The sequence below is a fragment of the Kitasatospora sp. NRRL B-11411 genome (assembly GCF_000721345.1).
In the GTDB taxonomy this organism is placed as follows: Bacteria; Actinomycetota; Actinomycetes; order Streptomycetales; family Streptomycetaceae; genus Kitasatospora; species Kitasatospora cineracea.
Window position 1 is genome coordinate 1 of record NZ_JOGH01000043.1, and the last position, 50,231, is coordinate 50,231.

39 protein-coding genes and 1 riboswitch are annotated in these 50,231 nt (G+C 74.8%); of the genes, 19 read left to right on the top strand and 20 right to left on the bottom strand.

The features are described from left to right. Nucleotides 1-392: 392 nt before the first annotated feature. Nucleotides 393-812, bottom strand: coding sequence for a hypothetical protein (locus IH44_RS45500; protein WP_157852409.1), 420 nt, complete (start codon nucleotides 810-812; stop codon nucleotides 393-395). Beyond that, on the bottom strand, nucleotides 809-1,270 hold the full coding sequence (locus IH44_RS45505) for a DUF1508 domain-containing protein (RefSeq protein WP_030461079.1): 462 nt from the start codon (nucleotides 1,268-1,270) through the stop codon (nucleotides 809-811). The genes IH44_RS45500 and IH44_RS45505 overlap by 4 nt, the downstream gene beginning before the upstream one ends. A gap of 439 nt (nucleotides 1,271-1,709) precedes the next feature. On the opposite strand from IH44_RS45505, the gene IH44_RS0120410 reads away from it, so the two are divergent. Further along, nucleotides 1,710-2,510: an SDR family NAD(P)-dependent oxidoreductase gene (locus IH44_RS0120410; RefSeq protein WP_030461080.1), complete on the top strand. Its 801-nt coding sequence runs from the start codon at nucleotides 1,710-1,712 to the stop codon at nucleotides 2,508-2,510. A 59-nt stretch (nucleotides 2,511-2,569) separates the two neighbouring features. Here the strand turns inward: IH44_RS0120410 and IH44_RS0120415 are convergent, their stop codons facing one another. Further along, entirely contained in the window at nucleotides 2,570-2,914 is a 345-nt protein-coding gene (locus IH44_RS0120415; RefSeq protein ID WP_030461081.1) for an AraC family transcriptional regulator, read from the bottom strand. A gap of 257 nt (nucleotides 2,915-3,171) precedes the next feature. On the opposite strand from IH44_RS0120415, the gene IH44_RS0120420 reads away from it, so the two are divergent. Together IH44_RS0120420 and IH44_RS0120425 are read left to right on the top strand one after the other, a co-directional pair. Further along, nucleotides 3,172-4,203: a LacI family DNA-binding transcriptional regulator gene (locus IH44_RS0120420; protein ID WP_081967005.1), complete on the top strand. Its 1,032-nt coding sequence runs from the start codon at nucleotides 3,172-3,174 to the stop codon at nucleotides 4,201-4,203. 217 nt (nucleotides 4,204-4,420) lie between these two features. After that, nucleotides 4,421-5,038, top strand: a complete 618-nt coding sequence (locus IH44_RS0120425; protein ID WP_081967006.1) for a polysaccharide deacetylase family protein — start codon at nucleotides 4,421-4,423, stop codon at nucleotides 5,036-5,038. 170 nt (nucleotides 5,039-5,208) lie between these two features. Here the strand turns inward: IH44_RS0120425 and IH44_RS0120430 are convergent, their stop codons facing one another. Both IH44_RS0120430 and xylB read right to left on the bottom strand, forming a co-directional pair. After that, nucleotides 5,209-6,540: an ROK family protein gene (locus IH44_RS0120430; protein ID WP_232795021.1), complete on the bottom strand. Its 1,332-nt coding sequence runs from the start codon at nucleotides 6,538-6,540 to the stop codon at nucleotides 5,209-5,211. A 278-nt stretch (nucleotides 6,541-6,818) separates the two neighbouring features. Beyond that, nucleotides 6,819-8,246 carry a xylulokinase gene (gene xylB / locus IH44_RS0120435; protein ID WP_030461085.1) on the bottom strand — a complete coding sequence of 476 codons (1,428 nt, stop codon included), beginning with the start codon at nucleotides 8,244-8,246 and terminating at the stop codon, nucleotides 6,819-6,821. 238 nt (nucleotides 8,247-8,484) lie between these two features. Between xylB and xylA the strand changes: the two genes are divergently transcribed. Then, entirely contained in the window at nucleotides 8,485-9,651 is a 1,167-nt protein-coding gene (gene xylA / locus IH44_RS0120440) for a xylose isomerase (protein WP_030461086.1), read from the top strand. A gap of 147 nt (nucleotides 9,652-9,798) precedes the next feature. Next, on the top strand, nucleotides 9,799-10,032 hold the full coding sequence (locus IH44_RS0120445) for a hypothetical protein (RefSeq protein WP_030461087.1): 234 nt from the start codon (nucleotides 9,799-9,801) through the stop codon (nucleotides 10,030-10,032). Between the two features lie 53 nt (nucleotides 10,033-10,085). Here the strand turns inward: IH44_RS0120445 and IH44_RS0120450 are convergent, their stop codons facing one another. Further along, the gene (locus IH44_RS0120450; protein ID WP_030461088.1) at nucleotides 10,086-11,288 is read right to left on the bottom strand and encodes an NAD(P)/FAD-dependent oxidoreductase; all 1,203 of its coding nucleotides are present in this window, start codon (nucleotides 11,286-11,288) and stop codon (nucleotides 10,086-10,088) included. Between the two features lie 146 nt (nucleotides 11,289-11,434). Here IH44_RS0120450 and IH44_RS0120455 point away from each other — a divergent pair, with 146 nt between their 5' ends. Further along, a complete protein-coding gene (locus IH44_RS0120455) occupies nucleotides 11,435-12,097 on the top strand; it encodes a TetR/AcrR family transcriptional regulator (protein ID WP_035955775.1) in 663 nt (220 codons plus the stop codon). Nucleotides 12,098-12,103: 6 nt separating this feature from the next. Here the strand turns inward: IH44_RS0120455 and IH44_RS0120460 are convergent, their stop codons facing one another. Next, entirely contained in the window at nucleotides 12,104-13,300 is a 1,197-nt protein-coding gene (locus IH44_RS0120460) for an aminotransferase class V-fold PLP-dependent enzyme (protein WP_232795022.1), read from the bottom strand. Nucleotides 13,301-13,397: 97 nt separating this feature from the next. Next, on the bottom strand, nucleotides 13,398-14,465 hold the full coding sequence (locus IH44_RS0120465; RefSeq protein WP_030461091.1) for an alpha/beta fold hydrolase: 1,068 nt from the start codon (nucleotides 14,463-14,465) through the stop codon (nucleotides 13,398-13,400). Nucleotides 14,466-14,626: 161 nt separating this feature from the next. Between IH44_RS0120465 and IH44_RS0120470 the strand changes: the two genes are divergently transcribed. From IH44_RS0120470 to IH44_RS0120485, 4 genes are all read left to right on the top strand, one after another. Continuing rightward, nucleotides 14,627-15,379: a TetR/AcrR family transcriptional regulator gene (locus IH44_RS0120470; RefSeq protein WP_051817109.1), complete on the top strand. Its 753-nt coding sequence runs from the start codon at nucleotides 14,627-14,629 to the stop codon at nucleotides 15,377-15,379. Nucleotides 15,380-15,577: 198 nt separating this feature from the next. Then, nucleotides 15,578-16,840, top strand: a complete 1,263-nt coding sequence (locus IH44_RS0120475) for a sensor histidine kinase (protein WP_051817110.1) — start codon at nucleotides 15,578-15,580, stop codon at nucleotides 16,838-16,840. Then, nucleotides 16,828-17,478, top strand: coding sequence for a response regulator transcription factor (locus tag IH44_RS0120480; RefSeq protein WP_030461094.1), 651 nt, complete (start codon nucleotides 16,828-16,830; stop codon nucleotides 17,476-17,478). Before IH44_RS0120475 ends, IH44_RS0120480 begins: the two co-directional genes overlap by 13 nt. Before the next feature lie 291 nt (nucleotides 17,479-17,769). Further along, complete coding sequence (locus IH44_RS0120485) at nucleotides 17,770-18,264, top strand: tyrosine protein phosphatase (protein WP_030461095.1); 495 nt, start codon at nucleotides 17,770-17,772, stop codon at nucleotides 18,262-18,264. 28 nt (nucleotides 18,265-18,292) lie between these two features. On the opposite strand, the gene IH44_RS0120490 is transcribed toward IH44_RS0120485, so the two are convergent. Together IH44_RS0120490 and IH44_RS0120495 are read right to left on the bottom strand one after the other, a co-directional pair. Further along, the gene (locus IH44_RS0120490) at nucleotides 18,293-19,456 is read right to left on the bottom strand and encodes a phosphoribosylaminoimidazolecarboxamide formyltransferase (protein ID WP_030461096.1); all 1,164 of its coding nucleotides are present in this window, start codon (nucleotides 19,454-19,456) and stop codon (nucleotides 18,293-18,295) included. A 37-nt stretch (nucleotides 19,457-19,493) separates the two neighbouring features. Then, nucleotides 19,494-19,583, bottom strand: a riboswitch (ZMP/ZTP riboswitch). A gap of 105 nt (nucleotides 19,584-19,688) precedes the next feature. Further along, a complete protein-coding gene (locus IH44_RS0120495; protein ID WP_030461097.1) occupies nucleotides 19,689-20,267 on the bottom strand; it encodes a TetR/AcrR family transcriptional regulator in 579 nt (192 codons plus the stop codon). 114 nt (nucleotides 20,268-20,381) lie between these two features. Here IH44_RS0120495 and IH44_RS0120500 point away from each other — a divergent pair, with 114 nt between their 5' ends. The 3 genes from IH44_RS0120500 to lanL all read left to right on the top strand — a co-directional run bounded on the left by IH44_RS0120500 (nucleotide 20,382) and on the right by lanL (nucleotide 24,816). Beyond that, nucleotides 20,382-21,392 carry an NADP-dependent oxidoreductase gene (locus tag IH44_RS0120500; RefSeq protein ID WP_030461098.1) on the top strand — a complete coding sequence of 337 codons (1,011 nt, stop codon included), beginning with the start codon at nucleotides 20,382-20,384 and terminating at the stop codon, nucleotides 21,390-21,392. Nucleotides 21,393-21,991: 599 nt separating this feature from the next. Next, nucleotides 21,992-22,159, top strand: a complete 168-nt coding sequence (locus IH44_RS47335; RefSeq protein WP_162870071.1) for an SflA family class IV lanthipeptide — start codon at nucleotides 21,992-21,994, stop codon at nucleotides 22,157-22,159. Nucleotides 22,160-22,161: 2 nt separating this feature from the next. After that, complete coding sequence (lanL, locus tag IH44_RS0120510) at nucleotides 22,162-24,816, top strand: class IV lanthionine synthetase LanL (RefSeq protein WP_030461099.1); 2,655 nt, start codon at nucleotides 22,162-22,164, stop codon at nucleotides 24,814-24,816. Between the two features lie 124 nt (nucleotides 24,817-24,940). On the opposite strand, the gene IH44_RS0120515 is transcribed toward lanL, so the two are convergent. After that, on the bottom strand, nucleotides 24,941-25,447 hold the full coding sequence (locus IH44_RS0120515) for a DUF4440 domain-containing protein (RefSeq protein WP_051817111.1): 507 nt from the start codon (nucleotides 25,445-25,447) through the stop codon (nucleotides 24,941-24,943). 202 nt (nucleotides 25,448-25,649) lie between these two features. On the opposite strand from IH44_RS0120515, the gene IH44_RS0120520 reads away from it, so the two are divergent. Beyond that, complete coding sequence (locus IH44_RS0120520; RefSeq protein ID WP_030461101.1) at nucleotides 25,650-27,119, top strand: amidase; 1,470 nt, start codon at nucleotides 25,650-25,652, stop codon at nucleotides 27,117-27,119. A 54-nt stretch (nucleotides 27,120-27,173) separates the two neighbouring features. Here IH44_RS0120520 and IH44_RS0120525 read toward each other — a convergent pair whose 3' ends face one another. Further along, nucleotides 27,174-29,168 carry a sigma-70 family RNA polymerase sigma factor gene (locus IH44_RS0120525; protein WP_030461102.1) on the bottom strand — a complete coding sequence of 665 codons (1,995 nt, stop codon included), beginning with the start codon at nucleotides 29,166-29,168 and terminating at the stop codon, nucleotides 27,174-27,176. Between the two features lie 747 nt (nucleotides 29,169-29,915). On the opposite strand from IH44_RS0120525, the gene IH44_RS0120530 reads away from it, so the two are divergent. Beyond that, on the top strand, nucleotides 29,916-31,541 hold the full coding sequence (locus IH44_RS0120530; protein WP_030461103.1) for an ABC-F family ATP-binding cassette domain-containing protein: 1,626 nt from the start codon (nucleotides 29,916-29,918) through the stop codon (nucleotides 31,539-31,541). Beyond that, the gene (locus IH44_RS0120535) at nucleotides 31,538-33,199 is read left to right on the top strand and encodes an ABC-F family ATP-binding cassette domain-containing protein (protein ID WP_030461104.1); all 1,662 of its coding nucleotides are present in this window, start codon (nucleotides 31,538-31,540) and stop codon (nucleotides 33,197-33,199) included. The genes IH44_RS0120530 and IH44_RS0120535 overlap by 4 nt, the downstream gene beginning before the upstream one ends. Nucleotides 33,200-33,291: 92 nt before the next feature. Here IH44_RS0120535 and IH44_RS0120540 read toward each other — a convergent pair whose 3' ends face one another. Further along, complete coding sequence (locus tag IH44_RS0120540; protein WP_035955779.1) at nucleotides 33,292-35,901, bottom strand: discoidin domain-containing protein; 2,610 nt, start codon at nucleotides 35,899-35,901, stop codon at nucleotides 33,292-33,294. Between the two features lie 439 nt (nucleotides 35,902-36,340). Between IH44_RS0120540 and IH44_RS0120545 the strand changes: the two genes are divergently transcribed. Both IH44_RS0120545 and IH44_RS0120550 read left to right on the top strand, forming a co-directional pair. Continuing rightward, on the top strand, nucleotides 36,341-36,811 hold the full coding sequence (locus IH44_RS0120545; RefSeq protein WP_030461106.1) for a cation:proton antiporter regulatory subunit: 471 nt from the start codon (nucleotides 36,341-36,343) through the stop codon (nucleotides 36,809-36,811). A gap of 321 nt (nucleotides 36,812-37,132) precedes the next feature. Next, entirely contained in the window at nucleotides 37,133-38,350 is a 1,218-nt protein-coding gene (locus IH44_RS0120550; RefSeq protein ID WP_030461107.1) for a cation:proton antiporter, read from the top strand. 112 nt (nucleotides 38,351-38,462) lie between these two features. On the opposite strand, the gene IH44_RS0120555 is transcribed toward IH44_RS0120550, so the two are convergent. From IH44_RS0120555 to IH44_RS0120585, 7 genes are all read right to left on the bottom strand, one after another. Beyond that, nucleotides 38,463-41,102 carry a hypothetical protein gene (locus tag IH44_RS0120555; protein WP_051817112.1) on the bottom strand — a complete coding sequence of 880 codons (2,640 nt, stop codon included), beginning with the start codon at nucleotides 41,100-41,102 and terminating at the stop codon, nucleotides 38,463-38,465. Nucleotides 41,103-41,304: 202 nt separating this feature from the next. Continuing rightward, complete coding sequence (locus tag IH44_RS0120560) at nucleotides 41,305-42,237, bottom strand: class I SAM-dependent methyltransferase (RefSeq protein ID WP_232795023.1); 933 nt, start codon at nucleotides 42,235-42,237, stop codon at nucleotides 41,305-41,307. 35 nt (nucleotides 42,238-42,272) lie between these two features. Further along, nucleotides 42,273-42,635, bottom strand: a complete 363-nt coding sequence (locus tag IH44_RS0120565; RefSeq protein WP_030461110.1) for a hypothetical protein — start codon at nucleotides 42,633-42,635, stop codon at nucleotides 42,273-42,275. 148 nt (nucleotides 42,636-42,783) lie between these two features. After that, on the bottom strand, nucleotides 42,784-46,893 hold the full coding sequence (locus IH44_RS0120570) for a hypothetical protein (protein WP_030461111.1): 4,110 nt from the start codon (nucleotides 46,891-46,893) through the stop codon (nucleotides 42,784-42,786). Between the two features lie 11 nt (nucleotides 46,894-46,904). After that, nucleotides 46,905-47,291: a trypco2 family protein gene (locus tag IH44_RS42925; protein ID WP_051817113.1), complete on the bottom strand. Its 387-nt coding sequence runs from the start codon at nucleotides 47,289-47,291 to the stop codon at nucleotides 46,905-46,907. Nucleotides 47,292-47,474: 183 nt separating this feature from the next. Further along, nucleotides 47,475-48,464 (bottom strand): aldo/keto reductase, encoded by a 990-nt coding sequence (locus tag IH44_RS0120580; protein ID WP_030461113.1) that lies wholly within the window; start codon nucleotides 48,462-48,464, stop codon nucleotides 47,475-47,477. Between the two features lie 136 nt (nucleotides 48,465-48,600). Beyond that, a complete protein-coding gene (locus IH44_RS0120585; RefSeq protein ID WP_030461114.1) occupies nucleotides 48,601-49,188 on the bottom strand; it encodes a flavodoxin family protein in 588 nt (195 codons plus the stop codon). A 135-nt stretch (nucleotides 49,189-49,323) separates the two neighbouring features. Here IH44_RS0120585 and IH44_RS0120590 point away from each other — a divergent pair, with 135 nt between their 5' ends. Beyond that, entirely contained in the window at nucleotides 49,324-49,962 is a 639-nt protein-coding gene (locus IH44_RS0120590) for a TetR/AcrR family transcriptional regulator (RefSeq protein ID WP_030461115.1), read from the top strand. Nucleotides 49,963-50,231: the final 269 nt, after the last annotated feature.

Sequence of the window (50,231 nt, forward strand, 5' to 3'; positions counted from 1 at the left end):
CCGCCCGCACCCCGCCGCCACCACCGAAACCCCTGCTCAGCGGACCGGTCGACCACGCGTCGACCGGCCCTCGACGGCCGGACGCGTTCTTCTCCAGGTGTGCCCACGGGGTCACCCCGGCCATCTCCGCTTCACTCCCGCTGCACCAGCCCCGCGCAACCCGCACCACACGCCCGCATCCGCCCGCACCCGGGCACACCAGGGCACACCGAATCCACCACCGAACCGGCCTGACCCGCCCTCACCCGACCTGACCTCACCTCACCTGACCTGACAACAGGACGGCCAGTGATGATCATCAATTGATTGACGCACCAAAACTCATTGACCACGCCAACCCGACACCGACACCAACACCGGCACCGGCACCGACACCGAAACCGAAACCCCGGCTACCAGCCGGACGGCAGGACCGATCCCCCGCCGCCGCCCAGGCGGCGCAGCCGTTGGACGTGGTCGGCGCCTTGGAGGAAGGCGGTCACGCTCTGCCGGCACTGGTCGCGGCGTAGGTAGCCCCGGGCGCTGCGGGCGATCGCCTCGCCGCCGCCCGCGCCGGCCCGGGTGGTGCGGGCCGGGAGGTGCGCCGTCCAGACCCACAGGCGGTCCTCGCGTTGGCCGAGCACGAACCGCAGGGCCGCCCGTTCGGCCAGCAACTCCCCTATCCCGGCGGCGAGTTCGCGGTCGTTGCGGTAGGCGCGGACGGCCGAGGCGAGCCGCCTCCCGTTCGCGGCCACCAGCGACCAGCCGACCCGGCCGTCCGCCCCGCGCACCGGCACCAGCCGGGGGCCGCGGCCGGCCTCCACTCCGCTCACACCCCGCCCCCGACCCCGCCCGCACCGTCGCCACCGGAAGCGCCGACGCCCCCGACGACTGCGGGCCGCGCACTCGTCACGGGCTGCGCGCCGGCCACGGGTTGTGCACCGGCCAAGGGCTGCGCGCCGGTCTCCGCCATCCGGGCCACCAGGGCCATGAACCGCCGGAACGCGTTCTGGCAGGTCGCGTAACGCTCGTACGCCCTGCTGGACTTGACCAGCGGATTGCCGCGCGGCCCGGGGACCACCCAGGTCCATCCCAGCCCGTCGCGGACATGGGTGATCCGCGCCACCAGTGCCGGCCCCAGGGCGACCAGCTCCGCGAACGCCCGTTCGGCGTCGGCGGACGACTCGTGGACCGAGGAGGACACCGCCACCACCCGCCCGTTCATCGCCTTGAGCTGCCACTGGAACCGCCCGTTCGGCGCCCGCTCCGTGAACAGGCCCTCCCCGCGCACCGCCGCTACCCCCGGATCTTCCGCCGGATCGCAGCCGTTCCCCGGCCGCGCCACCGAACGCCCTGCCGCCCCGCGTGAACCGCGAACCGGACGCACATCGTCACGCTGCGAACGCTATGTGTGCACGGAGGAAGTCCGGAAGTGGAATCCCTCCCACGCCGACGCTGTTCGCCCCGAAGTTCTCCCTTGTTAATGCGGCGGCGTTTTCCGGAGTGCGGCGCCCGTCGATTCGACGGAGCCCGGAGTTCGCCCGCCCATTGCCCGCGCTTTGCCTGCGCCCCGACCCATGCACCGTAGCCCGCGCACCCCGACCCGCACGCCCCAGCCTATGTATCGTGCATATTATGTGCACCATACACACAATATGTATGCTGCATATGATCGGGGAGCGGCCCGTTTCCCCCGCCCTCCCCTCCGGAACCACGGAAGGACGCACGCCATGGCACGCCTCAAGGACAAGGTCGCGGTGATCACCGGAGCCGGCAGCGGCATCGGCCGGGCCGCCGCCGAACTGATGGCCGCCCAGGGCGCCCTGGTGGTCGCCGCCGACTACGACGGTGCGGCCGCCGAGGAGACCGCCCGGCTGGTCGAGGCGGCCGGCCGGCACGCCCTGCCGGTCACCGTCGACGTCACCGACGAGCACTCGCTCGAGGAGCTGTTCGCCACCGCCGTCCGCGAGTTCGGCACGCTCGACGTGCTCTGCAACCACGTCGGCGGCACCGACCCGCGCCGCGACCTCGACCTGCTGCGGATGGACTTCGAGGAGTTCGACCGGGCGGTCGCCCGCAACGTCCGCTCCACCCTGATCGGCTCCCGCCTCGCCCTGCCGCACCTGATCCGGGCCGGCGGCGGCTCCATCATCAACACCGCCTCGGTCGCCGCCCTGGTCGGCGACGTCACCCAGACCGCGTACGGGGCGGTCAAGGCCGCGGTGGTCAGCATCACCAAGTCCATCGCCGTCCAGTACGGCCCGCAGCGCGTCCGCTGCAACGCGATCGCCCCCGGCGCCGTCCTCACCCCCGCCCTGCGCGACAACCTCCCCCAGCCGGTCATCGACTCGCTGCTCGCCGTCAACGCCCTGCCCTACCTCGGCGCCCCCGAGGACATCGCCCACACCATGGTCTTCCTCGCCTCCGACGAGTCCCGCTACCTCACCGGCCAACTCCTCGTCGTCGACGGCGGCATGACCACCCAGTCCCCCGCCGCCCCCGGCCGCCGCGCCATGCTCCCGTCCTCCTGACCCCCTGGCCCCCGCCGTCCGGGCCCGCACCCGGGCGCGGACGCGGACGCGGACGCGGCTCAGCCGTCCGCCGCCCCGGCCGTGAGCCGGGCCCGGGCGCGGAAGGCGGCCGGGGTCTCGCCGGTGCGGTGGCGGAAGAAGCGGGTGAAGACGGTGGTGGAGGGAGAGCCGAGGCGGTCGCCGATCGCCGCCGCGGTCGAACTGCTGTGCAGCAGCAGGCGTTTGGCCTCCAGGACGAGGCGCTCGTCAATGAAGGTCTTCGCGCCGTGGCCGGTGGCCGGTGGCCGCGAGGCTGGCGCGGGTGAGGGGGCGGGGAGCAGCGGGAGGCGCCAGGCGCGGCAGTCGGGGCGGGCGGCGGCGACGGTCGCCGGGTCGAGGAAGCTCGCCCGGAACAGCACCGGCACGGCGTCCGCCGCTCCCGCCCCGTCCCGTCCCGGATGCGCAGGACCTGGCCGACTGGACGGCGTACGGCTTCCCGACAGCGGACCGAGCGAGCGGCCCGAACGGACGCGCCCCCAGTCTGCCGACAAATTTCGTTCGTAAAATGAATGTTTCGACGGTGCTACGACACGCATACGTCCGGGCCAGGGCCGCCCACCGCCGGTCCCCGCGGTTCGTATACCGCCCCGCCCCGCCTTCCGGGGGCGCTACTATCCGTGCCATGAGCGCTGCAGAACTCGAACCCGACCCCGCACCGACCCTGTCGGAGATCGCCCGGGCGGCCGGCGTCTCGGCGCCGACAGTTTCGAAGGTGCTGAACGGCCGGGCCGACGTCGCGCCCGCCACCCGGGCCAAGGTCGAGGAGATCCTGCGCCGCACCGGCTACCAGCGCCGCCGCACCGCCGCGCCGCCGTCCCGGCTGCTCGACCTGGTGTTCCACCAGCTCGACAGCGCCTGGGCGATGGAGGTGATCCGGGGGGTGGAGAACGTCGCCCGGGACGAGGGGCTGAGCGTGGTGCTCTCCGAGTCCGCGGGGCGGCTCACCCCGGGGCAGACCTGGGTGGACGGCGTGCTGGCCCGGCGGCCGGCCGGGGTGGTGCTGGTGCTGTCCGAGCTGGACGCCGCCCAGCGCGACCAACTGACCAGCCGGGACATCCCGTTCGTGGTGCTGGACCCGGCCGGCGACCCGGCCGAGGGGGTGCCCGCGGTCGGCACCGGCAACTGGCAGGGCGGCCTGGCCGCCACCCGCCACCTGCTCGACCTCGGCCACCGCCGGATCGGCATGATCTCCGGGCCGTCCGGCATGATGTGCAGCCGCGCCCGGATCGACGGCTACCGCACCGCGCTGGGCACCGCCCGGCTGCCGGTGGACCCGGAGCTGATCCTGGAGGGCAACTTCCACCACGAGGCCGGGTACGCCGCCGCCCGCACCCTGCTCACCCGGCCCGACCGGCCCACCGCGATCTTCGCGGGCAACGACCTGCAGGCCCTCGGCGTGTACGAGGCCGCCCGCGAGCTCGGCCTGCGGGTGCCGGAGGACCTCTCGGTGGTCGGCTTCGACGACCTGCCGCTGGCCCGCTGGGTGGGCCCGCCGCTCACCACGGTGCGCCAGCCGCTGGTGGAGATGGCCGAGACCGCGGCCCGGCTGGCGATCGGGCTGGGCCGCGGCGAGCACCCCGCCGCCACCCGCGTCGACCTCGCCACCAGCCTGGTCGTCCGCGCCAGCACCGCCCCGCCGCCGGCCGGCGACTGAGCGACACCTCCATCCCGCCCCGACCACGCGCGCGGCCCGGACCGTCCGGGCCGCGCGCGAGTGGTTGACGCCCCCGCCGGGCTCCCCTACCGTCGTCCGGGTCGCACCGTAACATTCGACCGAAGTTCGAAACTTTCGCACCCACTTGGGTGACGGACGGCGAGCGACGGACAGCGAGCAGCGAGCACGGGTGCCGAGCACCAGGAGGGGGAGCACCATGGCCGATCCGGCCGCCCTGACCGACACCGCGGACGGGCCGCCGTCCCGGCTGCCGCAGCCGCCGTCCGGCACCCTCGCGCTGACCTTCGACGACGGCCCGCACCCGGACTCCACTCCGGAGCTGCTCGCCGCGCTCACCGCCGCGGGCCACCGCGCGACCTTCTTCCTGTGCGGCGAGCAGGCCGAGCGGTACCCCGAACTGGTCCGCGCCCTCGACCGGGCCGGGATGGCGATCGGCAACCACAGCTGGTCGCACCCGTCGCTGCCCGGCCTGCCGCTGCCCGCCGCTCGGGAGGAGATCGAACGCACCAACCGGGTGCTGACCGCGCTCACCGGCCGCCCGCCGACGCTGTTCCGCCCGCCGTACGGGGACACCGGCCCGGCGATCCGCGAGCTGGCCGCCGCGGCGGGCCTGACCGAGACGCTCTGGGACGTCGACACCCTCGACTGGAACGGCGTGCCGCCCGCCGAGGTCGCCGCCGCGGTGGCCGCGGCCCGCCCGGGCGACACCGTGCTGCTGCACGACCACGGCAACCGCAACACCGTCACCGCGCTGCCCGCCGTCCTGACCGCGCTCACCGCCCGCGGCCTGCGCTCGACACCCCTCCCCCGCTGACCCCTCCCGGCTCCTCCCCCGCTGACCCCTCCCGGCTCCTCCCGGCTCCTCCCAGCTCCTCCCCCGCCGGTCTCCCGGCCCCCACGCTCCGGTGGCCGGACGCACCCGCCCAGCACCACGCGTCCGGCCACCGGTGGACTCCCCCGTCGCAGACACCTGCCGGGAGCCGGTCAGGCGGCCTCGGGCAGCCAGAGTCCGGCCGGGTCGGTGTGCAGGCTGCGGACGGTGACCAGGGCCGCGCCGAGGACGGGGCCGCGGCGGCCCAACGGCGAGGCGCGCAGGGCCTCTTCGGGCCAGGGGCGGACCCGGATCAGCGCGGCCAGCTCGGTCCGCATCGCGGGCAGCAGCCACTGCGCGAGGTCGGCGTAGCCGCCGCCGAGGACCAGCGAGTCGGGGTCGACCAGGTTGACCGCGGCGGCCAGCGCGGTGCCGAGCGCGGTGCCGGCGTGCTGGAGCGCGCGCCGGGTGTCCGGGTCGCCCGCCTCTGCGCGCCGGGCCAACTCCGCGATGGGGTCGCGTTCCTGACGGCTCGTCAGGCTCGGTCCCCCGTCCGGCGCGGCCGGCTCGGCCAGTTCCGCCAGTTTGTCGGGCTCGCCGGGCTCGTAGGGCTCGTCGAGTTCGTCGGTGAACCCGGCGGAGCGGAGCACGGCGGCCAGGCCCGCGTACGGTTCGAGGCAGCCGCGGGCGCCGCAGGAGCAGGTGCGGCCGTCGGGGCGGACGGTGAGGTGGCCGAGTTCGCCGGCGAAGCCCCGGACGCCGGGGAACAGCCGCCCGTCCAGGACGAGCGCGCCGCCGATGCCCTCGCCGGCCGAGACGTGCACGAAGGTGCCGCTGCCGGTGCCCTGCCAGAGTTCGGCGAGCGCGCCGAGGTTGGCCTCGTTCCCGACGGTGGGGGCGGTGCCGGGGCCGGGCCACAGCTCGGCGACGTCGACCTGGTGCCAGCCCAGGTTGGGGGCGTGCTCGACCCGGCTGGTGGGGTCGTCCAGCGGGACGCTGCCGGGGACGGCGAGCACCCGGCCGACCACCCGCAGGCCGAGTTCGACGGCCTCGCGTTCGGCCAGGGCGGCGAGTTCGGCGAGTTCGGCGATGGTCTGCTCGGCGGGGCGGCCCGCGTTGGGGGCGGGGCGGTGCAGTTCGACCCGGACCTCGCCGCGCAGGTCGAGGACGCAGGCGCTGAGGTGTTCCACGCCGATCTCCAGGCCCAGCCCGGCCGGGCCGTTCCCGTTCAGTACCAGGGCCCGGCCGGGGCGGCCGACCCGGCCGCTGCGCTCCAGTTCGCCCTCCAGCAGCAGGCCGCCGCCGATGAGTTCGTCGACCAGGCTGGAGACGGCGGTGCGGGTCAGCCCGGTGCGGCCGGCCACGTCGGCGCGGGAGAGCGGGTGGGCGGCGGCGACGGTGCGCATCACCAGGGCGAGGTTCTGCCGCCGCATGTCCTGCTGCGAGGCGGGTCCACGCCTGGCCGCCAGGTCGCCGTCGGCCGTCTGCTGCCCGTCCGCTGCCACGTCTGCCCCGTCCCTCCGCGCCGCTGTCCGCGTCGCTGTCCGCGCCGTACCGTCGTCCGCCGGGCCGCCGCGGCCCGCCGCCTGTCCGTTGACCGCTGCCGGCCCTGTCCCTGCCCGACCGCCGACCGGCGACCGCCCGACCGCAGCCGCCCGGCCATCACCTGCCGACCGCCCGGCCATCACCTGCCGACCGTCCGGCCATCACCTGTCGGCCGTCCGGACGGCCCGGGCCGGTCGGTGCCGGTGTCGTCACCGGCGGCCGACCGGCCCGGTGGGCGTCACCGCGGGCCGTCCCCCTGGAGGACGGCCGTCTGCGAAATGGTAGTCCCGATCCGTTCGAGTGCCGCGTCGTCCCGGGCGAGGGCGGGCAGCACCGGGCCGTCGGCAGTGCCCCAGCGGCGGGCGACGGCGTCGGCGCGTTCGCCGGTGAGCAGGGCGGCGGCCTGGGCGGCGGCGCCGAGGGCCACCAGTTCGCGGGCGGCGGGCAGTTGGACGGGGCGGCCGGAGAGCCGGCGGACGGTGTCCTGCCAGGCCCGGCCCTGGGCGCCGCCGCCGATCAGCAGGATCGGCTGCTCGGGGTCGACCGCCTCGGGGCCGTCGACGGCGAGGACGTCGTCGAGGGCGGCGAGCAGCGAGTACGCGGCGCCGTCGTAGGCGGCCTGGAGGAGCTGGCCGGGGGTGGTGTCGTGGCGCAGGCCGTGCAGCAGGCCGCTGGCGTGCGGGAGGGCGGGGGTGCGTTCGCCGTCGAGGTAGGGCAGCAGGACGGCGCTGCCGCCGGGTTCGACGTCCTGGCGGTCGCGGCCGAGCAGGGTGGCGATCCGGTCGACGGCGAGGGTGCAGTTGAGGGTGCAGGCGAGCGGGAGCCAGCCGTCGAGGGCGTCGGCGAAGCCCGCGACGGTGCCGGTGGGGTCGGCGGGGCGGTGGCGGGCGACGGTGTAGACGGTGCCGGAGGTGCCGAGGCTGAGCACGGGGGTGCCGGTGGTGAGGCCGAGGCCGAGGGCGGCGGCCATGTTGTCGCCGGTGCCGGTGGCGATCGGGGTGCCGGGGCGCAGCGGTCCGCCGGGGAGGGCGTGTCCGGCGGGGGTGCCGGCCGGGGTGACGGCGGGGAGCAGGGCGGGGTCGAGGCCGATCCGGTCGAGGACGGCGGCGTGGTAGCCGTCGGGGGTCCACCAGCCGGTGCCGGAGGCGTCGCCGCGGTCGGTGGTGGCGGTGCCGGTGAGGCGTTCGGTGAGGTAGTCGTGCGGGAGGCGGACGGCGGCGGTGCGGTCGGCGTTGCCGGGTTCGGTGGCGCGCAGCCAGGCCCACTTGGCGGCGGTGAAGGAGGCGCCGGGGACGCTGCCGATCTCGGTGGCCCACCACTGGGCGCCGAACTTCCGCACCAGGTCGGCTGCTTGGGGCGCGGAGCGGACGTCGTTCCAGAGCAGGGCGGGGCGGACGGGGGCCCCGGCGGCGTCGAGGGTGACGAGGCCGTGCTGCTGTCCGCCGATGGCCAGGGCCTGGGCGCGGTCGGCCCAGCCGGTGGCGGTGACGGCGGCGGTGAGGGCGTCCCACCACTGGGCGGGGTCGCTCTCCTGGCCGTGGCGGGAGTCGACCCGGTGGGGGGCGCGGCCTTCGCCGAGGACGCGTCCGGTGTCGGCGTCGACGGCCAGGGCCTTGGTGGACTGGGTCGAGCTGTCGACGCCGATCACCACCTGCGGGTGTGCCATGGGCGTGCTCCTGTCTGCGGTCGTCCGGCCAGGGGTCCGTGGTCGTCCGGCCAGGGGTTTTCTTCGGGGTTGCGCGTGGGGGCTTCCCCTCACGGGCTCGGCCATACTAATTTGTCTTCCGGCCTTACGAATAGCCCCCAATCCGGGTTACCGTCGGTGCCGGGCCCGATCCGCGTCGGGCCACCGGTCGATCCCTCGGTCGATCCCCCCGGTCGATCACCAGCGCTTGGAGTACGCGATGAGCCAGCTCACCCCCACCCCCGACGACAAGTTCACCTTCGGTCTGTGGACGGTCGGCTGGCAGGGCCGCGACCCGTTCGGCGACGCCACCCGTCCGGCCCTGGACCCGGTCGAGTCGGTGCAGAAGCTGGCCGAGCTGGGCGCGTACGGCGTGACCTTCCACGACGACGACCTGATCCCGTTCGGCTCCTCGGACGCGGAGCGGGAGGCGATCGTCAAGCGCTTCCGGGGCGCCCTGGAGTCCACCGGCCTGAAGGTGCCGATGGCCACCACCAACCTGTTCACCCACCCGGTCTTCAAGGACGGCGCGTTCACCGCCAACGACCGCGACGTGCGCCGCTACGCGCTGCGCAAGACCATCCGCAACATCGACCTGGCGGTCGAGCTGGGCGCCACCGTGTACGTCGCGTGGGGCGGCCGGGAGGGCGCGGAGCACGGCGCCTCCAAGGACGTCCGGGTGGCGCTGGACCGGCTGAAGGAGGCCTTCGACCTGCTCGGCGACTACGTCACGGAGCAGGGCTACGACCTGCGCTTCGCCATCGAGCCGAAGCCGAACGAGCCGCGCGGCGACATCCTGCTGCCGACCATCGGCCACGCGCTGGCGTTCATCGAGCGCCTGGAGCGCCCGGAGCTGGTCGGCCTCAACCCGGAGGTCGGCCACGAGCAGATGGCGGGCCTGAACTTCCCGCACGGCATCGCCCAGGCGCTGTGGTCGGGCAAGCTGTTCCACATCGACCTGAACGGCCAGTCCGGCATCAAGTACGACCAGGACTTCCGGTTCGGCGCGGGCGACCTGCGGCAGGCGTTCTGGCTGGTCGACCTGCTGGAGTCCTCCGACTACCAGGGCCCGCGGCACTTCGACTTCAAGCCGCCGCGCACCGAGGACTTCGCCGGCGTGTGGGAGTCCGCGGCCGGGAACATGCGCAACTACCTGCTGCTCAAGGAGCGCGCGCTGGCCTTCCGCGCCGACTCCGAGGTGCAGGAAGCGCTGCGCGCCGCCCGCCTCGACCAGCTCGCCCTGCCGACCGCCGCCGACGGCCTGTCCGCGCTGCTCGCCGACCGCTCCGCGTTCGAGGAGTTCGACGTCACTGCCGCCGCCGAGCGCGGCATGGCCTTCGAGCGCCTCGACCAGCTGGCCATCGAGCACCTGCTCGGCGCCCGCTGACCGCAGCACCCCCGACCACCGGCCGACCCCCCTTCCCGGGGGTCGGCCGGTGCGGTTTTCTCCCCAACTCCCTCACACGCCAACCCCGCTGACGGATCGTCGAACAGCTGGAACAGTGGAAGGGACCGACCGAGAGGGAGGGAACCCATGGGGCTGATCCACGCCTGGCGGATGCAGAAACTCGTCGCGGACGCCAGGACCGCCCACCAGCGGGGCGACCTGACGTTCGTCGCCGGCTTCGACCTCGACCGGCCGGTGCCGATGCGGCGGATCCGCAAGGAGATCGACGTCATCATCCGCGCGGTGGAGGCGGTCGGCTGGCACTGCGTGGGCGTCGAGCCGTTCCTCGCCTCGGTGGAGATCGGCTTCGTCCGGGCCTGACCCCTCCGCGCCTCCCCCTCCCCCTCCCCTCCCCCTCTGCCGCTGCTCACCGCTCACCGCGGGAGCGCGCCCGGCCGGTAGTCATACAGCCAGTCCGTGGACCGGGTGTACATCCGGGTGAACACCAGCGGCATCACCGCCTCCCGGACCAGGGAGGCCAGCGGCCCCGCGGTCTTGGCGTCCCGGTTGGCGGCCGCCGCACGGGCCAGCTTCCCGGCCCGGCCTGCGCGTTCGCCCTCGAAAGCGGCCAGCGCGGCGGGCAGGCCGGACCCGGAGTGCAGCGCGGACGCGGAGTGCAGGGCGGACGCGGAGTGCAGGGCCCGGGCGAGCGCGATCGCGTCCTCCAGCGCCATGGAGGCGCCCTGCCCCGCGCCCACCGGGTGCGCGGCGTCGCCGACCAGCACGCACCGCCCGTCCTGGCGGCGCGGCACCGGCGGCAGGACGTGGAACAGCGTCGCCGCGTCGATCCGCTCCGTCGCGCCGAGGATCCGCCGGGGCACCGCCTCGGACCCGAACACCTCGGCCAGTTCCTCCGCGCCGAGCTTGATCTCGGCGGGTGCGGCGGGGTCGGCGATCTGCGCCGACCACCACACGGTGCCGTCCGGCGCGGGCAGGTGCGCGAACGCGCCGCGCCGCCCGAAGGTCATGTTGAACGTCCGTCCCGGGCCCGCCTCCGGCACGTCGCGCGCGATGCCCGCGACGCCGTACAGCCCCGCGTACGCGGGCGACGGCGCGTCCGGGTCGAGCATCCGCCGGACGGTCGAGCGCAGCCCGTCCGCGCCGACCACCAGGTCGGCCCCGGCCACCGCCTCGTCGACCACCCCGCCCGCCGGCCCCGCCCCCGCGCCGGGGCCGTGCAGCCGCCCGCCGGGCCCGTGCAGCCGCTCGCCGACCACGATCCGCGCCCCGAGCCGGACCGCCTCGGCCCGCAGCGCCGCCACCAGGTCGGCCCGCATCAGCGTCACGCTGCGCAGCGGGTCGTCCGCCCTCCGGCCGCGCGGGACGTCGCCGAGCAGCTTGCCGCGCCCCGACCACATCCGCTGCCGGTCGACCTCGAAGCCCGCCGCCCGCACCGCCTCCAGGCAGCCCAGCGACTCCAGCGCCCGCAGGCCGTTGACGGCCAGGCTCAGGAACGCCCCGACCGGTCCCGCCGGGTCCGGGTACGCCTCGTACACCGTCACCTCGGCGCCGATCCGGCGCAGCGCGATCGCGCTCGCCGCCCCGGCCACTCCCGCGCCGATCACTACCGCCTTCATGTGCCCACCCCTCACTGAATCCTCGTTCAATGAATCAGCATTCACTGAACCGGCCGTCAGTATGATGTCCGCACGAGCGGCGGGTCAAGGCCCGGCCGGAACGGGCCGGGGCACGGGCCAGGACGAGGCGAGGGAGGCCGGACGCGATGAGCGTGCGCAAGGCGCAGGCGGCGGAGACCAGGGCGGCACTGCTGGAGGCGGCCCGGCGGCAGTTCGTCGAACGCGGCTACCTCAACACGAAGATCACCGACATCACCGCGGCGGCCGGCCGGGCCACCGGCTCGTTCTACGCGCACTTCGCCGACAAGGACGAACTGCTGCGGGCCCTGCTCGACGACGCCCGCACCCAGGCCCGCGAGCAGGTGGTCGCGCAGGTCCACCCGCGCGACCACGACCTCGGCGACCGGTCCCAGCTGCACGCGCACCTCGGCGCGTCCTGGCAGGCGATGCGCGACCACCTCCCGGTCACCATCGCCCTGTTCGAATCGATCGTCGCCGAGGGCCCCCGCTCCGGCCGGGCCTGGCAGCGCCTCACCGCGGACACCGACGTCCTGCGCGACCACCTCGACTACCTCCGCGAGCAGGGCCGCCCCCTCCCCGGCGACCCCGCCCTGCTCGCCCCGGCGATGGGCGCGATGCTCGGCATGCTCTCCTACGCCCTGCTCACCACCGACCACCCGGCCCACGGCGACGCCGAGGTGGTCGACACCCTCACCGACCTCCTCCTGCACGGCCTCGCCGGCCGCCCCACACCGCCGGAACCCGCCCCCGGCCCCACCCCCGGCCTCGGTTCCGGCACCGGGGTCTGACCCCCGCTACGCCCCCGTCGGCCCCACCGCCGGGTCGGGCAGCGCCGCGACCAGGCGGTCGAGTTCGGCCTCGGTGTTGTAGTAGTGCGGCGAGGCGCGGACGACCGAGGTGAGCGAGCGGGCGTCGAAGTCCCAGCGGGCGTACTCGGCGAGGGAGACCGAGACGTTGACGCCGGCGGCGCGGAGGGCACCGGCGACGTCCTGGCTGTCGCGGCCCTCGACGGTGAAGGTGACGATGGCGCACCGGCGCGCGCCCCGGTCGTGCACCCGCACCCCGGGGCGGGCCCGCAGGCGCTCGCGCAGGGCTGCGCCCAGGCGGGTGGCGCGCTCGGCGATCGCGTCCGGGCCGAGGGCGAGGGCGTACTCGGCGGCGACGCCGAGGCCGATCCGGGCGGCGTGGTTGGCCTCCCAGCTCTCGAACCGGCGGGCGTCGGCGCGGACCCGGTAGCTGTCCGCCGAGGTCCAGGTCGCCGCGTGCAGGTCGAGGAACGGGGGTTCCAGCCGGGCGCGGATCCGCGGCGAGCAGTACAGGAAGCCGGTGCCGCGCGGGCCGCGCAGGAACTTGCGGCCGGGCGCGGTGAGCAGGTCGCAGCCGATCTCGCCGACGTCCAGGGGCAGTTGGCCGACGGACTGGCAGGCGTCCAGCAGGTAGACGGCGCCGGCCTCGCGGGCCGCCTTCCCGATCTCGGCGGCCGGGTTGACCAGGCCGCCCTGGGTGGGCACGTGGGTGACCGCGATCAGTTTCACCCGTTCGTCGACCATCGCGCGCAGCGCGTCGACGTCGAGCTGCCCGTCGGCGTCGTCGGGGACGGTCTCCACGCTCACCCCGTGGCGGCGGGCCGTCTGCAGGAAGGCGATGGCGTTGCTCGCGTACTCGGCCCGGGCCGTCAGGATCCGGTCGCCCGGCGCCCAGGGCAGCGCGTAGAACGCCATGTCCCAGGCCCTGGTGGCGTTCTCCACCAGCGCGATGTCGTCCCGTCCGGCGCCGATCAGCCCGGCCAGCGCGTCGTACGTCCGCTCGATCCGCCCGGCCTGCCGCCGCGCCGCCTCGTACCCCCCGACCTCCTCCTCCAGCCGCAGGTGCTCCACCACCGCGTCCACCACCGGCCGGGGCTGCAGCGCCGCCCCCGCGTTGTCGAGGTGCACCACCCGCCCGACCCCGGCCGTCTCCCGCCGCACCCGCTCGACGTCGATCCCCGCCACCAGCGCCCACCCCTCCCGCGACCACGGCCGTCCGGTTCCCCGGTGTCCAGGGTGAACGACCCGGCGGCGGGGCCGGGTTCCCGCCGCCCGCCGGGACTCACCGGGTGGCGGGGAGGGCGGGCAGGACGGTGGTGCGCAGGAGGTCGAGGAAGAGGTCGGGGCGGCGGTAGACGGCGAAGTGGCCGGCTTCCTCGATCAGGGTGAAGGACTTGACGGGGGCCTGGACCCGGTCGTAGAAGGCGCGGGCGCGGGCGGGGGTGTTGACCAGGTCGCGGGCGCCCTGGACGAGGAAGAAGGGGACGTCGAAGCGGGTGCCGTCGGCGTGGTCGTCGAGGGCGGCGGTGCCGGGGAGGACGGCGGCGGAGACCAGGAAGCTCCTGAAGAAGGTGCCGAGTTCGGGCAGGGAGTGCAGCGGAGAGTACCAGAGCGACTTCGTCACCACGGACTTCATCGCGGCGAAGGTGTACGGGTCGGTGGCGGCGGCGAAGCGGTTGAAGTGGGCGAACTGCTCGGCGCTCCAGGCCCGCTGGTCGGGGCCCGCCGCCCGGACGGCGGCGGCCTCCTTCTTCTTGCCGGCCCGGTCGAGGCGCTCCAGCACGTCGTGGTAGTCGGTGGTGTCGCGGCCGCCGTCGAAGACCTTCTGGTCGGTGCCGACGTAGGCGGAGACCAGGTCGGGGCGGCTGCGGGCGATCCGCAGGCCGAGGGCGCTGCCGAAGGAGCAGCCCAGCAGGACGACCCGGGTGACGCCGAGACGGGCGCGGACGTGCTCGATCACCTCGACGGCGTCCCGCAGCAGCCGGTCGAAGGTGAGTTCGCCCTGGCCGTCGGCGCCGGAGCGGCGCAGGGTCTTGCCGGTGCCGCGCATGTCCCAGCGGACCAGGGTGACGTGGCGCTCCCAGTCGCGGGAGAGGTGGGCGAGGACGGCGTTGGAGGAGCCGGGGCCGCCGTGCAGTTCCAGCACGACGGGGTTGGCGCGGTCCTGGCCGCGGACCGAGAGCCACTGGTCGAGGCCGCCGATCGGGGCGAAGTAGCTCTCGTCGACGCCCCGTCCGGTGTCGATGCGCAGGTCGCGGGCGCGGCCGGCCCGGACGGCGGCGCGGTGGGCGAGGAGTGCGGCGACGGGGGTCGCGGCGGCGGTGGCGGTGAGGGCGGCGGCGATGAGCACGCGGGTCTCCAGGGATGCGGATCCGGTAACTGTGTATGTCATACACAGCTGATTACTGTGTAAGTTATACGCAGTTGTTGGGCGGTTGGCAACACCGCGGTCGGACGGCCGGCGGCACCCGGCCCACCGCCCGCGGCCCGGACGGAGAGGAGGCCGGTCGCGTGCCGGCGAACAAGGAGAGCCAGCGGGACCCGAACGTCAGCCTGGCGCTGCTGTGGGGCGAGGCCGAGGAGCGTCCCCGGCGCGGGCCCAGGCCGAAGTTCACGCCCGCCGAGGTGGCCCGGCACGGCGTCGCGGTCGCCGACGCCGAGGGGCTGGAGGCGCTCTCGATGCAGCGGGTCGCCGAGGCGCTCGGGGTCACCACGATGGCGCTCTACCGCTACGTCCCCGGCAAGCCCGACCTCGTCGACCTGATGGTCGACACCGTGCTCGGCGACCCGCCCGCCCTCGACGCGGTGCCGGGCGGCTGGCGGCCCCGCCTGGAGGTCTGGGCCCGCGCCTGCTGGGACGTCTACCGCGCCCACCCCTGGATCCTGACCGCGACCGGCCTGCGCCGGCACGCCATGGGCCCGCGCCAAGTGGCCTGGCTGGACGGCGCGCTGGCCGCCCTCGAACCCACCGGGCTCGACGCCCGGCAGCGGCACGACGCCGCGATCCTGGTGCTCAGCCTGGTGCGCAGCCTCACCCAGGAGTCCCTGGACCGCACCGAGGAGGGCGACCGGGAGTGGGACCGGCTCACCGCCGACCAGTTGGCCCGGCACGCCGACCGCTTCCCCGCGCTCACCCGCGCCGCCGCGGCCGGGGCCTTCGCCCCCGCCCCCGCTCCGGCGGACCCGCTCGCCTTCGGACTGGCCTGCGTGCTGGACGGCCTCCAGGGCCTGGTCGAGCGCACCGCCGGGCCCGGCGGGGGCTGAGCCCGGGCCCGGCAGCGGCCGAGCGGGTCCGAGCAGCGGCCGAGCGGGACCGAGCAGCGGCCGAGCGGGTCCGAGCAGCGGCTGAGCTGGACGGTGCGGGGTGGTCCAGGGCGGTACGGGGTGGTGCAGGGTTCACCATGAAGTCGGGTGCGGGCTTCATGGTGTGCTCCCGCGGCGGTGACCTACCGTCGGGCTGTGATGATTCGACCCGGGCTGAGGCGCCCGGCACTCCTGGCCCGGCGGGCGCGGCGCGACGCCGGCTTCCTGGCCACCGGCGTCCTGCCGCACCTGGCCCTGGTCCCGGTGTGGGCCTGGGCCGCGACGTTCATGGCCCGGACGGGGCACTGGAAACCGGCCCTGGAGGTGGCGATCCTCCTGATCGTGCTCGGCGCCCCGCTGGTGACGGCCGTCCAGCGGGTCCGCCACCGCATCCTCCTCGGGGTGGACGTGGTGCCCTCGGCGCCCGCTCCCGAGCCGTGGTCGTGGGCGGTGGCGGCCCGGCAGGCGCTCAGCTGGCTGACCTCGGCGCAGACCTGGCGCCAGGTCGGCTACCACCTGCTGCTCGGCCCGCTGCTGGCCGCCGCGGAGCTGCTGGTGCTGGCCGCCGCCGTCGCGGGCCTGGCCGGCGCCACCGCCTACGGCTGGGCCTGGTCGGTGCCCGCGCGGGAGCGTGGGGGCTGGCTCGAGTACGCGACGCAACTGCCGTGGTACACGCTGGGCGGGCTGCTCCTGCTGGGCGCCCTGCCCTGGGTGGCGGGCGCGACCGCCCGGGGCGAGTCGCGCGCGGCCGCGGCCCTGCTCGGCCCCAGCCGGTCCCAACGGCTCCAGCAGCGGGTCGAGCACCTGGCGGAGAGCCGCACCGGCCTGATCGAGGCGGTTGACGCCGAGCGCCGCCGAATAGAACGGGACCTGCACGACGGCACCCAGCAACGGCTGGTCTCGCTCGCCGTCAACCTCGGCCTGGTCCTGGCCACCACCCCCGACCTGCCCGACGGGGCCCGCGCGGCGATCGCCGAAGCCCACCTGGAGGCCAAGCACGCGATCGCCGAACTCAACGACCTGGTACGGGGGCTGCACCCCGCCGTACTGGAGGACCGCGGGCTGGACGCGGCCCTGTCCGGCCTGGCCGCCCGGCTCCCCCTGCCGGTGCGCCTGCGGGTCGACCTCGACGAACAGGTGCCGCCCGGCGTGGAGTCGGTGGCCTACTTCGTGATCTCCGAGGCCCTGGCCAACGTGATCAAGCACGCCGGGGCGACCCGCACCGAGGTGACGGTCAGACAGGTCGGTTCGGTGCTGCGGGTGAACGTCACGGACGACGGGCTCGGCGGCGCCGACCCCTCCGCCGGGACGGGGCTGGGCGGGCTGGCCAAACGGGTCGACGCGATCGACGGCTCCTTCCACGTGAGCAGCCCCGTGGGCGGCCCCACCACCGTGACCGCGGAGCTGCCGTGCGCGCGGTGATCGCCGAGGACTCGGTGCTGCTCCGGGTCGGCCTGGTCAAGGTCCTGGAGATGGGCGGCTTCCAGGTCGTCGCCGAAGTCGACGACGCGCCGTCCCTGTTGGCGGCGGTCGAGCAGCACCGGCCCGAACTCGCCCTGGTCGACGTCCGGATGCCGCCCTCCTTCACCGACGAGGGGGTGCGCGCCGCCCTGGAGATCCGCCGCAGGCGACCGGCGACGGCGGTGGTGCTGCTCTCCCAGTACGTCGAGGAGCGCTACGCGGCCGACCTGCTGTCCGCCGACACCAGCGGCGTCGGCTACCTGCTCAAGCAGCGCGTCGCCGACGTCACGGAGTTCGTGGAGACGGTCCGCCGGGTCGCCGGGGGCGGCACCGCACTGGACCCGCAGGTCGTCGCCCAACTGCTGCTGCGCCGCAGCAACGACCCGCTGGAACGGCTGACCCCGCGCGAACGGGACGTCCTGGCCCTGATGGCGGAGGGGCACTCCAACGTCGGCATCGCGGAGACCCTGACGATCAGTGAGAGCGCGGTCGCCAAGCACATCAACAACATCTTCGCCAAGCTCGACCTCCCGGTCGCCGACAGCGGCCACCGCCGCGTCCTGGCCGTGCTGCGCTTCCTCGGCACGTCCCGGTCCTGAACGGCCGCCCCGGCCCGAACGGACCCTCCTCCCCGCGCCCGGCGGGTGGTGCTAGCCTCGGTGCACCGCCCGCCGCCGCGCCGCGCCCGTCCGTCCGCGCGTGCCCGTCCGGCCGGCCGTTCCCCGCTGCCGTTTCCCGCTGCCGACGCCCCGGTCCGCTGTCCTGCCGACCGCCGGGCCGGTATCGCACCGCAGCGCACCACACACCGCAGCGCACCGCAGCGCACCACACCGGCCGACGCCCTCCCGCGCGGCCGAACGCCCTTGCCCCGCCCGGAGGTCGGCCCCGCCATGCGTCCCACCCTGTTCACGATCGACCCCTCCGGCCCCGGCCGGATCAGCACCATGGCCCGGCCGCGCGGCGGCGACTGGCTCGCGGAGGAGCTGGCCGCGCTGGCCGCCCTCGGGGTGAGCGAGCTGGTCAGCGCGCTCACCCCGGCCGAGTGCGCCGAGCTCGGACTGGACGCGGAGCCGTCCCTCGCCCGCGCCGCCGGGCTACGCTTCACCGCCGTCCCGATCCCGGACCGCACCGTCCCCGCCCCGTCCGAAGTCCTGCCGGTGCTGGACGGGTTGGCCCGGCGGCTGGCCGCGGGCGGCCACCTGGTGGTGCACTGCCGGGCCGGGATCGGCCGCTCCTCGCTGCTGGCGGCCGCCGTCCTGGTCCGCTCCGGCGCAGACCCGGACGACACCTGGGCCCGGATCGCCCGGGCCCGCGGCCTGGCCGTGCCGGACACCCCCGAGCAGCGGGCCTGGACCGACCGGATCACCCCGCCGCACCGGCCGTGAGGCTGTGCGGCCGCACGGTCGCGGCGGGTCAGTGGTGGAACAGCCGCAGACCGGTGTGCACCAGGGTGATGCCGTGCTCGGCGCAGGCCGTCTCGACCTCGGCGGAGCGCAGGGAGCCGCCGGGTTCGGCGATCGCGGTGACGCCGTGGCGGCGGGCGTGGTCGACGTTGTCGCGGAACGGCAGGCAGCCGTCGGAGACGAACGCGACACCGTCCGACTCGGCCGCCCAGCGGGCGCGTTCGTCCGGGCCGAGCTCGTCGGGGACGTCGCCGTCGCGCAGGGCGGCGGCGAAGCGGGCGCGCTCGTCGGGCGTCAAGTCGCCCTCCAGATAGCGGATCTGCCAGTTGATCCGGTCCTGCCGGCGGACCTCGGGGCGGAAGTCGAGGGCCCGGACGGCCGGGTGGCGGCGCAGCCACCAGGTGTCGGTCTTGGCCCCGGCCAGCCGGGTGCAGTCGACCCGGGACTGCTGGCCGGCGCCGATGCCCAGGGCCGCGCCGCCGCGCAGGTAGCAGACCGAGTTGGACTGGGTGCGGCGCAGCACGGCCAGGCCGAGCAGCAGGTCGTCGGCGGCGGCCGGGGTGAGCGCGCCGACCCGGACGTCGGCGAGCAGGGCGGCGGTGAGCGGGGCGGTGTCGGTGTCCTGGACCAGGCGCACGCCGTACACCTCGCGGGTCTCGACGGCGGGCGGGGTGCAACCGGGGCGGGCCTCCAGGACGAGGTAGCGGCCGTTCTTCTTCCGGGCCAGCACGTCGAGCACGCCGGGCGCGTAGCCGGGGGCGACGATGCCGTCGGAGACCACCCGGGCGAGCAGGTCGGCGAGTTCGAGGTCGACCTCGTGCGAGACCGCGACGAGGTCGCCGTAGGAGGACTTCGGGTCGGCGTCGCGGGCCCGCAGGTAGGCGGAGGTGAGCGGGCCGACGGCGGCCGGGTCGAGGCCGTACGGTTCGGCGGCGGCCCGGTCGACCGGTCCGGCGAGAGCGGCGCCGGCCGGGGAGACGTGCTTGAAGGAGGCGGCAGCGGGGCGGCCGAACAGGGCCGCGGCCTCACTGACGAGCTGCCAGGCGTTCAGCGCGTCCAGCAGGTTGACGTACGAGGGCTGTCCGTTGAGCAGGCGCAGCGGCAGGTCGGTGCCGGGCAGCGGCTCGATCCGGGCGCGGGTGTTCTGCGGGTTGATTCCGTACCGAAGGTCCATGGTGGTGGCCCCCTCCGTGAAGTCGCGTGTCGGCTTCGGAGGACACCCAGGCGGACGGTGCCGGTCCCGTGCTGTGCGGCGCCGCTCCCCGGTGGTGCTCCACCTCTCGCCAGTCGCGACGGCGCCGATGCTAGCAGCCTCCGGCGGGAGCGGAGTTGGGGACGGCGGCGGGGCTGGGGGCTGGGGGTAGTGGTGGGGCCGGGGGGCGGTGGCGCCCGCGTTCGGCCGGGCGTCAGCGGCGCTCCGCCCCGATCCCGCGGTCCGTTCCTCCGGCCAGGACCGCGTCCGCGACCACGGTGAAGAGGTGGTCGGCGCGCGGTGCGAACGAGCCCTGGTCGCCGAGCCACGCGAGGGCTGCGACGAGGGCGAACAGTTCCGTGCCGTCGAGGTCGGCCCGTGCGGCGCCCGCGGCCTGGGCCCGGGCGAGGAGCCGGGTGCCCGCCGCGCGCATGGTGACGCACGAGGCGTGGAGCGCGGAACCGGTGTCCTCGATGGCGGCCGCCATCAGCTCGGTGACGCCCCGGTACTCGCGTGCGACCGCGACGCAGTCGCGCAGCCAGGTGACGAGAGCGTCCTCGGGCGGGTCCGAGGCTTCGAGTGCGGCCGCCCGTTCCGCCAGCCCGTCGAAGCTCTCCCGGAGCAGGGCGTCGAGCAACGCCTCCCGGGTCGGGAAGTGGCGGTAGAGCGTGGGGAGGGCGACGTCGGCCCTCCGGGCGATGTCGCGCAGGGACGCGTCGGCGCCCTGCTCGGCGACGACGACGCCCGCGACGGCGAGCAGCTGGTCGCGGTTCTTCCTGGCATCGGCCCGCAAGGGTCCTCCTTTGACAGCCGTAGCACTGCTACATATATTCGTACCACTGCTACGGAAACACGTAGCAGTGCTACGCCTAGCCTAGCCCGCCTGCGGGAAAGAGGGAGAATCTCCATGTCGGCGAAGACGATGAGGGCGATCCGACTGCACGAGTTCGGCGGCCCCGAGGTACTGCGCCACGACGAAGTGCCGATCCCCCGGCCGCAGCCGGGCGAGGTGCTCGTGCGCGTCCACGCCGTCGGCCTCAACCCCCCGGACTGGTACCTGCGCGACGGGATGCCCGGCATTCCCCCCGAACTGAGGCCGCCCGTGAGCCTCCCCGCCGTTCCGGGGTCGGACGTGTCGGGCGTCGTCGCGGCGGTCGCCGAGGACGTGGCGGACTTCTCCGTCGGCGACGAGGTCTTCGGCATGCTCCGCTTCCCGAGCTTCGACGGCCGCGCGTACGCCGAGTACGTGGCGGCGCCCGCCGCCGACCTGGCCCGCAAGCCGGCCGGCGTCGATCACGTGCACGCCGCGGGGGCGGCCATGTCGGGGCTCACCGCGTGGCAGTACCTGGTGGAACTCGGGCACGACCACCCCAACCCCCTCCAGCCGGCGCAGCACCGCCCCGTACCGCTGGAGGCCGGGATGACGGTGCTGGTCAACGGCGCAGCCGGCGGCGTGGGGCACCTGGGCCTGCAACTCGCGAAGTGGAAGGGCACGCGCGTCATCGCGGTCGCCTCGGGCGCGCACGAGCAGTTCCTGCGCGAGCTCGGCGCCGACGAGTTCGTCGACTACACCAAGACCCGCCCCGAGGAGGCCGTCCGGGACGTCGACCTGGTGCTCGACACCGTCGGCGGCCCCGGCAGCGGCCGCTTCCTGCGGACGCTCAGGCGCGGCGGCGCGCTGTACTTCGTCTTCATCGCCACGTACGACCCGGCGGAGGTCACGAGGCTGGGCGTCACGACCTCGATCACCCAGGTGCGCTCGAACGGCCGGCAGCTCGGAGAACTCGGCCGCCTGCTCGACACGGGCACGCTCCGCGTCGCCATCGACAGCACCTTCCCGCTCGCGGACGCCCGGAAGGCACACGAACGAGCCGCGCGCGGACACCTCCGGGGCAAGATCGTGCTCACCGCCGTGTGAGGACCCCCGTTCGTGCACGCCGCCACGGGAAGCGAGTGCCCCGCGACGGCAGGAGGACCGCGAAGGCGACGCCCGAGGACGACGCCCGAGGACGCCGTCGACGACATGTTCGGCGGGCGGGGAGGCGGCCGGGCAGGTGCACCGGGATGGGGCCGGGCAGTGGCGTCCAGGTGGGTTCGGCCGTGTCACAGGGAGGGGCGATGTCCTCGTCCGACACCGTGTCAGGGTCCGTTCCGGAGAAGGGCCGGGGCAGGTTGCGGCGGTTGGGCGAGTGGTGCGCGCGGCGGCGCCTGGTGGATCTCGCGCCGGCTGGACCGGATCCTCCCGGACATCGATGCCGAGGGCGCCAACATCTCGCCCACCGAGGCGAATTGACGGGACATCAGGAATCTCCCGGACGCCACTCCCGTCCCGGTGGCACCACCGCTCACACCGTCCGGCCGCCGGTGTGGAAGCGGAGCGTCCGCCCCCTTGTCAGGTGCACCGTTCCTGCCTACCTTCGTGCTCCAGGACCCCGGCCCGATCGGGCCGGACGGTCCGCGGCGCCGGACGCAAACCCGCGGCCGCGCCGGACGCGCGACAAGACCTGGAGGCGTCACATGCCCGTTGCCACCCCCACCGCGATCCGCGACGCCGGCCCACTGGCCGTGGACGACGAGACCCTGGTGTTCGAGGACGACGACCGCACCGACCACGACCCCACCGCCTGTCTGTCCGACCCGTGGGTGACCGCGACCACCCGGGTCGCCTGCGACTTCAACTCCTGACGGTGGCCGGCTCCGTCGCCGTCCGCCGCCCCTGGTCCGACGACACCTGGTCGTACCTGAACGATCCGCGGATGCCGGCGATGGAGCACGGTTGGAAGCTCCACGTCTCCGCCCGCCCGGGCACCCTGGCCGCCGTCCTCGCACTCGTCCTGCCGGTGCTGGAACAGCACGTCTGCCACGCCAAGTGGGCCCGCGACCCCGAGGTGCTGCGCACTCTCAACTCCGGTACCCGGAACGCCGCTTCGGTCGGCAAGGCGGTCACCGTCTACCCGGCTCCGGACGAACTCCTGCCGCTGGCCGCCGAGTTGGCCGCCGCCCTGCGCGGCCGGGAGGGGCCGCCGATCACCGGCGACCGCCGCCTCGCCCCCGACGCGCCCGTCTACTACCGGTACGGGCCGTTCACCGGCGACTACCGGACCGGGCGCAGCGGGCGCCTGGAATCCGTGATGACCGGCCCCGACGGGCAGCTCTTCGACGGCCTGGCGGGCACCGCATACCGCTGCCCGCCGTGGGCCGCGGACCCGTTCACCCGCCCCGCGACCACCCCGCCCGCGCCGGGCGCGTCGGCCACCCCGCCCGCGCCGGGCGTGTCGGCCACCCCGTCCGCGGCGGCCGGTTTCGGCGGCGGGCGCTACCGGGTGACCGGCGGGATCGCCCGCAAGGCCCAGGGCAACGTCTACCGCGCCCTGGACCTGGTCACCGGGCTGGCCGTGGTGGTCAAGCAGGCCCGCGCCTACGTCGCCGAGGACGTGGACGGCGCCGACGCCCGCGACCGCCTGCGCAACGAGCACGCCGTCCTCACCGCGCTCGACGGCCTCCCCGGCGTCCCGCGCGCCCTCGACTACTTCCGCCACCGCGCCGACGAGTACCTGGTCACGACCGACTGCGGCAGCCGCGACCTGCGCCGCGAGGTGCACGACCACGGGCCCTTCGCCGCGAGGGGAACGGACCGCCCGCACCCGTCCGGCCCGCTCGCCGCCCGGCTGCTGCGCGTCCTGGACGGCGCCCACCGGCGGGGCGTGGTGGTGCGCGACCTCAAGCCGGACAACGTCGTGCTGGACGCCGAAGGGCACTGCCACGTCGTCGACTTCGGCATCAGCGCCCGGCACGGCACCGGCCCGGACGGCTCCACCCCCGGCTACAGCGGCCCCGTGCACCGGCCCGGCGCCCCGGCGCTGCCCGCCGACGACTACCACGCCCTGGGCATGACCCTGCACTTCGCCGCCACCGGCCTGGACCCGGTCGTCCTCGACTCCGACCCGGCCGTCAACCGCGAACGCACCCTGGCCTGCCTGGAGTTCGCCCTCCCCGGCCCCGCCCACCAGCAATTCCGCTCCCTGATCGGCGATTTGACCAGCCCCGACCCCGCCACCCGGACCGCCGGAGCGGACCGCCTGCGCCGGGAAGCCGGGCAGGCGGCCCTCCAACAGACTTCGCATAAAGTCAAGTTGACCAGAACGGGCCTCCCGCGCCGGGAAGCCGAGCGGCCGAGCCGCCGACGGCCGCCCGCCGCACCGCAGATACCGGCCGACCTGCTGGCGGAGATCGTCGAGCACACCGTCGCGGTCTGCGTCGCCGAGGCCCACCGGATCGCCGACCCGGCGCGTGCCGACCGGTCCGCCGTCCCCGCCCCGGTCGACGTCTACGGCGGGAGTTCCGGGCTCGGGCTGGAACTGCTCCAGCACCTGCACCGCCCCGGCGTCCCGGCCGCCGTCGCCGCGCTCGCCGACTGGACGGCCCGCCAACACCGCACGCTACCGGCCGGGTTGTACTGCGGCCGGACCGGCGTCGACCTGTTCCTGACCGCCGCCGGCGCACCGCCTCCGCACACCGCCACCGACCTGCCGGACCAGCGCCCGGGCGGCGGACCGCCGGAAGCCGACCTGATCGACGGCGCCGCCGGGACCGGCCTCGGCCACCTGCTCCTCGCCCGTGCCCACCCGGCCCCGGCCCCCGCTGTCACCGCCACCCCCGCCCCCGCCGACCGGCACCTCGCCGCCGCCACGGCCTGCCGCGACCAGCTCACCACCGGGCACGCCCGCCTCACCCCGCCCGCCGCGCCCCGTCCCGGCGACGCCGCCCTCACCCGGGGGATCGCCCACGGCGACGCGGGGGTCGCCCACTTCCTCCTCGCGCACGCCCGCGCCACCGGCGACCCGGTCTCCCGGCACCACGCCGCCCTGGCCTGCGCGCGCCTCGCCGCCGCCACCCCGGCACTGCTCGCCGCCGCCACCCGGCCCGGCGCCAGCCGCCGCTACGGCTCCTGGTGCCGCGGGCTGGCCGGGATCGGCGCCGTCCTGGCCCGCGCCGCCGAGCAGCTCGGCGAACCCGCCCACCGCGCGCTCGCCGAACGGTGCGCCCGCGCCTGCCTGGACCTGGCCCCGCGGATGCCGCTGGTCACCCAGTGCTGCGGCCTGGCCGGCGTCGGCGACCTGATGCTCGAACTCGCCCCCGCCGCACCGGAGTTCCACGAGGCCGCGGGCACCGTCGCCGCCCTCGTGCTGGCCCGCTCGGCCGGCCCCGCCGCCCGGCCGGTCTTCCCCGACGCCGGCCTGGTCCGCCAGTCCTTCGGCCACGCCACCGGCACCCCCGGCGTCCTCGCCTTCCTCCGCCGCCTGCACTCCCCCGGCAGTCCCCCGCTCGGCACCCTCCCCTGACCACCCGACGACCCGAACTCCCGCCTCCGGGACGGACGTTCACCGCCCGGCTGCGCCGGCAGGACGACAACGGCCCGCAGGAGCGCCTGCTGCCGCCGCGCAAGAGCCGGACCAACCGCCGGCCTCACCCCTCGACGGCAGCACCCCCGGCCCCGGCCCCAGCACCGCTCCCGACCCCGGCCCCAGCACCGGCCCCGGCCCCGTTCCCGCCCGCCGCCACTGCCGCGAGCAGGGCCAGCAGCGGTGAGACGTCCCGCTCGAAGGTGAACTCCCGCAGCAGGGTGGTCCACCGGCCGTCCTCCCAGCGCCATACGAAGACGTAGCGGGCCGGGAGGCCGTCCTCGCAGCGGTACATGACGACCGTGCCCTGGTCGCCGTGCCGCCCCGCGGACAGGAAGCGGACGTCGTCCGTGCCGCCGTCCGCGACGCCCTCGCCGCGCGCGGCCAGCGCCCGGAACCGCGCCATGAAGTGCGCCTTCGTCAGCACCGCGACCCGGCCCGCCTCGTCGGTCCGGACGTTCTCGAACTCCTCGTCGTAGAGCGCCTCCAGCGCCGCCAGGTCCATCGCCGTGCCCGCCGCCAGGTACTCCCGCATCCGCGCGACCAGCGTCCCGTCCAGGTGTCCGTCCATCGTTGCGCCCCCTCGTCGTTCGTCCTTCGTTCCGGTGCGCCCATCGTCGCGGCGGCCGCTGTCGGATCACCCGCAGCCCGCTGTCGGCGCACTGTCGGCGCGCTCTCGGCCCCCTCTCGGAACGCCCTCGAACGACGCCCTTCCCCCCTTGCCGCACAAAGTATTTCGTGCCCGGAGCGGGAGGCACGTAGCGTCCCGTGCCATGACCGAGGAGACGTGGACGTACGCGACGGCGGGGGAACTGACGGCGGCCCTGCGGGCCGGGAAGGTCAGTTCGGTGGAGCTGACCGAGGAGGCGATCGGGCGGATCGAGCGGGAGGACGGGGCGCTGAACGCGATCTGCGCGCCGGACTTCGAGCGGGCCCGGGACGCCGCCCGGGCGGCCGACCGAGCGCGGGCGCGGGGGGAGGAACGGCCGCTGCTGGGTGTGCCGGTGACGGTCAAGGAGTCGTACAACGTGGCCGGGCTGCCCACCACTTGGGGCATGCCGCAGTTCCGGGACCACGTCCCGGCCGAGGACGCCCTGCAGGTGGCCCGGGTCAAGGCGGCGGGCGCGGTGGTGCTCGGCAAGACCAACGTGCCGCTCGGGCTCCAGGACATCCAGACCTACAACGAGATCCACGGCACCACCGTCAACCCGTGGGACCGCACCCGCACCTGCGGCGGCTCCTCCGGCGGCTCGGCCGCCGCCCTGGCCGCCGGGTTCGGCGCGCTGTCGCTGGGCACCGACATCGCCGGTTCGCTGCGCACCCCCGCCCACTTCTGCGGCGTCTACGCGCACAAGCCGACCCTGCACCTGCTGCCCACCCGCGGCATGGTCCCGCCGCACGCCCCGGCGCTGCCCGCCGACATCGACCTGGCCGTCGCCGGGCCGATGGCCCGCTCGGCCCGCGACCTCACCCTGCTGCTCGACGTGATGGCCGGCCCCGACCCGCTGACCTCCGGCCTGGCCCACACCCTGGACCTGCCGCCCGCCCGCCACGACCGGCTCTCCGACTTCCGGGTGCTGGTCCTGGACGAGCACCCGCTCATCCCGACCGGCGCCGACGTCCGCGCGGGCCTGGCCCGGGTCGTCGACGCGCTCGCCGAGGGCGGCGCCCGGATCGAACGGCACAGCCCGCTGCTGCCCGACCTCGCCGACGCCGCCGAGCTCTACACCCTGCTGCTGTCCTCCGCCGTCGCCGTCCAGTTCCCGGTCGGCAGCCAGCAGCAACTCGCCGCCCAGGTCGCCGGGTTGAGCGAGGACGACCACAGCCTGGTCGCCGCCCGGCTGCGCGGCCTGCTGCTCTCCCACCGCGACTGGCTGGGCGCCGACCGCCGCCGCGAACTGCACCGCCACGCCTGGCGGCAGCTCTTCGCCGAGTTCGACGCCGTCGTCGCCCCGATCACCCCCACCGCGGCCTTCCCGCACGACCAGGACCCCGACCTGATGAACCGCCGGATCACCGTCGACGGCACCGCCCACACCTACTTCGACCAGTTGGTCTGGGCCGGCCTCGCCACCATGCCCGGCCTGCCCGCCACCGCCGTCCCCACCGGCCCGTCCGCCGCGGGCCTCCCGGTCGGCGTCCAGCTGATCGGCCCGATGTACGAGGACCGCACCCCGCTGCGCCTGGCCGAACTCCTGGAGGAGCGGCTCGGCGGCTTCCGCCCGCCCCGCGCACTCCACTGACCGGGCCCGGCCCCGTCAGGTGCCCCGGCCCGGCCCCGGGCACCTGACGGGGGCTCAGCGGGCGGCCCGGTAGGCCCGGCCGGCGGCGGTGGCGGTCGTCCCGTCGGTGAACAGGCCGCTGCTGGGCTTCGCCGGGTCCGCGCCGAGGCCGAACCAGGCGTAGCGCTGGAGGTAGGGCAGCGCGTCCAGGGCCTCGGTGGAGGCGGTGACGAAGGCGGCCTGCTGGTCGGCGCTCGGGAAGCGGGTGCCCTGGGAGAAGTCGATCAGGGCGTACTCGGTGAGCCAGATCGGCTTGTGGTAGCGCCGGTGGACGGCCTCCAGGTAGGCGGTCAGCTGCTGGACGGCCTGCGGGGTGCGGAAGTCCCCGCCGTACCAGTGCAGCGTGATGAAGTCGACCCGGTAGCCCTTGGCGTCGGCGCCGGCCATGAAGCGGTCCAGCCAGCCGCCGGGCGTGTCGGCCCCGTAGGCGACCGCCGGGCTGCCGAGGACCTGCCCGGCCCGCATCAGCTGCGGCCACAGTTCGAGCGCCCGGTCGACCGTCAGGTTCGACTGGGCGGCCATGTCGGGCTCGTTGAACCCCAGCAGGTAGGGGCCGTTGGCGCGGGCCTGGGCGAGGGCGGCGTCGGTGACCGAGGACGCGCCCCAGATCATCGGGACGAAGGACGCCGACGCGGGCGTGCTGATGCCCGGGTGCTGGGTGCCCCAGGTGTAGTACCAGCCCGCCCCGGACGCGGCGAGCGCCTGGCTCGCCCCGTCGAAGGCCCACACGCCGACGCCCTTGCGCGCGGACGCGACGACGACGGCGTCCTGCGCCACCGGGGCGGACGCGGCGGCTGTGGCGGACGGCGGAACGGACTCCGACGGCGCGGGCGAGGACGCGGGCGGGGCGGACGGCGAAGGCGTGGGCGAAACCGAGGGTGACGCACCGTCAGGTTCCGGCGGGGCCGCCGCCTCGGCGGCCGTGGGCGGCGCGACGGCCCCGGACGGCCCGGGCGCCGCCGCCGGGACGGTGTCCTGCCCCGGCACCAGCTCGGCCCCGACCAGGACGGCCGCCACCACCAGCACCAGCGCCGCCCCGCCCAGCACCGGCTTGGCCAGCAGCGGCTTCGCCGTCCGGACGGGGCGCGACCGCCGGTGGCCGGAACCCCGCCCCGGGACGCCCCCGGAGGAACCGGAGTGGCCGCCGGAGCCGGAATGGCCGCCGGATCCGCCAGGGTTCGGGCCGCCGGGCCCGCCCGGGGTGAGCGCGGCGAGGATCCGGGCCGGGTCGAGGCTGGGCGGGACGGCCAGCAACGGCAGGCCGTACAGCAGCCGTTCGGCGGGGAGCAGCTCGTTGCGTTCGCCGGTGCAGCGGGTGCAGTCGCGCACGTGCCGGGCCAGGCGCTTGCGCCACAGCGGGCCGGGGGTGCCGTCCCAGCCGGTCGTGATCGCGGCCAGGCCGGGGCAGCGCGGGTCGGCGGCCAGGGCGCGCACCAGCAGGCGGGAGAGGTCGAGTTGCTTCTTCATCCGGCCGGTGCGGACGGCGGCGTGGCCGGAGCTGAGGCCGAGTGCGGCGACCAGGTCGGCCTGTTCGAGTTCGCCGGTCTCCTTGAGCCACCACAGGGCGAGCAGTTCGCGGTCGTCGGGGTCGAGCCAGCGGGTGGCCTCGGCGATCTCGCGGCGCTGTTCGGTGAGGCCGAGGCGCAGGACGGTCAGGCCCGCGAAGTCGAGCGCGGGGTCCGGTATCGCCTCGGCCTCCTCGATCGGGGCGGACCGGTCGAGGGCGGCGGCCCGGTCCTGCTGCCGGTTGCGGACCTGCCGGACGGCGATGGCCACCAGCCAGGACCGGAAGGCGGCCGGGTCCCGCAGTTCGGACAGTCCGCGGACCATGCGCAACAGGGTCTCCTGTACGACGTCGTCGGTGTCGGCGTGGCCGTTCAGCGCCCGGCCGACGATGTTGTAGACCAGCGGCAGGCTGTGGGCCACCAGGTGTTCCAGCGCCTGCCGGTCGCCGGCGCGGGCCGCCGCCACCGTCCCGGCGTCGGGTCCGCTGCGTCTGGTGTTCGGCATGGGGTCCGTTCCTCTACGTCGGGGTGGCGGGTGCGCCGGGTGTACGGATCGGAGACCGGCCGCGGGGGCGCCCGCCAACAGAAATTCTTCCCCGGACCGGAATTTGTGTTGGCGGGGACCCCCGGCCGGGGTCTCCGATGCGTACACCCGGTGCATCCGCACCCCGAGGGGCAGGAGGACGGCCCGCGATGGCACGAGGACACCGCCGCCGCGCCGTCTCCGGCCCCGCCTGAGCCAGGCGGCCGGGCGGCCCCCACCGCCCCGGCCGCCGTCCGGCCCTGCCGGGTGCCGGGCCCCCACCCCGGCCCACCCGGCCCGGCAGGGTCCGCCGGGCACCGCGCCCTTCCCCCTGCACGGGGCGCGGTGCCCGGCCTTCCCCGACCGAAGACCATCGGCCGAAGGCCATCGACCGGCCGCCGGCCCGTGCGGCGGCAACTCCCCGGTGGGGCGAGCTGTTACAGTCGGGAGTGGCGCAGTGGTTGCGCACGTGGCACATGCACGGAAGAGGGACAGACGTGGCGGGTGACGACGACATCTCCGGGTGAGACCCGGACCTGACGGCCACCGGGCCGGTGCACGAGGCGCCGCCGGAGTGGTCCGTTTCGTCGTTCCCTTCTTCTCCCTCCCACCCGTCTCTCGGGCAGTCCGCCGTTCCCCCGGCTCCGCGGCACCCCTCCGGTACCTCCCGGGGCCCCTCCGGAGCCTGCCGGGCCGTGCGCTGCCCCCGGTGCCATTCGAGGTCCCACCGTGTCCGACGTCGCCGTCGTCTGCTCCCACCTGTCCTTCTCCTGGCCGGACGACACCCCGGTCTTCCACGACCTGTCGTTCAGCGTGCCGCCGGGCCGCACCGGCCTGGTCGCGCCGAACGGTTCCGGCAAGTCCACCCTGCTGCGGCTGATCGCGGGTGAACTGCGGCCCGCCGCCGGGTCGTTGACGATCTCCGGGACGCTCGGGTACCTGCCGCAGAGCCTGCCGTTGACGGCGGGGCTCAGCGTCGCGCAGGTGCTGGGCGTCGACGGGGTGATCCGGGCGCTGGACGCCGTCGAGTCGGGCGACGTCGCCGAGGAGCACTTCGCGGTGATCGGCGACGACTGGGACATCGAGGAGCGCACCCGCGCCCAGCTGGACCGCCTGGGCCTGGGCGCCCTCGCGCTGGACCGCGACCTGGGCACGCTCAGCGGCGGCCAGGTGGTCTCGCTCGGCCTGGCGGCCCAACTGCTGCGCCGCCCGGACGTGTTGCTGCTGGACGAGCCGACCAACAACCTGGACGCGGCGGCCCGGCACCGCCTGTACGACGTGCTCTCCGAGTTCAACGGCTCGCTGCTGCTGGTCAGCCACGACCGCGCGCTGCTGGACCGGATGGACCGGATCGCCGAGCTGGACGGCGGTGAACTGCGGCTGTACGGGGGCGACTTCACCGCGTACCAGGAGGCGGTGCGGGCGGAGCGGGAGGTCGCCGAGCGCAATGTCCGCAACGCCGAGCAGCAGTTGAAGCGGGAGAAGCGCGAACTGCAGCAGGCCCGGGAGCGGGCCGACCGGCGGGCGAGCAACGCGGCGAAGAACCTGAAGAACGCGGGCCTGCCGAAGATCTTCGCGGGCACCATGAAGCGCGGCGCGCAGGAGTCCGCGGGCCGTTCGGGGCAGGTGCACGCGGCGCGGGTGGACGAGGCGCGGGCCCGGCTGGACGAGGCCGGGCGGGCGGTGCGCGAGGAGCAGCGGCTGAGCCTGGAACTGCCGGACACCCAGGTCCCGGCGGGGCGGACGCTGTTCCACGGCGAGGGGATGCGGGCCCGGCTCGGGGGCACGGAGGTGTTCGGGCCGGACGGCGCGGACCTGATCGTGCGGGGGCCGGAGCGGATCGCGCTGACCGGGCCGAACGGCGCCGGGAAGACCACGCTGATGCGGCTGGTCAGCGGCGATCTGGCGCCGGAGGGCGGGGAGTTGCGGCGCGGCGAGGGCCGGATCGCGTACCTGTCGCAGCGCCTGGACCTGCTGGACGAGGGGCTGTCGGTGGCGGAGAACTTCGCCCGGTCCGCGCCGGAGCGGCCGGAGGCGGAGCGGATGAACCTGCTGGCCCGGTTCCTGTTCCGGGGCGCGGGGGCGCACCTGCCGGTGCGGGTGCTGTCGGGCGGCGAGCGGCTGCGGGCGACGCTGGCGTGCGTGCTGTGCGCGGAGCCGGCGCCGCAGTTGCTGCTGCTGGACGAGCCGACCAACAACCTGGACCTGGTGGGCGTGGGCCAGTTGGAGAGCGCGCTGAACGCGTACCGGGGGGCGTTCGTGGTGGTCAGCCACGACGAGCGGTTCCTGGCGGAGATCGGGGTGGGGCGCCGGCTGCGGCTGGCGGACGGCCGGTTGACGGAGGTGGCGGCGTGACGGCGCTGGTCGCCCACGACCTGGTCCGCGTCCTGGGCGGCCGCCGGGTGCTCGACGGGCTGTCGCTGACGGCCGCGCCGGGCCGCCGGATCGGGCTGATCGGCGAGAACGGCTGCGGCAAGTCGACGCTGCTGCGGGTGCTGGCCGGGGTCGACGAGCCGGAGGCCGGGAGCGTCGTCCGGCCGGCCGATCTCGGCTTCCTGCACCAGGAGTTGCCGTTCGACCCGGCCGCGGACGTCGCCTCGGTGCTGGCCGAGGCGCTGCGCGAGGCCCGCACGGACCTCGCCGAACTGGAGCGGCTGGGAGCCGAGTTGGCCGCCCTTCCCGAGCAACACCCGTCCCTGCCCGGCCTGTTGGCGCAGTACGGGCGCCGGTTGGAGCAGGCCGAGGACCGCGGCTCCTGGGACGCCGACCGCCGGGCGGCGCTGGCGCTGGACGGCCTGGGGCTGTCCGCCGTCGGGCCGGAGCGCACGCTCGGGTCGCTCTCCGGCGGGCAGCGCGGCCGGCTGGCACTGGCGGCGCTGCTGGTGCGCCGCCCCTCGGCGGTGCTGCTGGACGAGCCGACCAACCACCTGGACGACGCCGCGTCCGCCTTCCTGGAGGCCCAACTCCGTTCGCTGCCGGGCGCGGTGGTGGTGGCCAGCCACGACCGGGCGTTCCTGGAGGCGGTCTGCACCGACCTGGTCGACCTGGACCCGGCGGCGGACGGGCCGGTGCGCTTCGGCGGCGGCTACCTCGCCTACCTGGCGGCGAAGCGGGCCGCCCGCGGCCGCTGGGAGCGCCGGTACGCCGAAGAGCGGCAGGAGATCGCGGAGTTGGAGCACGCGGCGGGGGTGACCGCGCACCGGGTGGCGCCGGACCGGGGGCGCACCGACAACGAGAAGATGGGCTACGGGCACCGGGCGGGCCGGGTGCAGCAGCAGATCTCCCGCCGGGTGCGCGACGCCTCCCGCCGACTGGCCGAACTGGAGCGCACCCGGGTCGCCGAGCCGCCCGTCCCGCTGCGCTTCACCCCGCCCGCCCCGGAACCCGCCTCCCCGAACCCGTCCGCCCCGGAACCCGCCTCCCTGGACCCGTCCGCCCCGCTGCTCTCCCTGCACGGGGTCGGCGTTCCCGGGCGGCTGGCCCCGGTCTCGCTGCAACTCGGCTGCACCGACCGGCTGTTGGTGACGGGCGGGAACGGGACGGGCAAGTCGACGCTGCTGGCGGTGCTGGCCGGGCGGCTGGACCCGGCGGTGGGCGAGGTGCGGCAGCGGCCGGGCCTGACGGTGGGCCTGCTCGCCCAGGACACCGTGTTCGCGCGTCCGGACCGCACCGCCCGCGAGACCTACGCGCTCGCGCTGGGGCCGGAGCCGACGGAGCGGGTGCCGCTGTCGGCGCTCGGCCTGCTGGCGGCGGCCGACCTGGACCGCCCGGTCGGGGCGCTGTCGGTGGGCCAGCGCCGCCGGCTCGCGCTGGCCCTGCTGGTGGCCCGCCCGCCCCGGCTCCTGCTGCTGGACGAGCCGACCAACCACCTCTCGCCGCTGCTGTGCGACGAGTTGGAGGAGGCGATCGGCTCCGGCGGCCCGGGCGCGGTGGTGCTGGCGGGGCACGACCGCTGGCTGCGCCGCCGTTGGCGGGGGCGGGAGTTGGCGCTGCCCGGCGGCCCTAGCGAGTGAGGGCGAAGGCCCCGCACACGGAGGTGGCGGCCACCGCCCCGGGCATGGGGGCGGTGGCCGCCGGTTTCGGTGCTGGTCGCGGCTACCGGTGGTTACGGGTAGGAGACCAGGTTGGAGGGGACGGTCCCGGTGCCGGAGGTCCCGGCGCCGGTGTTGTTGACCACGTGCAGGAACTGGCCGTTGCCGCCGAGCGAGTTGACCAGGACGTCGTGCAGCTTGACGCCGGGCGCGTTCGGGACCTCGAAGCCGTGGTCCATCACGATGGTCGGGTCGACGTTGAAGTAGCAGTAGCTGCCCAGGCCCCAGCCCTCGTGGGTGGTGACGTTGTCCTCGACCTTGTAGGCGGCGTAGCCCTTCGTGCTGCCGTTCTGGATCGCGGCCTGGTTGGGCGCGTCGTAGGCGATCTCGTTCTGGAAGAAGATCGTCCGGCCGCCGTTGCCCTTCCACCACACGTCGTACTTGTTGAAGTGCTCGACGAACAGGCCGGTGGCGAGGACGTCGTTGCCGCCGACGACGAAGCCGTAGTCGGAGCGGTTGGTCTCCCAGCCGACGCCCGCGCCGTGGTCGGCGCGCCAGATCCAGGTGTGGTCGACGATCGTGTTGTTGCTGTTGATCACCATGCCGTTGGTGGTCTTGCCGGCGCCGGCGCCGCCGACCCGGACGAAGACGTCCTGGATGACGATCGGGTCGGCCGCGTGGCCGGCGCCCGGGGTGTCGTTGCCGACCTGGAGCAGGGCCGGGGAGTTGACGGTGCCGGCGTCCAGCAGCAGGCCGGAGACCTTGACGCCGTCGACGTCGGCGACCTTGACCGCGGTCACGCCGTTGTCCGGGACGACGGTGGCGAGGCCGAGGCCGAGCACCACGGTGTCCGGGCGGGTGATGTTGATGGACTGGTCGACGTGGTAGACGCCGGGGGTGAAGAGCAGGTTGAGGCCCTGGGCGAGCGCCTGGTTGATGCTCGCGGCGGTCGCGCCGTCCTTCACCACGTAGAACTGGCTGAGCGGCAGCGAGGTGCCCTGCGGGGCGCCGCTGCCCCAGGAGGTGCCGCGGGCGTCGGTGCGCTTGGCGGGCACGAACACCTTGTAGTCGTTGCCGTCCAGGTACAGGAACGGCTTCTCCTGCGAGACGGGGGTGGTGTCGAGCGTGGTGTACGGCGGGTTCGGGAAGCCCTGGGCGGGGGCGCCCTGGACGCCGGAGAAGGTCTGGTTCCACACGCCGTTGGAGAAGCCGCCGATGGAGCTGTCCCGGGTGTACCACTGCTGCTGCGAGTAGTTGCCGACCTGGCCGTCGATCTTCGAGTCGGCGATGTAGCCGCCGGAGGCCCAGCCGTAGCCGCTCGGGGCCAGGTTGAGGCCGCCCTCGACGTGCATCCGGCGGAACGGGGCGGCCTGCGAGACGGCCCAGCGGTCGGTGCCGCTGACCGGCTTGAGGTGCAGGTTCTCGGCGGAGCGCCAGAAGTTCTGGGTGGCGTTGCCGTTGAACCAGCCCGCGTCGACGGTGACGTCGCCGTTGAAGGTGGTGTCGTCCGGGTTCAGGCCCAGGCCCGCGATCGAGGTGTAGAAGCCGATCTGGGCGTTGATGTTGTTGTACGTGCCCGGCTTGAACAGCAGCGCGTAGCGGTCGCTGCCGAACTGGTTCGACTCCTGCTTCTTGAAGACGGCGTCGACCGTGGCCTGGATGTTCGGCGTGGACGGGTCGAAGACCAGCACGTTCGGGCCGAGGTCGCCGCCGCCCTGCACCGGCGGGGTGGTGGAGCCGCCGCTGCCGGTGTGCACGCCCATCTCCCACAGCGAGTAGCCGTAGTTGGTGGCGCGCTGGGTGCCGTACATCCGCACGTAGCGGCCGGAGCCGGAGACGTTGAGCGTCTCGTTGCCGCCGGCGCCGGTGGTGGTGGAGTAGATCGTCGCCCAGGTGCTGCCGTCGCTGGACGCCTGGATCTGGTACGCCTTGCCGTACGCGGCCTCCCACTTGAGGTCGACCTGGCACAGCTGCTGCACGGAGCCGAGGTCGACCTGCAGCCACTGCGGGTCGGCGGCGGCCGAGGACCAGCGGGTGCCGAGGTTCCCGTCGACCGCGGAGGAGGCGGGGGTGCCGCCGTTCTCGGTGGAGGAGGCGGTGGCGGCCTTGCCCTGGGCGGCGTTGTCGGTGGAGCAGGTCGAGCCGGACGGGGTGGACGGGGTGCCGGTGGGGGTGCCGCCGAGGGTGCCGTACACCTGGAACTCCCACAGGGAGTAGCCGTAGCCGGTGCCGCGGGTGATGCCGTTCATCCGCACGTACCGGCCGGAGCCGGAGACGTTCAGCACCTCGGTGCCGCCGGCGCCGGTGGTGGTGGAGTAGATCGTCGTCCAGGTGGTCCCGTCGTTGGACGTCTGGATCTGGTACGCCTTGCCGTACGCGGCCTCCCAGTTCAGCTGCACCTTGCTGATGGTGGAGACGGAGCCGAGGTCGACCTGCAGCCACTGCTGGTCGGAGGCGGCCGAGGACCAGCGGGTGCCGAGGTCGCCGTCGACGGCGCCGGCGGCGGGGGTGCCCGCGTTCTCGGTGGACGAGGCGGTGACCGCCTTGCCCTGGGAGATCAGCGAGTCCGCGGCCTGCGCGGTGCCCGGGATCGTCATGACGGCACCCGCGACCAGGGCCGCGGCGGCGAGTACGGCAGGCGTCCGGCGCAGGGGGGCACCGGGAGGGGGAGGGGCGAGCCGCATGGCTCCTCCTGCTGTGAGCGGTGGGTGGGGTAGGGAAAACAACGGAGAGCGCTCTCCGGTCAGCGCCCCATGGCAGGCCGGGTCGGGGATCGCGCCTTCTGTGGGGTCGGCACGAAACCGCGGCTTCACCTGGGTGAAACGCTGCCGCATCAGGTTAGTTCATGGCGAGAGAAAAGCCGAGACCCTGACGCCAACATCTCGATTTCGCTGGACCGGGCACGGAGAGCGCTCTCCCAGGCGGGCATGCGAGGGCCCGCAGGCGGCCACCCCTGGCGCACCCCCGGGGCCGCCGGGCGGCCGGCCCGACGTGGGCAAGGTCACCCTCTTGGGAATGTCTTTACCTTTGGTTGACCCTTACGGCCGCGGGCCCGCCTCTGAAAAGGTGGGACGACCCAACTACGTCCTGCGCCCGAAGGGATGCCCCGTGCCCGTCTCACGCATGCAATCGACCCCGCTGCCCGGCATCGGCGTGCAGTACGACCTGACCACCAGGGAGCACCAGCACCTCTCGGTGATCGCCCACCGCGACGGCACCCGCACCCTCAACACCTACCGCCGCGAGGACCCGGACGCCTGCGCCCACTCGCTGCACCTGACGGAGGGTGAGACCGCCGCGCTCGTCGACGCCCTGACCCCGACCCACCACAGCCCCAACCTGCTGCACACCTCCGGCCTCGGCCTGGTCGCCGAACGGATCGAGCTGTCCGGCTCCTCGTACTGGAACGGCCGCGCCCTCGGCGACACCCGGATGCGCACCGAGACCGGCGTCTCCATCGTCGCCGTCCTGCGCCGCACCGGCGCCGTCCCCTCCCCCGCCCCGGACTTCCGGCTGGCCGGCGGGGACACCCTGATCCTGATCGGCACCCGCGAGGGCGTCGACGCCGCCGCCGTCGTCCTCGGAAGGGAATGACGTCCTCCCGCGCCGAGCCGCGGGAATTCCGGCCGCACCCGCCGGATCCGGAACCCGTTGCGGGTGAGCCGCGACGACCGGATCGGCGGATCCACCCACGCACGCCCGAACGTCCGCGCCGGCGCAGCCCGCTGACCGGCCGTCGGACCCGAACGGAACGAGTACCGGAGATGCACGCACCGAACCTGCCGAGAGCCGCCGCCGACGACGACCCGGGCCGGAACCGCCGAAAACCGGCCCGCCGCCCCGCGGCCACCAACCAGGCACCCACTCCTCCCAGCCCGCCAGGCCGGAGCATCCCGAAAGAAAAAAGGTGAACGCTTGCACACCGCCACGATCTTCATCGAGCTCGGCGCGATCATCCTCACCCTGGGGCTGCTCGGCCGGATAGGCTCCCGCTACGGCCTCTCCCCCATCCCGCTCTACCTGCTCGGCGGCCTCGCGTTCGGACAGGGCGGGCTGCTGCCGCTCAGTGCCAGCGAGGAGTTCGTCGCCACCGGCGCCGAGATCGGGGTGATCCTGCTGCTGCTGATGCTCGGCCTCGAGTACACCGCGGCCGACCTGGTCACCAACCTGAAGAGCCAGTACCCGGCCGGCCTGGTCGACTTCGCGTTCAACGCGCTGCCCGGGGCCGCGATGGCCCTGCTGCTCGGCTGGGGGCCGGTCGCCGCCGTCGTGCTGGCCGGCGTCACCTGGATCTCCTCCTCGGGCGTCATCGCCAAGGTGCTCGGCGACCTGGGGCGGCTCGGCAACCGGGAGACCCCGGTGATCCTCAGCATCCTGGTGCTGGAGGACCTGGCGATGGCCGTCTACCTGCCGATCCTGACCGCCCTGCTGGCCGGGGCCGGGCTGCTGGTCGGCAGCGTCACCCTGGCCGTCGCGCTGGCCACCGCCGGTGCGGTGCTGTTCGTCGCGCTCCGCTACGGGCGGCTGATCTCCCGGTTCGTGTCGCACGACGACCCGGAGAAGCTGCTGCTGGTGGTGCTCGGCCTGACCCTGCTGGTGGCGGGCATCGCCCAGAAGCTCCAGGTCTCGGCGGCCGTCGGCGCGTTCCTGGTCGGCATCGCGCTGTCCGGTGAGGCCGCCGAGGGCGCGCACACCCTGCTCAGCCCGCTGCGCGACCTGTTCGCGGCCGTCTTCTTCGTCTTCTTCGGCCTCAACACCAACCCCGCCAGCATCCCGCCGGTGCTGCTGCCCGCCCTGGCGCTGGCCGTGGTCACCGCCCTCACCAAGATCGCCACCGGCTACTGGGCGGCCCGCCGGGCCGGCATCGCCGTCAAGGCCCGCTGGCGGGCGGGCGGCGCGCTGGTCGCCCGCGGCGAGTTCTCCATCGTCATCGCCGGACTGGCCGTCACCGCGGGCATCGAGCCGTCGCTGGGCCCGCTCGCCACCGCGTACGTGCTGCTGCTGGTCGTCATCGGCCCGCTCGCGGCCCGCTGGACCGAGCCGATCGCCGCCCGCCTCACCCGCCGCCGCGACGACGCCGCCGCCCCGGCCGAGCCGCAGCCCCTCGCCGAGGAGCCGGGCGTCCACGTCTGACGCCCCGCCGCCTCACCGCCGGAACGCCGGTGCCCGGCCCGCGCGGGTGGCGGGAACGCCGGTGCCCGGCCTGGTCGATCGATCAGGCCGGGCACCGGTCGGTGACGGGGGATCAGTCGTCCTGCCCGTCCCGGTGGTGGACACCGCCGAGGCGGCGCGGGTCGAAGGACCAGATGCCGCGGCCGTGGGTGGCGGCGTAGAGCTTGCCGTCCGGGCCGGTCTTCAGCTGCATCACCGTGGTGGTGGGCAGGCCGGTGCCGAGGACCTTCCAGTCCGCGGCGCCCGGAGCGCGGTGGAACGCCGCCAGGTCGGTGCCCAGGGCGAGGCCGCCGTCCGGCAGCAGGCGCAGCGTGTCGGCGGGGACGTCGGGCAGGTTGGCGGAGACGTCCGTCCAGGTGGCGCCGCCGTCACGGCTCTCGAAGACGTGGCCGATGCCCGCGCCGGGGCCCTCGGTCCAGGTCCGGGAGAAGCCGGAGAAGGAGACCAGGACGTGCTGGGCGTCGGCCGGGTCGACGGCGAAGGAGGAGACGTACCGGTTGGGCAGGGTGCCGTCGACGGGCAGGTTCAGCTGGTGCCAGCCGGTGCCGTCGGCGTTGCCGGTGGCGATGCCGCGGGTGAAGCCCTGGTTGTTGCAGGGGCCGCACCAGCCGGCGTAGACGGTGCCGCCGGAGGAGGCGACGGCGGTGGCGACGTGGCCGGCGCCCAGGTCGAAGGCGCTGGTCCACTCGCTGCCGCTGCGGATCGCGAAGCCCTTGTTCTGCACCCAGACGTGCCGGCCGCCGGCGACCCAGGTGGCGGGGTTCTTCGCGTCGGAGGTGATCGGCGCGATGAAGCGGGCGGCGGCGGCCGCCTTGTCGGGCGGGGCGACCTCGTAGGAGGTGGCCTTGGCCGGGTCGGTGGACCAGGAGCCGTCGTTGACGGCGCAGTTGTTGGTCACCCACATGTCGAGGTAGACGTACTCCTCGGCGATGTTGCAGCCGTTGGCCGGGTCGACGATGGTGTCCGCGCCGTCGCCGCCGAAGTCGGAGCCCATCACCTTGTCGCGGGCGCGCAGGACGGACTCGCCGTTGTCCTGGAGGCCGCCGCTGACGACCACGCCGTGCCCGGCGGGGTCGGCGCCGACGCCGACCGAGTAGTACTGCAGGGTGTCGATGGTGCCGTCGTTGAGGGACTTCCAGTCCGCGGCGTGGCCGCCGGAGTCCAGCGTGCCGTCGACCGGGCGGCTGTAGATGCCGCCGTCGTTGCCGACGTAGACGCTGCTCCGGCCGTGGTAGCTGCCGACGGCGACGGCGTGCTGGTCGGAGTGCGTGGTGGGCGAGCAGTCGCCGGTCTGCTTGGCCGGGTCGATCGACCAGCAGGGGAAGCCGAAGTTCCAGTACGGGCCGGGGGTGTGCCAGGCGGCGCCGCCGTCGCCGGTCTCGAAGACCTCTTCCAGGCCCAGGTAGACGTGGTCGGCGTTGTTCGGGTCGACCTGGAGGAACTGGTTGTACCAGGACTGGATGCCGGGCTGGTAGCCGTCGTCCTGGAGGGCCGAGCCGGAGCCCTTGAGCTTGTCCTTGTCGGCGATCAGCGTCCACGGACCGAACGGGGAGCCGGACTTGGAGACGTAGACGCCCTGCAGGCCGCTGTCCGGGTCGGTGGCCAGCTTGGTGGGCGACTGGTCGACCGCGTAGTAGCGCGAGCCGTCCGTGGAGCGGGCGAAGGTGACGTTCCCGACGTCCCCGGCGCCGGTGGGCAGGTCGCCGAGCGAGGCGACGCGCTGCCAGCTGCCGTCCGCGGCCTTGGCGTAGAAGCCGTTGTAGGTGTCACCGCTGCGCCAGCCGACCGCGAGCAGGACCTTGGACGGGTCCTTCGGGTCGACGGCGATGTCGTTGGCGATGTTCTTGTACGGGGCGCCGGGGTCCTTCGCGTCGGCGCCGCCGGGCAGGTAGCTCGGGTTCGGCGCGAACTCCAGGGTCCACGGGCCGGACAGGTCGGTGGTGGAGTGGGACCACACGCCGCGGCTGGTGGCCGCCCACACCTTGTCCCCGGCGAAGCGCAGGGCGTGGATCGTGGTGGACTCCAGCTCGGCGCCGCCGACCCGCGTGCCGGGGGTGAACTCGCCGTGCTTCGGGTCGGCGAGCAGGTACACGCCGGTGCCGACGTACGCGGTCGCGCCGGTGTTGGACTCGCCGGTGGCATACCAGAGCCGCCCGCCGCCGTCGAGGCCGAGCGCGCCGGTGGACAGCGAGGGCAGCTTGTCGGAGATCGACTGCCAGTGGCCGCCGCCGGTGCGGGAGCGGAAGACGCCGCCGTTGGCGCCGCCCGCGTACACGTAGCCGTCGTCGTCGGCGGCGATGCCGGTGATCCGGCCGGTGACGTTGCCGGAGCCGCCGCTGGAGTTGGAGTTGACGTCGCGGTAGCGCGGGTCGTCGCTGTTGTACGGCTTGTCGGTGACGTGGTCCCAGGAGCCCGCGGTGCGCGGCATCGACTGCAGCTGGGCCCAGGCGGCGCCGTACGCGCCGGGTGCGACCACGCCGGGCGCGGTGCGGGCCTCGGTGAACTGCTCGGTGGACTCGGCGGAGTTCTCGGCCTCGTCGCCCCCGTCCTCGCCGGCGTCCTTCGCCGCGAACGTGCCGGCGGTGACCTTCCGGGCGTGCTGGTGGCCGATCTCGGCCAGGTGGCCCGCCTGCCGGGGGCGGGGCTCGGGTGCGGGGGCGGCGACGGCCTGACTGGTGGTCAGTCCGAGCGCGGTCAGTGCGACGGTGCACATGAACAGCTGACGTCGATGCCTGTTGGGCACGGTGCGGTGTCCCTCCCCGGGAATCCGGGCGCGCCGATCGCGCGCCGCGGTGGATCAGTCCGACAGCTTCGCGGCCGACCCCCGCCGGGGAGAAGGGGACGCGCGTAAAGAACGCCCAAAAAGCAAATCAGTGAAGAGAGTTGGTAAAAATGGGAACGCCCCGCCCGCCGGCTCAGGGGCGCTCGACGCCCGCGCCCGCGCCCGCGTCCGCGCCGGTTTCCGTGACGGCGACGGCGACCCGGCCGGAGCGGAGCGAGGCGCGGCTGCCGGTCGGGGTGCCGAGGTCCTGGGCGAGGGTGAGCAGGTCGTGGTCGGCGACGGTCCGCAGGCCGTGCTCGGCAAGCAGGGCGGCGATCCGCTCCGGCCGCCACAGCGAGCGCCAGGGCTCGCCCGCGGTGACGGAGTTGCCGAGCAGCCTGGTGAGCAGCCGTCCGGCGGCCGCTTTCGCCGACGGGGCCTGGTAGTTGAGGACGAGTGCGCTGCCGGGCGCGGTGCGGGCGGCGAGGGCGGTCAGGGTGGAGCGGACCTGTTCGCGGGTGAGGTAGGGGACGACGCCCTCCCACAGCCAGGTGGTGGGGGCGGCGGGGTCGTGCCCGGCGGCGTCCAGGGCCGGGCCGAGGGCGTCGACGGCGAAGTCGACCGGGGTGAAGCGGACCGAGCGGGCCACCGGCCGGAGGTCGGCGGCGGCCAGCCGGTCCTGCTTGTCCCGCTGCGAGGCGGGGTGGTCGACCTCCCACACGTCGGTGTCGGCGAGGGCGGCGAGCCGCCAGGCGCGGGTGTCCAACCCGGCGCCGAGGACGACGAGTTGGCCGTTCGCGTGGGCCCGCAGCGCCTCGTCGATCGCCACCGTCCGGGGCACCGCGATCTCGGCGCAGGCCCGGACGCTCTCGTACCCGGTGCGTTCCTTCCAGCCCGGCGGGGGCGTCCCCGCCCGCACCCGGTCGACCACGGCCCGTTCGTCGGCCCGCAGCAGCCGTCCGGCCACCGGGTCGGCGTACCGCCCGCAGCCGGCCCGGCCGTCCGCGGCGGCCCGGCCCTGGCAGACCAGCACCGCCGTCCGGCTCGCCGTGCGCGCGTTCTCCGCGGTGGGGCCCATGGAATCCATGGGCCCCATTCAACACCCGCCCCGCCGGGGGCCGGTCAGCCGTCGGAGTAGCTGAGGTCGCCGACGGACCAGGCGCTGATGTCCTCGATGGCGATCCGGTACATACCCCCGGTGTGCGGCAGGCCGAAGTCGCCCTGCAGGATGCGCGCCCGGTGCAGGTGGAGGTGGGTGGGCGGGGTCGGGGCGCCGCCGGGCGGCGGGGCGAACAGGGCGGCGAACGGTTTCAGGTGGTCGGAGGATTGCAGGACGTCCGCCACCCGTTCCCACCACAGGGCCACCGGGGCGAGCCTGCCGGTGATCACCGCACCGGGGACGACCACTGTCACGGACATCTGGTTGCTGTGCTCGGACTCCACCATCGAGGCGATGTCCACGAGCAGCCCGTCAGAATTCGACATGCCCCGAGCCTAGTGCTCCGACGGGCGGGCGCGGCGGAGCGTTCGGTCAACGGGTCACGCGGGGCAGCCGCGTCAGGTGGGACAGGCAGGTCAGGTGGGGCAGCCGGGGCAGGTGGGACAGGTGGGTCAGACGCGTCGGATGGGGCGGTCAGGTCACGTGGGGCAGGAAGGGGAAGTGGAACCGCAGGCTGCTGCCGAACGTCACCCGGCTGTCGTCCCAGACGCCGACGCAGAAGGCCACCGGGTCCGCGGCCAGGTCGAGGTCCGATCCGGCGGCCCAGGGCTGCATGTCCGCGCGGCACGCCTCGACGTCCCCGCCGCAGGCGTGGACGAACCCGCGGAGCCACCGGACGGAGTCCTCGGACCGGGTGTGGCCCATCGCCCGGACCCGGGACACCGCGTCCGCGGTCCGCCCCAGCGCCACCAGCGAGATGACCTCCTGGCTCAGGAACGGGGCGGTCGTCCCGTACAGTTCCTGCCCCGACCGCGCGATCCGCAGCGCCTCCGCCCAGTCGCCCTGCTTCTCCGCGGAGATCAGGTCGATGAGCAGCACCTGCCGGTCGTACCCGCCCTCGGCCAGCGTCTGCCGCAGCCGCTCCACGGACGAGTCGTCGTCGATCCCGGCGGACACGAACGCGGCACCCTCGGCGAGCCGGTAGGCGCCCTGCCGGTAGCCGATGTGGGACACCCCGTCGAGCAGCACCTCCACGGCCGCCGGCTCCTCCCCGCAGGCCGCGAGGATGATCGCCCAGGTCTGGTAGAGCGAGAACAGGCTGAACTGCGCGGGGATCTTCCCGATGCCCTCGCGGAGCAGCTCGACGGCCTCCTCCACCCGTTCCCGGTCGCGGCCCAGCAGTTCGGCGGCGGCCTGGTACAGCGAGAACAGGCTGTACTGGGCCGGAACCTTCTCGATGCCCTCGCGGAGCAGTTCGACCGCCTCGTCCACCCGCGACTCGTCCCGGCCCAGCAGCTCCGCCGCCACCTGGTACAGCGAGAACAGGTTGCCCTGCACCGGAACCCTGGTGATGCCTTCGCGGAGCAGTTCGACCGCCTCGTCCACCCGGCCCTCGTCCCGGCCCAGCAGGCCGGCCGCGGCCTGGTACAGCGAGAACAGGCTGTACTGGGCGGGGATCCTCCCGATCCCCTCCCGCAACAGCTCGACCGCCTCCCCCACCCGCGACTCGTCCCGCGCCAGCAACTCGGCGGCGGCCTGGTACAGCGAGGAGAGGTTGCCCTGGACCGGGACCTTCCCGATTCCCTCCCGCAGCAGCTCGACGGCCTCCTCCACCCGCGACTCGTCCCGGCCCAGCAACTCGGCGGCGGCCTGGTACAGCGAGAACAGGCTGTACTGCGCGGGAATCCTCCCGATCCCCTCCCGCAACAGCTCGACCGCCTCCCCCACCCGCGACTCGTCCCGGCCCAGCAGCCCGGCCGCGGCCTGGTACAGCGAGAACAGGCTGTACTGCGCGGGGATCCTCCCGATCCCCTCCCGCAACAGCTCGACGGCCTCGCCCACCCGGGACTCGTCCCGCGCCAGCAGCCCGGCCGCGGCCTGGTAGAGCGAGAACAGGCTGTACTGGGCGGGGACCTTCGCGATCCCTTCGCGGAGCAGGACCACGGCCTCCTCCACCCGGCCCCCGTTCCGGCCCAGCAGCATCGCGGCGGCCTGGTACAGCGAGAACAGGTTGCCCTGGGCAGGGATCCTCCCGATGCCCTCCCGCAGCAGCTCGACCGCCTCGTCCACCCGGCTCTCGTCCCGCGCCAGCAGTTCGGCGGCGGCCTGGTACAGCGAGAACAGGTTGCCCTGGACCGGGACCTTCCCGATCCCCTCCCGCAGCAGCTCGACGGCTTCCCCCACCCGGGCCTCGTCCCGGCCGAGCAGTTCGGCGGCGGCCTGGTACAGCGGCGCGAGCGGGGAGGGCTTGGCCGAGCGGGCGATGGCGGCCTTGAGCAGTTGCACGGCCTCGTCGAGGCGGGACGGGTCGCGGGCCAGCAGTTCGGCGTGCAGGAGGTGGATCTCGATCGGGTTCGAGGTGTCGGCCGCCAGCCGGTCCTCGGCCTCGACGGCCACGTCGACGGCGGCGTCGGTGCCGCGGAGCTGGTCGGTCAGGCGTATCCGCATCGCCCAGGCGCGCTTGGAGGCGTTGGGGGACGCGGTCGCGCAGGCGACCTGTTCGAGTGCGGCCGGCAGATCGTCGGGCAGGGCCCGGGCCTCCAGCAGGAGGGCGAGGTGCAGGTGGAGCCGCCAGGAGGGGCTCGCCTCGTCGAGTGCGGCGCTCAGCAGGGCGATGAGCTCGTCGCGCTCCCGCGGGTCCTCCTCGATCTTCGACTTGTAGCCGTAGACGCGGTCCAGGTGGAGGGCGTAGGCCTTGGCCACGACCGCCAGTTCCTCCGTCTCGCCGGAGACGAAGAGGTGGTAGCGGGCCTCCAGGAAGTCGCTGCCCTGGGCTCCCATCCGCTTCGCCTTGAAGTGGCGGGCGTGGAACTTGCCGACGGCCGCGTGCGCGCGGGCCAGTTCGCCGCGGTGGGCCGAGAGGGCCCGGAGCGAGATCTCCTTGGCGATCGGGTTCATCGAGAAGTGCTTCTCGTTGCGCTTCTCGACCAGGAAGCTGGAGGTCAGTTTCCGCTTCGCCGCGTCGAACTCCCCCGGGGCGTCCCAGAGCGACACCTTGAGCGCCTCGTTGGTGAAGGAGGTCCGGTGCACCGAGGCGCGGCGCAGGAGGGTGGCCGAGGTGTCGTCCAGGCGGCCGATGAACCGGTCCAGGAAGGCCCGTTCGAGGCTCTGGGCGAAGGGTTCGGAGACGTTGCGGTCCTGGAGTTCCCACGCCTTGGGGGAGAGTCCGATCAGGTCCTCCAGGCTGTCGGACCGCAGGCAGCCCGCGAGGATCTGCAGGGCGCGCGGGTTCCCGCCGAGCCAGCCGACGATCTCGGCGGTCCGGTCGGGCGGGAGGTCGTTCGGCACGCCCGTGCGCCGCAGGGTCTCGGCGAGGAAGTCCACGCCCTCGCCCTCGCTCATCCCGGGGAGGGTGTGAATGTCGCCGTCCGTGATCCACGGGAAGGCCGCGGCCTGGTCCGCGACCAGGAGGATCCGCCCGCCGGTGCCGTGGATCCGCCGCGCCACCGCGTTGACCAGGTGCTGGACCTCGGGCGCGGGCGCGCCGGAGCCGTCGACGAAGCAGCGGTGGAAGTCGTCGAGGAGCAGGACCGTCCCGTCCCTGAGGCCGTCCGCGAGGTCCCGCACCGGGTCGGTGCCGAGCAGCACGCCGACCTTCCCGGCTTCGGCGAACGCCCCGCCGACCAGGATCAGGAGCTGTTCGAGGGTGTGGACGCCCGCCGGGAGTTCCACGTCGATGAAGCCGCGCCGGGGGTGGGCGTCCTTGATCTTCAGCGCGGCCCGGGTCTTGCCGACGCCGGAGAACCCCTGCAGCACGGCCACCGGGGGGCCGCTCTGCACCCACTTGACCGTCAGGTCCCGCACCACGCCGGCCCGGGAGCGGGCGGCGGGCGCCGCGGCGGCGGGCACGGCGAGCGCGGCGGCGGGTACCGGGGGGCCGCCGTCCGGGCCGGGGAGGACGGGGAGCGCGGCGGGGTCCGGGACGCCCAGGGCCGCCCACATCCGGTCCCTGGTGTCCGGCGCCAGGTGGTCGATGGCGTCCACCGGGGTCAGGGTCAGCGAGCCGGTGCCCTCGGACAGGTTGTGGCTGCGCACCACGCCGATGACCAGGCCGGAGCCGACCACGGCGGCGCCCGACATGCCGCCCCACGGGCTGCCCGCGCCGAGGGTCCCCACCGAGGTGGGGTGCAGCGGGATCTCGGGCCCGGACATCTTGAACGACAGCAGGCCGACCGGGGCGTCGCCCGGCCCGCCCACCGCGATGCCCTCCGCGGTCGGGACCCAGCCGCACGGCTGGGCCGTGGTGCGCCCGTTGCGCGCGTCCCGCTTCCAGCGCGGGAAGCCGACCGCCTGGCAGTCGCGGACCGACCCGGCGACGCTCCGGTAGACCCGGGCGAACCCCATCGGCTCCTTGACCCCGATGCCCGGCGCCCGCAGCACGGCCAGGTCCACGTCGCTGCGGTGCGTGCGGACCACCACCTGGGCCGGGAACTCGCGCCCGTCCCGGACGGCGCGCAGGTTGCTCCCGCCCGCGCAGTGGTCCGCCGTCAGGACGGTCTCCCCGCCCACCCGCAGGCCGGTCCCCACCTGGGGCTCGCCGTCGACGTCGTAGCGGAGCAGGACGACCCGGTCAGTCTCCAGCATGGCCCGGCGCGCTACTCACGGTCGCCCAGCGCCTGCTCCCGCCCGACCGGCGGCCCGTCGCCACCGCCGTCGGCGTCCGAGTCCGAGTCGGCGTCCGAGACGAAGAACTCGGTCTGCTGCCCGTCCGGCGTGAAGGCGACCGGTTCGAGCACCAGCTTGAGGGTCTGGGTGGCCACGGACTGCCGCGACAGCTCTCCCCCGGCCTGCACCACCCACCACTTGACCCCCGCCGTCCCCTTCTTCGCGTCCGTGACGGCCACCTGCACCGTGAGCTCGACCGGCGCCGGCTTGAACCGCAGCGCGCGCACCCCGCCGCCGCCCCAGGCCTTCAGCAGCTCCGTCCGGAGCGCCTCGATCGCATCGGCCAGCCCCACCATGGTTTCGGACGGATCGGTCACTGTGCTCCCCTTCGTTTCCTGCCGGTCCGTCATCTTCCCGCACCGCACGCCCCCGTGTCAGGCGACAACGGCAGTTGCGGACCGGCAGCTCGGCGGGGTACGGGGGCTCGGCGGGGTCCGGGGGCTCGGCGGGGTCCGGGGGCTTCCGGGGCCGGGGCGGCAGCCGCTGCTCCCCCGTCGCGCTCAGATCCAGGTCGGCAGGTGCCCTTCGGTGTAGCGGGCGCCGTAACCGCCCCGGGGCAGGATCTCGTCGACGGCCGCCAGGTCGGCGCCGGTGAGGACGAGGTCGGCGCCTCCGAGGTTCTCCTCGAGGCGCCGCGGGTCGCGGGTGCCGGGGATCGGCACGAGGTGCTCGCCGCGGGACAGGAGCCAGGCCAGGGCCAGTTGGGCGACGGTGGCGCCCTTGGCCGCCGCGAGTGCGGCGAGCCGGCAGACGGACTCGGCGTTGCGCTCGAAGTTGCCCGGCTGCCAGCGCGGGTCGGTGTTGCGCAGGTCGCCGACCGGGTACCGGCCGGCGGGTGCGGCGGTGCCGGTGATGAACCCCCGGCCGAGCGGGGAGTAGGCGACCAGGCCGATGCCCAACTCGTCCAGGACCGGGAGGAGTTGCTCGACGTCCCGTTCGAACAGGGAGTACTCGGTCTGCAGGACGGAGACCGGCTGCACGGCGTGCGCCCGGCGGAGCGTCTCGGGTCCGGCCTCGCTGAGGCCGAAGTACCTCACCTTGCCCGCGTCGATCAACTCCTTGACGGTGCCCGCGACTTCCTCGACGGGCACCGCGGGGTCGACGCGGTGCTGGTAGAGGACGTCGATGTGGTCGACGCCGAGGTGGCGCAGGCTGGTGTCGGCGGCCCGGCGGATGGTGTCGGGCCTGCTGTCGAGGGCCCGGCCCATCCGCTCCGCGGGCACCGACATGTCGACGCCGAACTTGGTCGCCAGGACCACGTCGTCGCGGAAGCCCTTGACCGCCCGGCCGACCAGGGCCTCGTTGGCCCCGGTGCCCCCGCCGTACATCTCGGCGGTGTCGAAGAGGGTGACGCCCAGGTCGTGGGCGCGGCGCAGGGCGGCGAGGGCGGTCCCCTCGTCGGTGGGCCCGTAGGCCATCGTCAGGCCCATCGCGCCGTAGCCGATCGCCGAGACCTCCAGGCCTTGGCTTCCCAGTGTCCGGTGCTGCATGAGGAACTCCTCGGGGAGGACGACCGGCGCCGCCCCGCCGCCGGCCGCCCGCCGGGGCAGGGGGGCGCGGCAGGGCGGCACCGGAGGTGTGTGGTGGTGAGTGAGTGAGTGAGTGGGTTGCGGGCGCGTCGCGGCGTCAGCGGGCTGCGGCGGCCAGGCCGGCCCGGTGGATGCGGGTCTGCTCGGCGACGCGCCGGCCGAGGTGGCGGGCGGTGCGCAGGTCCGCGTCGTGGACGGCGGGGGTGTCGTTGAAGCTCTGCGCGCCGGCGCCGAGGTAGAAGCCGAGGCGGTTGTCGTCCTCGGGGTCGGAGGTGGTGGTGTTCCAGCCCGGCAGGAGGTTCAGGCTCACCCAGAGCATTCCGTGCTGGGCCGCCAGCAGCGAGAGGTACTGCAGGGTGTGCAGCTTGTCTCCGCTCATGGAACCGGAGTTGGTGAATCCCGCGGCGAGCTTGTCGCTCCAGGCGCGCTCGCTCCAGCGCTTGCTGGTGGCCTCGGCGAAGGCGTGGAAGGCCCCGGAGGCGGTGCCCATGTAGGTGGGGGTGCCGAAGACGATGGCGTCCGCGGCGTCCAGCAGCTCCCAGTCGGCGTCGCCGAGGGAGCCGACGTCCACCCGGTGGACCTGCGTCCCGGCGAGGGAGCGTGCGCCGTCGGCCACGGCCGTGGCGATCTGCGCGGTGTGGCCGTAGCCGGAGTACGACGCGATGACGATCGAGATGTCGGACATGGGTGTGCCTCTCCTGCCGCGACGGCGGCCTGTTCGATGGGCGTGCCGGTGGCCGCGATCGGCCCGGATCACCGCTCCGGTCAAAACAGTAACACCGTTAAGACGGCGATACGCAAGATGCGATATCGTCGTTCCATGAGCGAGGAACGACGCGCCGCGCGGCGCCAGGTGCTGCAGGTGGCCGCCGGACTCCTGGAGGAGGGCGGCAGCGAGGCGGTCTCCACCCGCGCCGTCGCCGCGGCCGCGGGCATCACCGCCCCGGCGCTGTACCGGCTGTTCGACGACAAGGACGGGCTGCTGTCCGAGCTGGCCGCCTACGGGTTCGAGACGTACCTGGCCGAGAAGCGGGAGGCCCTGGCACTGGCCCCCGACGACGACCCGGTGGCCGACCTCCACCGCGGCTGGGACCTGCACGTCGACTTCGGACTGCGCCACCCCGCGTTCTACGTGCTCATGTACGGCACCGTGCGGCCCGGACGGCGCCCCCCGGCCGCGGACGAGGCGCACGCCCTGCTGGTGTCCCTGCTGAACCGGGCGGCCGACGCCGGCCGCCTGCGGATCCCGGTGGCCCCGGCCACCCGCGTCATCCACGCGGCGACGACCGGGGCCACCCTGGCCCTGATCGGCGAAGAGCCCCCGCACCGGGACCTGACCGTCTCCGCCCGCCTGCGCGACACCGTCCTCGCCTCCGTCACCACCGACCCCCCCGCCCCCACCGCCCCGGACCTGGCCTCACGCGCCCTCGCCCTCGACGCCGAACAACTGGCCGGCTGACCCGGACCGCCCACCCGGACGAGCACGGCCACCACCTCGCGCTCGCCGGCTTCCCGGCCGTTCAGCGATCTTCAGGGTTCCCGGAGCCGAAGAAGTCGGCGTCGCTGAGGCTGCCCGTGCGGCCTGCGCCGCCTCCCCGTCCCGCTCGCTTCCCCGTCCCCCTCCCTGTCCCGCCCGCCTGCGCGACACCGTCCTCGCCTCCGTCACCACCGACCCCCCCGCCCCCACCGCCCCGGACCTGGCCTCACGCGCCCTCGCCCTCGACGCCG

Bases quoted from the DNA above. Each gene is read 5' to 3' on its own strand.
- IH44_RS0120485 (WP_030461095.1), top strand. From the start codon at position 17,770: ATGCGTCCCACCCTGTTCACGATCGACCCCTCCGGCCCCGGCCGGATC.
- IH44_RS0120540 (WP_035955779.1), bottom strand. From the start codon at position 35,901: ATGCGGCTCGCCCCTCCCCCTCCCGGTGCCCCCCTGCGCCGGACGCCT.
- IH44_RS0120475 (WP_051817110.1), top strand. From the start codon at position 15,578: ATGATTCGACCCGGGCTGAGGCGCCCGGCACTCCTGGCCCGGCGGGCG.
- IH44_RS47335 (WP_162870071.1), top strand. From the start codon at position 21,992: ATGCCCGTTGCCACCCCCACCGCGATCCGCGACGCCGGCCCACTGGCC.
- IH44_RS0120560 (WP_232795023.1), bottom strand. From the start codon at position 42,237: ATGGATTCCATGGGCCCCACCGCGGAGAACGCGCGCACGGCGAGCCGG.
- IH44_RS0120585 (WP_030461114.1), bottom strand. From the start codon at position 49,188: ATGTCCGACATCTCGATCGTCATCGCGTCGTACTCCGGCTACGGCCAC.
- IH44_RS0120525 (WP_030461102.1), bottom strand. From the start codon at position 29,168: ATGCCGAACACCAGACGCAGCGGACCCGACGCCGGGACGGTGGCGGCG.
- IH44_RS0120555 (WP_051817112.1), bottom strand. From the start codon at position 41,102: ATGTGCACCGTCGCACTGACCGCGCTCGGACTGACCACCAGTCAGGCC.
- IH44_RS0120545 (WP_030461106.1), top strand. From the start codon at position 36,341: ATGCAATCGACCCCGCTGCCCGGCATCGGCGTGCAGTACGACCTGACC.
- IH44_RS0120410 (WP_030461080.1), top strand. From the start codon at position 1,710: ATGGCACGCCTCAAGGACAAGGTCGCGGTGATCACCGGAGCCGGCAGC.
- IH44_RS0120500 (WP_030461098.1), top strand. From the start codon at position 20,382: ATGTCGGCGAAGACGATGAGGGCGATCCGACTGCACGAGTTCGGCGGC.
- IH44_RS0120425 (WP_081967006.1), top strand. From the start codon at position 4,421: ATGGCCGATCCGGCCGCCCTGACCGACACCGCGGACGGGCCGCCGTCC.
- IH44_RS0120420 (WP_081967005.1), top strand. From the start codon at position 3,172: ATGAGCGCTGCAGAACTCGAACCCGACCCCGCACCGACCCTGTCGGAG.
- IH44_RS0120515 (WP_051817111.1), bottom strand. From the start codon at position 25,447: ATGGACGGACACCTGGACGGGACGCTGGTCGCGCGGATGCGGGAGTAC.
- IH44_RS0120520 (WP_030461101.1), top strand. From the start codon at position 25,650: ATGACCGAGGAGACGTGGACGTACGCGACGGCGGGGGAACTGACGGCG.
- IH44_RS0120445 (WP_030461087.1), top strand. From the start codon at position 9,799: ATGGGGCTGATCCACGCCTGGCGGATGCAGAAACTCGTCGCGGACGCC.
- IH44_RS0120455 (WP_035955775.1), top strand. From the start codon at position 11,435: ATGAGCGTGCGCAAGGCGCAGGCGGCGGAGACCAGGGCGGCACTGCTG.
- IH44_RS0120565 (WP_030461110.1), bottom strand. From the start codon at position 42,635: ATGTCGAATTCTGACGGGCTGCTCGTGGACATCGCCTCGATGGTGGAG.
- IH44_RS0120590 (WP_030461115.1), top strand. From the start codon at position 49,324: ATGAGCGAGGAACGACGCGCCGCGCGGCGCCAGGTGCTGCAGGTGGCC.
- IH44_RS0120490 (WP_030461096.1), bottom strand. From the start codon at position 19,456: ATGGACCTTCGGTACGGAATCAACCCGCAGAACACCCGCGCCCGGATC.
- xylA (WP_030461086.1), top strand. From the start codon at position 8,485: ATGAGCCAGCTCACCCCCACCCCCGACGACAAGTTCACCTTCGGTCTG.
- xylB (WP_030461085.1), bottom strand. From the start codon at position 8,246: ATGGCACACCCGCAGGTGGTGATCGGCGTCGACAGCTCGACCCAGTCC.
- IH44_RS0120570 (WP_030461111.1), bottom strand. From the start codon at position 46,893: ATGCTGGAGACTGACCGGGTCGTCCTGCTCCGCTACGACGTCGACGGC.
- IH44_RS0120580 (WP_030461113.1), bottom strand. From the start codon at position 48,464: ATGCAGCACCGGACACTGGGAAGCCAAGGCCTGGAGGTCTCGGCGATC.
- IH44_RS0120450 (WP_030461088.1), bottom strand. From the start codon at position 11,288: ATGAAGGCGGTAGTGATCGGCGCGGGAGTGGCCGGGGCGGCGAGCGCG.